Annotated in this window: 53 protein-coding genes and 1 riboswitch (1 of these 54 cut by a window edge); of the genes, 26 read left to right on the top strand and 27 right to left on the bottom strand. The window is 74.4% G+C overall.

Annotated features, from left to right (window positions below):
- From AB0B02_RS24535 to AB0B02_RS24490, 10 genes are all read left to right on the top strand, one after another.
- A protein-coding gene (locus tag AB0B02_RS24535) for a nitrate- and nitrite sensing domain-containing protein (RefSeq protein ID WP_357303873.1) crosses the window boundary here: on the top strand, window positions 1–392 show its final stretch. Its footprint begins 2,026 nt before the window's first position; the window shows 392 of its 2,418 coding nt (coding positions 2,027–2,418); its start codon lies off the left edge, out of view; the stop codon is at window positions 390–392.
- A 17-nt stretch (window positions 393–409) separates the two neighbouring features.
- Window positions 410–814 (top strand): roadblock/LC7 domain-containing protein, encoded by a 405-nt coding sequence (locus AB0B02_RS24530; protein ID WP_107156703.1) that lies wholly within the window; start codon window positions 410–412, stop codon window positions 812–814.
- Window positions 815–863: 49 nt separating this feature from the next.
- Window positions 864–2,057, top strand: a complete 1,194-nt coding sequence (locus AB0B02_RS24525) for an ABC transporter substrate-binding protein (protein ID WP_357303868.1) — start codon at window positions 864–866, stop codon at window positions 2,055–2,057.
- A 3-nt stretch (window positions 2,058–2,060) separates the two neighbouring features.
- Complete coding sequence (locus AB0B02_RS24520; protein ID WP_357303866.1) at window positions 2,061–2,933, top strand: branched-chain amino acid ABC transporter permease; 873 nt, start codon at window positions 2,061–2,063, stop codon at window positions 2,931–2,933.
- The gene (locus AB0B02_RS24515) at window positions 2,930–4,015 is read left to right on the top strand and encodes a branched-chain amino acid ABC transporter permease (RefSeq protein WP_357303863.1); all 1,086 of its coding nucleotides are present in this window, start codon (window positions 2,930–2,932) and stop codon (window positions 4,013–4,015) included. The genes AB0B02_RS24520 and AB0B02_RS24515 overlap by 4 nt, the downstream gene beginning before the upstream one ends.
- Complete coding sequence (locus AB0B02_RS24510; RefSeq protein WP_281934790.1) at window positions 4,012–4,749, top strand: ABC transporter ATP-binding protein; 738 nt, start codon at window positions 4,012–4,014, stop codon at window positions 4,747–4,749. The genes AB0B02_RS24515 and AB0B02_RS24510 overlap by 4 nt, the downstream gene beginning before the upstream one ends.
- Entirely contained in the window at window positions 4,749–5,522 is a 774-nt protein-coding gene (locus AB0B02_RS24505) for an ABC transporter ATP-binding protein (RefSeq protein WP_281934789.1), read from the top strand. Before AB0B02_RS24510 ends, AB0B02_RS24505 begins: the two co-directional genes overlap by 1 nt.
- A gap of 33 nt (window positions 5,523–5,555) precedes the next feature.
- Complete coding sequence (locus tag AB0B02_RS24500; protein WP_357303858.1) at window positions 5,556–6,389, top strand: methyltransferase domain-containing protein; 834 nt, start codon at window positions 5,556–5,558, stop codon at window positions 6,387–6,389.
- 93 nt (window positions 6,390–6,482) lie between these two features.
- Window positions 6,483–8,141 (top strand): FAD-dependent oxidoreductase, encoded by a 1,659-nt coding sequence (locus AB0B02_RS24495; protein ID WP_281934786.1) that lies wholly within the window; start codon window positions 6,483–6,485, stop codon window positions 8,139–8,141.
- Window positions 8,138–9,556, top strand: a complete 1,419-nt coding sequence (locus AB0B02_RS24490) for an ATP-binding protein (protein ID WP_357303854.1) — start codon at window positions 8,138–8,140, stop codon at window positions 9,554–9,556. Before AB0B02_RS24495 ends, AB0B02_RS24490 begins: the two co-directional genes overlap by 4 nt.
- 53 nt (window positions 9,557–9,609) lie before the next feature.
- Here AB0B02_RS24490 and AB0B02_RS24485 read toward each other — a convergent pair whose 3' ends face one another.
- The 3 genes from AB0B02_RS24485 to AB0B02_RS24475 form a co-directional block, all read right to left on the bottom strand.
- Complete coding sequence (locus AB0B02_RS24485; protein WP_357303982.1) at window positions 9,610–10,437, bottom strand: DUF72 domain-containing protein; 828 nt, start codon at window positions 10,435–10,437, stop codon at window positions 9,610–9,612.
- Between the two features lie 299 nt (window positions 10,438–10,736).
- Window positions 10,737–11,342: a peptide chain release factor H gene (gene prfH / locus AB0B02_RS24480; RefSeq protein WP_281934782.1), complete on the bottom strand. Its 606-nt coding sequence runs from the start codon at window positions 11,340–11,342 to the stop codon at window positions 10,737–10,739.
- Window positions 11,339–12,511 carry an RNA ligase RtcB family protein gene (locus AB0B02_RS24475; RefSeq protein ID WP_357303851.1) on the bottom strand — a complete coding sequence of 391 codons (1,173 nt, stop codon included), beginning with the start codon at window positions 12,509–12,511 and terminating at the stop codon, window positions 11,339–11,341. The genes prfH and AB0B02_RS24475 overlap by 4 nt, the downstream gene beginning before the upstream one ends.
- Before the next feature lie 60 nt (window positions 12,512–12,571).
- Between AB0B02_RS24475 and AB0B02_RS24470 the strand changes: the two genes are divergently transcribed.
- Together AB0B02_RS24470 and AB0B02_RS24465 are read left to right on the top strand one after the other, a co-directional pair.
- A complete protein-coding gene (locus AB0B02_RS24470) occupies window positions 12,572–13,327 on the top strand; it encodes a peptidylprolyl isomerase (protein ID WP_107156618.1) in 756 nt (251 codons plus the stop codon).
- 88 nt (window positions 13,328–13,415) lie between these two features.
- Complete coding sequence (locus AB0B02_RS24465; RefSeq protein WP_357303848.1) at window positions 13,416–14,393, top strand: DUF2804 domain-containing protein; 978 nt, start codon at window positions 13,416–13,418, stop codon at window positions 14,391–14,393.
- Between the two features lie 43 nt (window positions 14,394–14,436).
- Here AB0B02_RS24465 and AB0B02_RS24460 read toward each other — a convergent pair whose 3' ends face one another.
- The 8 genes from AB0B02_RS24460 to AB0B02_RS24425 all read right to left on the bottom strand — a co-directional run bounded on the left by AB0B02_RS24460 (window position 14,437) and on the right by AB0B02_RS24425 (window position 23,469).
- Entirely contained in the window at window positions 14,437–15,813 is a 1,377-nt protein-coding gene (locus AB0B02_RS24460; protein WP_308447808.1) for a glycosyl hydrolase family 18 protein, read from the bottom strand.
- A 102-nt stretch (window positions 15,814–15,915) separates the two neighbouring features.
- Window positions 15,916–17,592 carry a discoidin domain-containing protein gene (locus tag AB0B02_RS24455; RefSeq protein WP_357303843.1) on the bottom strand — a complete coding sequence of 559 codons (1,677 nt, stop codon included), beginning with the start codon at window positions 17,590–17,592 and terminating at the stop codon, window positions 15,916–15,918.
- 147 nt (window positions 17,593–17,739) lie between these two features.
- Window positions 17,740–20,001, bottom strand: a complete 2,262-nt coding sequence (locus tag AB0B02_RS24450) for a catalase (protein ID WP_357303840.1) — start codon at window positions 19,999–20,001, stop codon at window positions 17,740–17,742.
- A 92-nt stretch (window positions 20,002–20,093) separates the two neighbouring features.
- A complete protein-coding gene (locus AB0B02_RS24445; RefSeq protein ID WP_281934773.1) occupies window positions 20,094–20,753 on the bottom strand; it encodes a 4'-phosphopantetheinyl transferase superfamily protein in 660 nt (219 codons plus the stop codon).
- Window positions 20,750–21,583, bottom strand: a complete 834-nt coding sequence (locus AB0B02_RS24440; RefSeq protein ID WP_357303835.1) for a metallophosphoesterase — start codon at window positions 21,581–21,583, stop codon at window positions 20,750–20,752. The genes AB0B02_RS24445 and AB0B02_RS24440 overlap by 4 nt, the downstream gene beginning before the upstream one ends.
- 54 nt (window positions 21,584–21,637) lie before the next feature.
- Window positions 21,638–22,594, bottom strand: coding sequence for a prolyl aminopeptidase (gene pip / locus AB0B02_RS24435; protein WP_357303832.1), 957 nt, complete (start codon window positions 22,592–22,594; stop codon window positions 21,638–21,640).
- A gap of 43 nt (window positions 22,595–22,637) precedes the next feature.
- Window positions 22,638–23,012, bottom strand: a complete 375-nt coding sequence (locus AB0B02_RS24430; protein WP_357303829.1) for a hypothetical protein — start codon at window positions 23,010–23,012, stop codon at window positions 22,638–22,640.
- A gap of 79 nt (window positions 23,013–23,091) precedes the next feature.
- Window positions 23,092–23,469: a MerR family transcriptional regulator gene (locus AB0B02_RS24425; RefSeq protein WP_281934767.1), complete on the bottom strand. Its 378-nt coding sequence runs from the start codon at window positions 23,467–23,469 to the stop codon at window positions 23,092–23,094.
- 48 nt (window positions 23,470–23,517) lie between these two features.
- On the opposite strand from AB0B02_RS24425, the gene AB0B02_RS24420 reads away from it, so the two are divergent.
- Window positions 23,518–24,525 carry an NADP-dependent oxidoreductase gene (locus AB0B02_RS24420; RefSeq protein ID WP_281934765.1) on the top strand — a complete coding sequence of 336 codons (1,008 nt, stop codon included), beginning with the start codon at window positions 23,518–23,520 and terminating at the stop codon, window positions 24,523–24,525.
- Between the two features lie 3 nt (window positions 24,526–24,528).
- Here AB0B02_RS24420 and AB0B02_RS24415 read toward each other — a convergent pair whose 3' ends face one another.
- From AB0B02_RS24415 to AB0B02_RS24395, 5 genes are all read right to left on the bottom strand, one after another.
- Window positions 24,529–26,061: a hypothetical protein gene (locus AB0B02_RS24415; protein ID WP_357303824.1), complete on the bottom strand. Its 1,533-nt coding sequence runs from the start codon at window positions 26,059–26,061 to the stop codon at window positions 24,529–24,531.
- Between the two features lie 119 nt (window positions 26,062–26,180).
- Complete coding sequence (locus AB0B02_RS24410; protein ID WP_357303821.1) at window positions 26,181–27,140, bottom strand: sensor histidine kinase; 960 nt, start codon at window positions 27,138–27,140, stop codon at window positions 26,181–26,183.
- A complete protein-coding gene (locus AB0B02_RS24405) occupies window positions 27,137–27,964 on the bottom strand; it encodes an MEDS domain-containing protein (RefSeq protein WP_357303818.1) in 828 nt (275 codons plus the stop codon). The genes AB0B02_RS24410 and AB0B02_RS24405 overlap by 4 nt, the downstream gene beginning before the upstream one ends.
- 23 nt (window positions 27,965–27,987) lie before the next feature.
- Window positions 27,988–29,097 (bottom strand): hypothetical protein, encoded by a 1,110-nt coding sequence (locus tag AB0B02_RS24400; RefSeq protein ID WP_357303814.1) that lies wholly within the window; start codon window positions 29,095–29,097, stop codon window positions 27,988–27,990.
- A gap of 172 nt (window positions 29,098–29,269) precedes the next feature.
- Window positions 29,270–29,785: a 2'-5' RNA ligase family protein gene (locus AB0B02_RS24395; protein ID WP_357303811.1), complete on the bottom strand. Its 516-nt coding sequence runs from the start codon at window positions 29,783–29,785 to the stop codon at window positions 29,270–29,272.
- Window positions 29,786–29,873: 88 nt separating this feature from the next.
- Between AB0B02_RS24395 and AB0B02_RS24390 the strand changes: the two genes are divergently transcribed.
- Window positions 29,874–30,383 (top strand): DinB family protein, encoded by a 510-nt coding sequence (locus tag AB0B02_RS24390; protein ID WP_281934755.1) that lies wholly within the window; start codon window positions 29,874–29,876, stop codon window positions 30,381–30,383.
- Here AB0B02_RS24390 and AB0B02_RS24385 read toward each other — a convergent pair.
- Window positions 30,367–31,347 carry a glycoside hydrolase family 88 protein gene (locus tag AB0B02_RS24385; RefSeq protein ID WP_357303806.1) on the bottom strand — a complete coding sequence of 327 codons (981 nt, stop codon included), beginning with the start codon at window positions 31,345–31,347 and terminating at the stop codon, window positions 30,367–30,369. The two genes, AB0B02_RS24390 and AB0B02_RS24385, sit on opposite strands and share 17 nt — an antisense overlap.
- 135 nt (window positions 31,348–31,482) lie before the next feature.
- Between AB0B02_RS24385 and AB0B02_RS24380 the strand changes: the two genes are divergently transcribed.
- Window positions 31,483–31,866: an SCP2 sterol-binding domain-containing protein gene (locus AB0B02_RS24380; protein ID WP_281934751.1), complete on the top strand. Its 384-nt coding sequence runs from the start codon at window positions 31,483–31,485 to the stop codon at window positions 31,864–31,866.
- A complete protein-coding gene (locus AB0B02_RS24375; protein ID WP_281934749.1) occupies window positions 31,863–33,935 on the top strand; it encodes a glycogen debranching N-terminal domain-containing protein in 2,073 nt (690 codons plus the stop codon). Before AB0B02_RS24380 ends, AB0B02_RS24375 begins: the two co-directional genes overlap by 4 nt.
- A gap of 21 nt (window positions 33,936–33,956) precedes the next feature.
- Here the strand turns inward: AB0B02_RS24375 and AB0B02_RS24370 are convergent, their stop codons facing one another.
- The 3 genes from AB0B02_RS24370 to AB0B02_RS24360 all read right to left on the bottom strand — a co-directional run bounded on the left by AB0B02_RS24370 (window position 33,957) and on the right by AB0B02_RS24360 (window position 36,314).
- A complete protein-coding gene (locus AB0B02_RS24370) occupies window positions 33,957–34,664 on the bottom strand; it encodes a Pr6Pr family membrane protein (protein WP_357303801.1) in 708 nt (235 codons plus the stop codon).
- Window positions 34,665–34,687: 23 nt separating this feature from the next.
- Window positions 34,688–35,656 (bottom strand): hypothetical protein, encoded by a 969-nt coding sequence (locus AB0B02_RS24365; RefSeq protein WP_357303798.1) that lies wholly within the window; start codon window positions 35,654–35,656, stop codon window positions 34,688–34,690.
- A gap of 115 nt (window positions 35,657–35,771) precedes the next feature.
- Window positions 35,772–36,314, bottom strand: coding sequence for a DinB family protein (locus tag AB0B02_RS24360; RefSeq protein WP_281934744.1), 543 nt, complete (start codon window positions 36,312–36,314; stop codon window positions 35,772–35,774).
- A 117-nt stretch (window positions 36,315–36,431) separates the two neighbouring features.
- On the opposite strand from AB0B02_RS24360, the gene AB0B02_RS24355 reads away from it, so the two are divergent.
- Both AB0B02_RS24355 and AB0B02_RS24350 read left to right on the top strand, forming a co-directional pair.
- A complete protein-coding gene (locus tag AB0B02_RS24355) occupies window positions 36,432–37,322 on the top strand; it encodes a DUF72 domain-containing protein (RefSeq protein WP_357303794.1) in 891 nt (296 codons plus the stop codon).
- Window positions 37,323–37,414: 92 nt separating this feature from the next.
- On the top strand, window positions 37,415–37,609 hold the full coding sequence (locus AB0B02_RS24350; RefSeq protein WP_281934740.1) for a GTPase activator: 195 nt from the start codon (window positions 37,415–37,417) through the stop codon (window positions 37,607–37,609).
- A gap of 58 nt (window positions 37,610–37,667) precedes the next feature.
- Here the strand turns inward: AB0B02_RS24350 and AB0B02_RS24345 are convergent, their stop codons facing one another.
- From AB0B02_RS24345 to AB0B02_RS24335, 3 genes are all read right to left on the bottom strand, one after another.
- Window positions 37,668–38,297, bottom strand: coding sequence for a hypothetical protein (locus AB0B02_RS24345; protein ID WP_281934738.1), 630 nt, complete (start codon window positions 38,295–38,297; stop codon window positions 37,668–37,670).
- Between the two features lie 53 nt (window positions 38,298–38,350).
- Complete coding sequence (locus AB0B02_RS24340) at window positions 38,351–39,220, bottom strand: alpha/beta fold hydrolase (protein WP_357303790.1); 870 nt, start codon at window positions 39,218–39,220, stop codon at window positions 38,351–38,353.
- Window positions 39,221–39,285: 65 nt separating this feature from the next.
- Window positions 39,286–40,500, bottom strand: coding sequence for a globin domain-containing protein (locus AB0B02_RS24335; protein WP_357303786.1), 1,215 nt, complete (start codon window positions 40,498–40,500; stop codon window positions 39,286–39,288).
- 151 nt (window positions 40,501–40,651) lie between these two features.
- On the opposite strand from AB0B02_RS24335, the gene AB0B02_RS24330 reads away from it, so the two are divergent.
- Both AB0B02_RS24330 and AB0B02_RS24325 read left to right on the top strand, forming a co-directional pair.
- Window positions 40,652–41,089: an Rrf2 family transcriptional regulator gene (locus tag AB0B02_RS24330; protein ID WP_281934734.1), complete on the top strand. Its 438-nt coding sequence runs from the start codon at window positions 40,652–40,654 to the stop codon at window positions 41,087–41,089.
- Entirely contained in the window at window positions 41,089–41,721 is a 633-nt protein-coding gene (locus AB0B02_RS24325) for a methyltransferase domain-containing protein (RefSeq protein ID WP_357303782.1), read from the top strand. The genes AB0B02_RS24330 and AB0B02_RS24325 overlap by 1 nt, the downstream gene beginning before the upstream one ends.
- 78 nt (window positions 41,722–41,799) lie before the next feature.
- On the opposite strand, the gene AB0B02_RS24320 is transcribed toward AB0B02_RS24325, so the two are convergent.
- Window positions 41,800–43,056 carry a hypothetical protein gene (locus AB0B02_RS24320; RefSeq protein WP_357303780.1) on the bottom strand — a complete coding sequence of 419 codons (1,257 nt, stop codon included), beginning with the start codon at window positions 43,054–43,056 and terminating at the stop codon, window positions 41,800–41,802.
- Between the two features lie 382 nt (window positions 43,057–43,438).
- Here AB0B02_RS24320 and AB0B02_RS24315 point away from each other — a divergent pair, with 382 nt between their 5' ends.
- Both AB0B02_RS24315 and AB0B02_RS24310 read left to right on the top strand, forming a co-directional pair.
- Window positions 43,439–45,478: a DNA topoisomerase IV subunit B gene (locus tag AB0B02_RS24315; RefSeq protein WP_281936231.1), complete on the top strand. Its 2,040-nt coding sequence runs from the start codon at window positions 43,439–43,441 to the stop codon at window positions 45,476–45,478.
- A 32-nt stretch (window positions 45,479–45,510) separates the two neighbouring features.
- Window positions 45,511–48,000, top strand: a complete 2,490-nt coding sequence (locus AB0B02_RS24310; RefSeq protein WP_281934729.1) for a DNA topoisomerase (ATP-hydrolyzing) — start codon at window positions 45,511–45,513, stop codon at window positions 47,998–48,000.
- A gap of 92 nt (window positions 48,001–48,092) precedes the next feature.
- Here AB0B02_RS24310 and AB0B02_RS24305 read toward each other — a convergent pair whose 3' ends face one another.
- From AB0B02_RS24305 to AB0B02_RS24295, 3 genes are all read right to left on the bottom strand, one after another.
- Window positions 48,093–49,433, bottom strand: a complete 1,341-nt coding sequence (locus tag AB0B02_RS24305; RefSeq protein WP_357303776.1) for a solute carrier family 23 protein — start codon at window positions 49,431–49,433, stop codon at window positions 48,093–48,095.
- Between the two features lie 70 nt (window positions 49,434–49,503).
- Window positions 49,504–50,139, bottom strand: coding sequence for an alpha-ketoglutarate-dependent dioxygenase AlkB (locus AB0B02_RS24300; RefSeq protein WP_281934727.1), 636 nt, complete (start codon window positions 50,137–50,139; stop codon window positions 49,504–49,506).
- Between the two features lie 42 nt (window positions 50,140–50,181).
- Window positions 50,182–51,507 carry a polysaccharide pyruvyl transferase family protein gene (locus AB0B02_RS24295; protein ID WP_357303772.1) on the bottom strand — a complete coding sequence of 442 codons (1,326 nt, stop codon included), beginning with the start codon at window positions 51,505–51,507 and terminating at the stop codon, window positions 50,182–50,184.
- A 145-nt stretch (window positions 51,508–51,652) separates the two neighbouring features.
- Here AB0B02_RS24295 and AB0B02_RS24290 point away from each other — a divergent pair, with 145 nt between their 5' ends.
- From AB0B02_RS24290 to AB0B02_RS24275, 4 genes are all read left to right on the top strand, one after another.
- Window positions 51,653–52,861: an acyltransferase gene (locus AB0B02_RS24290; protein WP_357303769.1), complete on the top strand. Its 1,209-nt coding sequence runs from the start codon at window positions 51,653–51,655 to the stop codon at window positions 52,859–52,861.
- Between the two features lie 78 nt (window positions 52,862–52,939).
- Complete coding sequence (locus AB0B02_RS24285) at window positions 52,940–53,326, top strand: hypothetical protein (protein ID WP_357303766.1); 387 nt, start codon at window positions 52,940–52,942, stop codon at window positions 53,324–53,326.
- A 149-nt stretch (window positions 53,327–53,475) separates the two neighbouring features.
- Window positions 53,476–54,231 carry a hypothetical protein gene (locus AB0B02_RS24280; RefSeq protein ID WP_357303763.1) on the top strand — a complete coding sequence of 252 codons (756 nt, stop codon included), beginning with the start codon at window positions 53,476–53,478 and terminating at the stop codon, window positions 54,229–54,231.
- 312 nt (window positions 54,232–54,543) lie between these two features.
- Window positions 54,544–54,683, top strand: a riboswitch (cyclic di-AMP (ydaO/yuaA leader).
- Window positions 54,684–54,882: 199 nt separating this feature from the next.
- Window positions 54,883–55,731: a C39 family peptidase gene (locus tag AB0B02_RS24275; protein WP_357303760.1), complete on the top strand. Its 849-nt coding sequence runs from the start codon at window positions 54,883–54,885 to the stop codon at window positions 55,729–55,731.
- The last annotated feature ends 106 nt before the right edge of the window (window positions 55,732–55,837 follow it).

Raw genomic sequence — 55,837 nt, 5'->3', positions numbered from 1 at the left:
GGGCCGGTGGCCCGGCCGCCGACCGGGCGCTTCCGGTCGCTCCGGTGTTCCAGCCGGCGTCGTCGGCCGCCGCCGACGCCCCCACCGAGGAGCTGATCATCTTCGACCAGGTCAACCACTGGTTCCAGGCCGACCGGCCGGGCGACGCCGCGTCCTGGGCCGGCCCGGCGGACGACGCCTGGCGCACCGCGGCGCGCGCCGACGAGCCCCGGGTCGCCGGCACCACCACGTCCGGGCTGCCGCGCCGGCAGCCGCAGGAGCACCTGGTGCCCGGCGGTGTCCCGGCGCCCCGGCAGGCCACCGAGCACCGGGACCCGGCGCGGGTGGCCACCGCCATGGCGGCGTACGCCCGCGGGGTCGCCGGCCGCCGGACCAACCTGATCACCAACTGACCCGACAGGGAGTGCACGTGACCGACCACCAGGATCTCGGCTGGCTGCTGGACGCGTTCGCCGAGCGCGCCGCCGAGGTCACCCACGCGATCGCCATCTCCAGCGACGGTCTGATGGTGGCCGCCACCCGCGGCCTCCCGCCGGACCGGGCCGACCAGTTGGCGGCCACCGGCAGCGGGCTGGTCAGCCTGCTGCGCGGCGCGGCGGCGTTCTTCGACGCCGGCGCGGTGATCTCCAACGTCACCCAGCTGGAGGGCGGCTTCATGTTCTCCATGGCGTTCAACGACGGCGCCTCCCTGCTCGTGCTCGCCGATCCGCGGTGCGACGTCGGCAAGGTCTCCTACGAGATGGCCGAGTTGGCGAACCGCATCGGCGACGCGCTCACCCCCGCGGCCCGGGCGGCCCTGAGCCGCAGCCGCTGACCGCCGGCGTCCCGCCGGACTCCGCACCCCTGACACCAGGAGAGACACCATGTCCCTGAACCTGACCCGGCGCAGCCGTGCCCGCACCGCGGCGCTGCTCGCGCTCGTCCTGCTCGCGGCGCCCGCCTGCGCCGACGACGGCCCGGCCGCCGGTCCCGGCGGCACCGTCAAGATCGGCCTGCTCGCGTCGCTCTCCGGCACCTACCAGTCGGTCGGCAAGGACATCCGCGACGGCTTCCAGCTCTACCTGTCCGCCCACGACGGCAAGCTCGGCGGGCGGACGGTCGAGGTGGTCGTCGCCGACGAGGGCAACGGCGCGGCCACCGCCGTGCCCGCCGCCACCAAGCTGCTCAAACAGGACCGGGTGGTGGCGCTCACCGGCATCGTCGGCGGCGGCTCGGTGGCCGCGGTCCAACCGCTGCTCACCGAGACGAAGGTGCCGTTCGTCGGCTCCAACGGGCGGCCGGAACTCAAGGACGTGTCCCGGGTCTGGCACACCTCCTACCTCTCCGACGAGCCCGGCGAGGCGATCGCGGCGCACGTGCGCGAGGACGTCAAGGGCAGCGTCTACGCGATCGGCCCGGACTACCAGGGCGGCTGGGACGAGCTGCGGGGCTTCACCGAGGCGTACGCCAAGGCCGGCGGGAAGCTGGCCAACCCGGACGGCAAGACCACGTTCACGCCATTCCCGGCGACCACCAACTTCACCCCGTACTTCGCCCGGATCAAGGCGTCCGGCGCGGACGCGGTCTACACGTTCTACGCCGGCAGCGCCGCCATCGACTTCGTCAAGCAGTACGCCCGCTCGGAGATCAGGGACGTACCGCTCTACGCCGCCGGCTTCCTGACCGAGGGCGGTGTGCTCGACGCGCAGGGCGACGCGGCGCGGGACATCTACTCGGTGCTGAACTACTCACCGGACCTCGACAACGCGGAGAACCGGGCCTTCGTGGCCGCCTGGAAGGCCGAGCACGACGGCTCCCCGACGACGTACGCGATGGCCTCCTACGACGCGGCGGCGGTGCTGGACCGGGCGATCGCGGCGGCCGGCGACGACGCCACCCCGGACCGGATCAACGCGGCCATCGGTCAGCTCGGGCAGATCGCCAGCCCGCGCGGCACCTGGCAGTTCTCGCCGACCACCCACGCCCCGGTGCAGAAGTGGTACCTGCGTCAGGTCCGCCCGGACGGGCGGGCGCTGTCCAACACCGTGGTCGGCGACCTCGCCACCGTGGGCGGCTGAGACGTGCCGGTCGACCCGTACGTCGTCCCGGCCGTGGACGGGGTCGCCTACGGGCTGCTGGTGTTCGTCGCCGCGTCCGGGCTGGTGCTCTGCTTCGGCGTGGCCGGCATCCTGAACCTGGCCCACGGCACGCTGTTCGCGATCGGCGGCTACACCGCCGCCGCGCTGCTGGACGGTGGCTGGGCCAGCCTGGCGCTCGCGCTGGCGGTCGGCGTGCTCGCCGCCACCGCCGCCGGCGCGCTGGTCGCGGTGCTGCTCACCCGCGTCGCGGCGGCCGGGCACCTCACCCAGGCGCTCGTCACCTTCGGCGTCGCGCTGGCCGGCGGCAGCCTGCTGGTGGCCGCGTTCGGCCCGGACGACCCGCCGGTCCGGGTACCGGCCGCGCTGGACGGGTCGGTGGCGGTGGCGGGGCACCGCTACGCCGCGTACCGGCTGGTCTTCATCCTGGTGGCCGCGTTGCTCGCCGGCCTGCTGCACCTGGGGGTGCGTCGCACCCGGGCCGGCATGCTGGTGCGGGCCGCGGTCGACGACGCCGAGATGGTCGCCACGCTCGGGGTGAGCCCGGCCGTGGTGCGGGTCGGCGTGCTGGCCGCGGCCGGTGCGCTGGCCGGGGCCGCGGGCGTGCTCGGCGCGCCGATCATCGGTCCGGGGCCGGGCACCGCCGACGCGGTGCTGCTGCTCTCCCTGGTCGTGGTGGTGCTCGGTGGCCTCGGCTCGATGACCGGCACGCTGCTCGCGGCGCTGGCGGTCGGGCAGATCCAGACGCTCGGCGTGGCGCTCGTCCCGTCGGCCGCCCCGTTCCTGCTCTTCGCCGCCATGGCGGTGGTGCTCGCGGTCCGGGCGCGCGGCCTGGCCACCGCCCGGAGGGCGACATGAGGGACCGGGCCGTGCGGGCGCTGCGGGTGACCACGTGGTCCGGGCGGCGCGCGGTGGACGACGTGCGGGAGCGGGCCGTCCGGCTGCTGCGTGTGACCGTTGCCGCGGCGGTGCTTGTCGGCCTGGTCGCCGCGCCCTGGACGGTGGACGACTACACCGTGGCGTTGCTGGCCCGCACGCTGGCGTTGGGCCTGGTCGCGGTGAGCGTCGCGCTGCTGACCGGCGTCGCCGGGCTGCCCACGCTCGGCCAGACCGCGCCCTACGCGGCCGGCGCGTACGCCGGCGCGGTGGTCGGCAACCAGCTCTCCGACGTCGGGCCGGTGCACCTGCTCGTCGCGGCCGGGGCGGGGGCGGCGCTGGCCGTGGTGGCGCTGCCGCTGGTGCTCCCGGCCCGCGGGGTGGTGCTCCTGATGATCACGCTGGCGGTCGGTGAGCTGGCGGTGGTCCTCGCCGGCCGGTGGACGTCGGTGACCGGCGGCACGGACGGTCTCGCCGGCATCGCCGCGACCCGGCCGCTGTGGGGGCTGCCGGTGCTGGCCACCGACCGGGCCCGCTACCTCTACACGCTGGTGGTGGTGGCGGTGCTGGCCGGCCTGGTGCTGCTGGTGCTGCGCGGCCGGGTCGGGCTGCTGCTGCGGGCCGGCCGGGACGACGAGGCGCGGCTGCGGGCCAGCGGGCACCGGGTGGCGGCGCACGTGGCCGGTGTCCACGTCGCCGCCGGCGCGATCGCCGGCGCCGCCGGCTCGCTGCTGGTCACCGCGCAGCAGTACGTCTCGCCGGCCGACTTCGGGTTCGACACCTCCGCGCTGCTGCTGCTCGGCGTGGTCGTCGGCGGGACCGCCTCGGTCGGTGGCGCGCTGGTCGGCGGCGTGCTTGTGGTCGCCGCCCGGGACTGGCTGTTCGGCGCGTTGCCCGGGCAGGCGCCGCTGGTGCTGGGCCTGGCCTTCGTCGTGGTCGCGCACCTGCTGCCCACCGCCCGCCGCACCCGCCGGGCCGGGCGTGCACGGCCGCCGTCCGCCCCGGACGACGCGCGTCCCGGCGACGTCCGCCGGCCACCCGCGGTGACCGGGGTACGCGCATGACGCCGCTGCTCACCGCCGAGGCGGTCACCGTGCGGTACGGGTCGCTGACCGCGCTGGACGGCGTCGACCTGCGGCTGCCGCTCGGGCAGCGGCACGCGCTGATCGGGCCGAACGGCGCGGGCAAGACCACGCTGCTCGACGTGGTGGCCGGCGCCACCCGGCCGGCCGCCGGCCGGATCAGGCTGGGCGGGCACGACGTCACCCGGCTCGGGCCGGCCGCCCGGGCCCGGCGCGGCCTCGGCCGGATCCACCAGCGTCCCGCCGTCTGGGGTTCGCTTACCGCCCGGGAGAACGTGCTGGTCGCCGCGCTGCCCCGGCGGGCCGGCCGGTGGCAGCCGGCGGCGCGGCGGCGGGCGGCCGGACGCACCGCGGACGCGCTGCTGGACCGGGTCGGCCTCGGCGACCTCGCCGCGACGCCGGCCGGGCAGTTCGCCCACGGGCAGCGCCGGCAACTGGAGATCGCGGTGGCGCTGGCCGGGCGGCCCCGGCTGCTGCTGCTCGACGAGCCGGCCGCCGGGCTGTCCGCGGCGGAGGTCGGCTGGCTGGCGGAGTTCCTGCGCGGGCTGCCCCGCGCGGTCGCGGTGCTGCTGGTCGAGCACCGGCTGGACCTGGTCTACGCGCTCTGCGACACGGTGACCGTGCTGCGCGACGGCCGGACGCTCGCCACCGGGTCGCCCGCCGAGATCCGCGCGTCCGGCCCGGTCCGGGAGGCGTACGCGGAGGGAGTGACGTGATGCTGCGCATCGACCGGCTCTGCGCCGGCTACGCCGGTGGCACCGTGCTGCACGAGGTGAGCCTCGACGTGCGGCCCGGCACGGTGCAGGTGGTGGTGGGCCGCAACGGCGCCGGCAAGAGCACGCTCGTGCACTGCGTGGCCGGCCTGGTCCGGCCGCACGCCGGGCGGGTCGAGCTGGGCGGCGTACCGGTCACCGGACGGCAGCCGCACCGGATCGCCCGCGCCGGGGTGGGACTGGTGCCGCAGGGCCGGCGGGTCTTCTCCCGGCTGACCGTGGCCGAGCACCTGGTCCTGGCCGCCGCGCCGTGGCGGGCGGCGACGCCGGGCGGCGAGGGCTGGACGGTCGCCCGGGTGCTGGAGCTGCTGCCCCGGCTCGCCGACCGGCTGCGGCACCGCGGCGACCAGCTCTCCGGCGGTGAACAGCAGATGCTGGCGATCGCCCGGGCGCTGCTCGGCCAGCCCCGCGTGCTGCTGCTCGACGAGCCCTGCGAAGGGCTCGCACCGGACCTGGCGCTGCGGGTCCGCCACCTGGTCCGGTCGCTGGCCGGGGCCGGGCTGACCGTGCTGCTGGTGGAGCAGCAGATCCGGCACGCGGTCGAGGTCGCCGACCGGGTCGCGGTGCTGGAGTACGGCCGGGTGGTCTACGACCGGCCGGCCGACGAGGCCCGGGCCGACCCGGGCGCGGTGGCGGCGCTGCTCAGCGTCGCCGCGGTCGCGGAGCCACCGGCTCCCCGGCCCCGGCCCGGGCTGCCCACGCCCTCGGGCCCGTGAACCGACCGACCACGAACACAGGAACGAGGAACGATGCCGACCGACGTCCCCGAGACCGAGTCCGCCCCCGGGAGCGACTACGCCTTCGACACCGGCGCCGCCGACGCGGTGCCCCAACTGCACGCGCTCGAAGCCTTCCTCGACCCGATCACCACCGGCCGGCTCGCCGCGCCGCTGCTCGCCCCCGGTGTCCGGTGCTGGGAGGTCGGCGCCGGCGGCGGCTCGGTGGCCCGCGCCATGGCCGCCGCCGTCGGCCCGAGCGGCCGGGTGCTCGCCACCGACCTCGACCTGACGCATCTGCGGCCGGCCGGCAACCTCGACGTCCGCCGGCACGACGTGCGCCGGGAGCCGCCGCCGGGGGACGGGTTCGACGTGATCCACGCCCGGCTGGTGCTGCTGCACCTGCCGGAGCGGCGCCGGGTCCTGCGCACGCTGGCCGGCGCGCTCGCCCCGGGCGGGTGGCTGGTGGTCGAGGAGTTCGACTGCACCGCGCCGCTGCGGGTGCTCACCGCGCCGAGCGACGACGCGGCGAAACTCTTCGCCCAGGTCACGGACGCGATGCTGAGCATCCTTCAGAGCCACGGCGCGGACCTGGCCTGGGCGCAGGACGTGCACGCCGAACTGGCCGCCGCCGGCCTGGTCGACGTCGACACCGTCAGCCACGCGCAGAGCTGGGCGGGCGGCTCGCTCGGCATCTCGCTGTACGGCACGAACTCCCGTCAGCTCGAGCCGGAACTGCTCGACGCCGGGCTGTCGCCGGGCCAGCTCGACGCGTTCCGCCGGCTCCTGCGCGACCCCGGGTTCGCCGCGATGTCGTACCAGTTCGTGTCGACCCGGGGCCGGCGTCGGGGTCCGGTGCGGCGGTGACGCGCGGGCCTCGGCGTAGTGGACCCCCGCCGAGGCCCGCGCCACCCGGTCTGGTGGTGCGGGTCGGCCAGGGCGGGTGCTTGGATGGACGGCATGCCCAACCCCGCGATCCTCACCGTCGACGACGACCCGGCCGTCTCGCGGGCGGTCGCCCGCGACATCCGGCGTCGCTACGGCGACCGCTACCGGGTGGTCCGGGCCGACTCCGCCGAGGCGGCTCTGGACGCGCTGCGCGAGTTGAAGTTGCGCGGCGAGCAGGTGGCGGTGCTGCTCGCCGACTACCGGATGCCGCAGATGAACGGCATCGAGTTCCTCGAGGCGGCGATGGACCTCTTCCCCGCCGCGCGCCGGGTCCTGCTCACCGCGTACGCCGACACCGACGCCGCGATCAACGCGATCAACGTGGTGGACCTCGACCACTACCTGCTCAAGCCGTGGCACCCGCCGGAGGAGAAGCTCTACCCGGTGCTGGACCAGCTCCTGGCGGCGTGGACCGCGGAGGGCGCCACGACCACGCCCGAGCTGCGCGTGGTCGGGCACCGCTGGTCGGCGCCGTCGTTCACGGCGCGTGACTTCCTGGCCCGCAACCTGGTGCCGTTCCGCTGGGTGCTCGCCGACGAGCCGGAGGGCGCCGGGCTGCTCAGCGCCGCGGGCGTGACCGCTGACGACGTACCCCTGGTGGTGACCGCGGACGGCACGTCGCTGGTGCGGCCGACGACGGCCGACCTGGCCGCGCGGGTCGGCCTCGCCACCACGCCGGCCGCCGAGTTCTACGACCTGGTGGTGGTCGGCGCCGGCCCGGCCGGGCTGGGCGCGGCGGTCTACGGCGCCTCGGAGGGGTTGCGGACCGTGCTGATCGAGCGGCGGGCGACCGGCGGGCAGGCCGGGCAGAGCAGCCGGATCGAGAACTACCTCGGCTTCCCGGACGGCGTCTCCGGCGCCCAGCTCACCGACCGGGCCCGCCGGCAGGCGCTGCGGTTCGGCGCGGAGCTGCTCAGCGCGCGCGAGGTGGTGTCGCTGGAGAACGCGGGCGGCGCGCGGGTGCTGCGGTTCAGCGACGGCAGCAGCGTCGCCGCGCACACCGTGGTGCTGGCCACCGGCGTCTCCTACCGGATGCTGCCGGCACCCGGGCTGGCCGAGCTGACCGGGCGCGGCTGCTTCTACGGCTCGGTGGCGAGTGAGGCGCCGAGCTGCGCCGGGGAGGACGTCTACATCGTCGGTGGCGCGAACTCGGCCGGCCAGGCCGCGGTGCACTTCTCCCGGTACGCCCGCCGGGTGCACCTGCTCATCCGCGGCGACGACCTGTCCCGGTCGATGTCCAGCTACCTGATCGACCAGATCGCCCGGATCGACGCCATCGAGGTGCACCCGTGCACCGAGGTCGTCGGCGGCGCCGGTCAGGAGCACCTGGAGCGGGTGACGCTGCGGGACATGCGCACCGGCGAGACCCGGGACGCGGACACCTCGTGGCTGTTCGTCTTCATCGGCGCGGAGCCGCACACCGACTGGCTCGACGGCGCGGTGGTCCGGGACCGTCGGGGCTTCGTGCTGACCGGGCCGGACCTCACCCGGGGCGGCCACCGGCCGGCCGGCTGGTCCCTGCCGCGCGACCCCTACCACCTGGAGTCCAGCATGCCGGGCGTGTTCGCCGCCGGGGACGTGCGGGCCGACTCGGTGAAGCGCGTCGCGTCGGCGGTGGGGGAGGGCGCGATGGCGGTCTCACTGGTGCACCGGTACCTGGAGGCGCAATGAGTGCTGATCGGCTCACCACCGACGAGCTTCGCGGGCTGTTCCTGTTCGAGTCGCTGACCCAGGAGCAGCTCGCCCACCTGGCCGAGCACGGCCGGGTGGAGCGGCGTCGCGCCGGCGAGGCGGTCTACGTCGAGGGCGAGCCGGCGAGCTGCTTCTACGTGCTGCTGGACGGCACCGTGGCGATGCACCAGCGGGTCCAGGGCGACGAGGTGGAGGTGAGCCGCACCAGCCAGCGCGGCGTCTACGGCGGCGCCATGCAGGCGTACGTCGGCGACCCGGCCGAGCAGCGCTACCGCAACAGCCTGCGCGCGGTCACCGACTGCGCGGTGTTCGCGCTGCCCGCGGCGATCATCGCGGACGCCATGCGTGGCTGGTTCCCGATGGCCACCCACCTGCTGGAGGGGCTGTTCATCGGGATGCGCAACACGCAGACCATCGTCGGCGAGCGGGAACGGCTGCTGGCGCTGGGCGCGCTCTCCGCCGGGCTCACCCACGAGCTGAACAATCCGGCGGCGGCGGCGGTCCGGGCCACGTCGGCGCTGCGCGGCCGGGTGGCCAAGATGCGGCACAAGCTCGCCATGATCGCCGACGGTCGGCTCGACGGGCGGCGCCTGCACGACCTGGTCGCGTTGCAGGAGGAAGCGGTGAAGCGGGCCGCCGCCGCTCCCACGCTGTCGCCGCTGGCGGCCAGCGACGCCGAGGACGAGCTGGCCGACTGGCTCGACGAGCACGGCGTACGCGGGGCCTGGGAGCTGGCCCCGACACTGGTGGCCGGCGGGCTCGACACCGGCTGGCTGGCCCAGGTCGACGCCGCGGTCGGCGGCGACGACCTGGAGTCGGCGGTGCACTGGATCACCTACACCATCGACACCGAGCTGCTGATGGGCGAGATCGACGACGCGGTCACCCGGGTGTCCGGGCTGGTCGGCGCCGCGAAGCAGTATTCCCAGCTCGACCGCGCGCCCTTCCAGACGGTGGACGTGCACGAGCTGCTCGACGCCACGCTGGTGATGCTCCAGGCGAAGATCCCGGCGGGTGTCCGGGTGGTCCGGGAGTACGACCGGAGTCTGCCCACGGTGTCGGCGTACGCGGCCGAACTCAACCAGGTCTGGACGAACCTCATCGACAACGCGCTGGGCGCGATGGCCGGCGACGGCACGTTGACGGTGCGCACCGGCCGCACCGACGACCGGCTGACCGTGGAGATCGCCGACACCGGTCCGGGTATCCCGCCGGCGGTCCGGCCGCGCATCTTCGAGCCGTTCTTCACCACCAAGGCGGTCGGCGAGGGCACCGGTCTCGGGTTGGACATCTCGTACCGGATCGTGGTCAACAAGCACCACGGCGACATCCGGGTCCGGTCGGAGCCCGGCGACACCCGGTTCACGGTGCTGCTGCCGCTCACGCCGGCCTGACCGGGCGCGGGTAGAGGGCCGGCCGATGCCGGCCGGGCGGCCCGCGACGGCGGTCAGAACAGCGTGGCCGGGCCGACCGGGGCCGGCTCGGGCGGCGGCGCCAGCTCGGGCAGGCGGGCGCGCACCTGGTCGTGGAAGCGCCGGGCCAGCTCGGGGGCGTCCGCGTTGTCCGGCGTGTGCACGAACACGGTCGGCGAGCGGCCCTCGCGCAGCCAGCCGACGACCACGTCCAGCCACGGCTGCCAGCCCTCGACCGTCGCGGCCGGGTCGTCCCGGCCGAGGTAGCGCACCACCGGCCGGTCGGTCAGCGCCCCGGTGCGTCTCGGCAGGCGCGGCTTGCGCGTCCACGCCTCCCGCTCCGCGTCGCTGGTCGGCGGCGTCCGGAAGAACGCGGTGGTGTCGAACGGGACCCACTCCGCGTCGGCCCGGCCGAGCATCCGCTCCAGCAGCCGGATTGCGTCGGCGTCGGTGAAGAAGGCGGGGTGTCGGACCTCGACCGCGTAGCGGTGGGTGGCGGGCAGGGTACGCAGGAACCGGTCGAGGTCGGGCACGTCGGTCGGGCCGAACGAGCCGGGCAGCTGCACCCAGAGCATGTGCGCCCGTGGGCCGAGCGGTTCCATCGCGTCCAGGAACGCCCGGAGCTCGGCCTCGCCACCGGTGAGGCGGCGCTCGTGCGTGACCACCTTGGGCAGCTTCGCCAGGAAGCGGAACTCCGGGTCGGTCTGTTCCGCCCAGGACGCCACCGTGTCCCGGGCCGGGGTGGCGTAGAACGTGGTGTTGCCCTCGACCGCGTCGCACCAGCCGGCGTACGCGCGCAGCCGCTCACCGGCCGGCAGCGGGTGCGGCAGGAACCGGCCTGCCCAGGACCGGTGCGTCCACATGGCGCACCCGACGTGCAGCCGCATCCGGTCTCCTCCCGCACGGCGTCGGGCGGGACCGCCCGAACCGCGCCCACCGTATCCGGCTCCCGTCGACGGGTCGGATCGGGCCGCGCCTCGCCCCCGGTCACGGTGCGTGACCTCGCCGAAGGAACAATCAGGTGTGAGGGGGTATACCTCAGCGTCATAATTATGACGCTGAGGTATACCGCGTCAGACGTCCCACTGCCGCCGGCTCCGACACGCCGGGAACAGCCCGGGGCGCCGACTCGCAGCCGCGGGTCAGAGCGCGGCGGTGCGTGTCACGGCCGCTCCACCCGCGTCGGGTCGCCGCGGACCAGCTCGTCGTGGGTCCGCCAGCGGGCCGTCGCGCCGTCGCGCCGGGCGGCCCCGTCGTCCTCGGCGACCCGCCGGCGCAGCAGCTCGACCGCGATCCGGCGGTTGAGGTGCAGGTGCCGTTCGGTGTCCACCACCACGGTCCGGCCGGAGGGCCGGTGGGTGGCCCGGACGGCCGTGCTGGCCTTGTTCCGGTGCTGCCCGCCGGGTCCGCCGGTGCGGCAGGGCACGAACGCGACGTCGCTCTCGTGGAACGGCGTGGCCTCGGCGTCGGCCCGGTACGGGCGGGCGGTGACGAACCAGTTCTTGCGCCCGTGACCCGGCCGGTAGGGGCTGGGCGCCTGCCAGCAGAGCGTGCCGGTCCAGCCGGCGGCGAACTCCTCCGCGCCGGGACCGGTGATCCGCAGCCGCACCGACCGCCAGGTGCCCGGCCGGTCACCCGGCACGCTCTCCACCCGGGTCGTGCCCAGGCGGTGCCGGGCGGCGTCGGCCTCCAGGCGGGACAACAGCCGGGCCAGCGCCCACGCGCACTCCGCCGGGCCACGCCCGGCGGACAGGAACAGGTCCGTCACCGCCGCCCCCGGCGGCGACCCGGCGCGACATCAGGCGTCTTGTAGGTGACCAGGGGCACCGTGGTGGTGACCGGCGTGGCCAGACGGTGCGCCACCAGGTCGCCGATCACCTGCTCGATCCGCTTGTACGCGGTGGGCGCCTCCTCGAACAGCAGTTGCCGGTCGCCGCACACCACGATCGAGCCGACCGGCGTGCGGCGTAGCTCCTCGACGGTGTGCTTGGCCTTCCCCCGGCGCAGCGCGTCGGCGCGGGACATCTTCCGGCCGGCGCCGTGCGCCACCGAGTGGTTGGCGTCCGCGTCGGCATGCGCGGCCACCAGGTAGGACGGGGTGCCCCGGGTGCCGGCGACCAGCACGTCCCGTCCGTCGCCCGGGGCCGCGCCCTTGCGGTGCAGGTAGTGCCCGTCACGGAGCTCCACCAGGTTGTGGCACTGGTCGACGACCGGCTCGGTGGGCTCGGCGCCCAGCGCGTACGCGACCCGGGCGGCCAGCAGTCGCCGGTTGAGCGAGCCCCACCGGACGGCGTCGTCGTGCCGGGCCAGGTAGGCGTCCGGCTCGGGCGTGGGGCCGGCGCCGTGCGCCTCGGTGTGCTCGCGCAGGATCCGTTCGCCCAGCCCGCGTGACCCGGAGTGCACCACCAGCACCAGGTCGCCGGTGGCCAGCCCGAGCCGCTCGGCGTGCTCCGGCGCGTCGAGCGCGCCGACGCGGGCCAGCTCGACGAAGTGGTTGCCCCGGCCGACCGTGCCGAGGCCGTCGAGGTGGCCGGCGGGCACGTCGCCGGTCAGCACCGACCAGGCCGGGTCGTCGGCGTCCCGCTCGGGGTGCAGCGCACGGTCCAGGTCGGGGAAGCGGGCGGCGAGCCGTTCCGGTACGGCCCGGCGCAGCGCGATCGGGAACACCGCGATGCCGCACCCGATGTCGGAGCCGACCAGGAACGGGTAGAGCACCGTCGAGGCCATGGCGGCGCCGATCGGGGCGCCCTTGCCGGGGTGCAGGTCGGGCATGGCGGCGACGTGCGTCATGCCGTCCAGCGCGGCGACCTGGTGGCACTGGTCGAGTGCGGCGGACTCGATCCAACTGCCGGGGGAGGAGAAGACGGAGACGGAGGCAGGCACGGACCGACACCCTCCCGGACCCCGCCGCGCCCGGCAACCGACTTTCGTCGACATCGGGTCACCGGCTCCATAGACTCCGGTCGTTCTGGTACCACGAGTCCAGGGAGGACCCACGTGTCGAGCGAAACCCGACCGCACGCCGCCCCGCTGCTGGCCCGCCTCGCCGGGGTGACGGTGGCCGCCGTCGCACTGGTCGCCGGCTCCGCCGTCGCCGCGACCGCGGCCCCGGCCGCCGACCCCGCACCGACCAAGGGGCCGTGCGCGTACACGCCGACGCCGGACGAGCCGGCGGCCCGGCCGGTGCCGCTGCCGCCGGACCCGCGCCGTACGCCGGATCGGGGCACGGTTCGGGTCACGCTGCGCACCAACCAGGGGCCGATCGGGCTGACCCTCGACCGCGAGCAGGCGCCGTGCACCGTGCAGAGCTTCCTGCACCTGGCCCGGCACCGGTTCTACGACCGGACGCCCTGCCACCGGCTCACCGCGTACCCGACGTTGACGGTGCTCCAGTGCGGTGACCCGTCCGGCACCGGCGAGGGCGGTCCGGGTTACCGGTACCGCGACGAGCTGCCCACCGACCTGCCGCCCGCGCCGACCGACCCGACCGGCGTACGCCGCCTCTACGCCCGTGGCACGTTGGCCATGGCGAACGCCGGCCCGGACACCAACGGCAGCCAGTTCTTCCTGGTCCAGGCCGACTCGGCGCTGCGCCCGAACTACACCGTCTTCGGGCGGGTCGACGCGGCCGGACTGGCCACGCTGGACCGGATCGCGGCCGGCGGCATCGCCGCCACGCCGGAGGACCCGGCGCCGGTGGACGGCGCGCCCGCCCAGCCGGTGGAGATCTGCAAGGCCACCCGGGGCCGCTGACGACGCCGGCCCGGTGGGACGGCTGACGTCCCGCCGGGCCGCCGGGCGGCTGTCGTCGTCCCGTCGTCCCGCCCGGTAGCCTGCGGCGGTGACGCACGAGCGGGAGATCACCGAGCCGGTCGACCTGTGCCGCCCCGACGGGCGGTTGAACCCGGCGGCGGTCGGGTGGAGCCGCCGCCCGCTGCACCGGTCGAACCTGCGCGGCTGGGGTCGGGCCAAGCGGTGGGAACACTGGGGCGTGGTCACCCCGACGCACATCCTCGGCCTGGTCGCGTCCTCGCTGGACTATGCCGGCGTGCAGAGCCTCTACCTGCTCGACCGGCGGACCGGCCGGGAGACCGTCACCGAGGCGGTGGTCCCGTTCGCCCGGGGCGCGGTGTTGCCACCGGTCAGCGGCGCGGGGGCGGTCCGGGCCCGTGGTGGCGGACTGGTCATCGAGGTGGACCAGGGCCCCGACGGCAGCGCTGTCCGGGCCACCGCGCCCGGTGTCGAGGTCGACCTGACGGTGCCGCTGCCACCGGGGCACGAGTCGCTCGGCGTGGTGGTGCCGTGGAGCACCCGCCGGTTCCAGTACACGGTCAAGGACGTGGGCCGCCCGGTGCACGGCACGCTGCGGGTGGACGGCACCACGTACCCGGTGGGCGTGGGGTCGTTCGCGGCGCTGGATCACGGTCGCGGCAAGTGGCGGTACGCGGTGCGGTGGAACTGGGCGGCGGGCAGCGGGCCCGGCCGGGCGATCCAACTCGGCGGCACGTGGACCGACGGGACCGGCTCGACCGAGAACGCGGTCTTCGTCGACGGCCGGCTGCACAAGATCGGGGACGACCTCGCCTGGCGGTATGACCGGGCCGACTGGCTGCGGCCGTGGCGGATCACCGGCGACCGGGTGGACGTCACCTTCCATCCGTTCCACGAGCGGGTGGGGCGCACGAACCTGGTGGTGCTGGCCGGCGAGACCCATCAGTGCTTCGGGCACTTCACCGGCTGGGCCGCCACCGACGACGGTGCGCGGGTGGACCTCGACGGCCTGGTCGGCTGGGCCGAGGAGGCGCGTAACCGCTGGTGACACGCGTCCCCGCCGGGGCCGGCGGGGACGCGTGGCCGGGCGGTCAGGCCGGCAGTCGCCAGACCTGGTTGGCGCCGCCGAAGCAGTCCCAGATCTGCAACCGGGTGCCGTCGGCGGAGCTGTTGTCGGTGGCGTCCAGGCACCGGTTCGACACCGGGTTGCGCAGCGTGCCGTTGCTCTGCGCCTGCCAGACCTGCGCGCCGGTGCCGTTGCAGTCCCAGAGCTGGATCTTCGTGCCGTTCGCGGTGCCGGCGCTTGTCACGTCGAGGCACTTGCCCAGCGACCGCAGCGTGCCGTCGCCGCCCACGGTCCAACTCTGCGCGGCGGTGCCGTTGCAGGTGTAGAGCTGGATCGCGGTGCCGTTGGCGGTGCCGGCGGCGGCGACGTCGACGCACTTGCCGCCGATGCCGGTGATCGGCCCGGTACGCCCGGACGGCGGTGGCGTGGTGCCGCCGCCGGTGACCGTGTCGTAGATCGCGCTGACCAGCGACGTCGCGCCGGTGGTGTCCTGGGACAGCTCCCAGTTCATCATGCCGCCGGCGTTCGCCAGGGCCCACTGCGTCTTGCGCTTGACCGTCGGGATGCCGTTGTAGCACTGCTGCGCGCCGCCGGCCGTGGTGCAGTCCCGGTTGGCGTTGGCCGGGTCCATGCCGACCAGCGCCGCGTACGTGTAGTAGCCGGGCCGGCTGTAGAACGGCACGCCGAGCACCGCCTTGGCGGCGGGCAGGCCGCGCGCCTTCCACCCGTTCACGGCGGCGATCGACCAGTCGTAGTTGGCGTGCGGGCTGCCGCCGTCGTACGCCATGATGTTGAGCCAGTCCACCGAGCCGAAGACCGCGGTGGGTACGCCGTTGACGTAGTAGCCCTCGGCGACCACGGCGGCGGTGAGCAGTTTGCCGCGGCTGTGCAGGGCGCTGCCGAGTTGCTGCATCAGCAGCGTGTAGTTGCTGGCGGACGCGCCCGGGTCGGGGTACTCCCAGTCGATGTCGACCCCGTCGAGGTTGTACTGGTTGACGAAGGCGACCACGTTGTTCACGAACGCGCCGCGGGCGCCGGAGTTGGCGGCGAGCGCCTCGAACGCGGAGTCGTCGCCGTCGTTCCAGCCGCCGATGGCGATGGAGACCTTGACGTTGTTGGCGTGCCCGAGTGAGACCAGCGAGGAGAGTTTGCTCGGGTTCTCCACCGCGCGCAGGCTGCCGTCGCCGTTGGGCAGCACGAAGGCGTAGTTGACGTGGGTGAGTTTGCCGTACTGGATGCTGGTGACGCTGCCGCTCCACGACGGCATGTAGCCGACGCTCTTGAAGCCGTTGGGCAGCACCACCGCCTCGGCGGCGGAGGGGGTGAGGGCGAGCGTCGCGGCGGCGGTGGCCAGCGCGAGCGCACCGGCGGCGAGGCGGCGCCGGAGGTGGGGTGTGGGCATCGAGGGCCTTCCCGGGGGACGGGGGCGGACAGGGGGTGTTCCTCGAGGTGGACCAAATATTAAAGACTATTAACTAAGCCGTCAATGATGTACTTCGATGAGTCAGGCGGCGTACGCGGAGAGTTGCGCGAGCTGTCCGGCGGGCCAGCCGGTGTTGCCGGTGAACCGCACCCGCAGGTACCGGACCGGGGTGGCGGTGAACGTCAGCGTCGCCTGGTTGCCGGTGGCCGGGTCGAACCGGACGCCGACCGGCCCGGTCAGCGTGGTGAACGTCGTGCCGTCCGTGCCGCCCTGCACCGCGAGCGTCTGGGTCCGGGCCTCCCAGCCGGCCGGCAGCGCGAGCACCAGGCGGGCCACCGGCCCGGTCGCGCCGAGGTCGACCTGCCACCACTGCGGGAACGCGCCGTTGGCCGACTCCCAGTACGTGCCCCGGTCGCCGTCGACCGCGTTGCCGGCGCCGAACGGCCCGTTCTGCTGGCTGCTCGCCGACGCCGGCCGACCGGCCGCCAGGTCGCCGCCGGGCGGCTGCCCGCCCCCGGTCACCGGCGGCGTGGGCCGCACCGCCGTGAGCGCCAACTGGCCCTTGAGCATCCGGCCACCGTCGGCGGTGATCCGCAGGTAGTAGTCCGCCGAGCAGGCGGTGCCGTCCTCGTCGAGCGCCCGGATCCCGGTCCCGGCCGGGGTGGCCGCCGCCGTCTCGCTGGTCTTGGCGATCTGGTTGCCCTCGTTGAACTCGTCGAACATGGACACGTAGAGGCCATGCGCGCCGAGCCGCACCATGTTGTAGAGGTGCCGCCAGTAGAAGTCACCGTGCCGCCGGTGGCCGGCGGACAGGTCGCCCGGCATCACGCAGGGCTGGTAGTCGATGCCGTGCGCGGCGCAGTCGGCCAGGTCGGGCGCGTTGACGTTGGTGAGGAACCAGTCCAGTCCGTCGAGCGTGCCGGTGCGCCCGACCATCCACGGCGACAGCATGTCGAACGCGTGGTAGACGTCGGCGAAGCCGGGGCGGGAGTCGTTGATCCCCTGCCGCCAGTACGTCGGCACGCCACCGATGACGTAGCAGCCCTGGGCCTTGAGCCACCGCACCACGTCCAGGCAGGCGGCGGGCGCGAACGGCCGGCCGTCGTCGGCGAAGCCGAACCCCCACACGCAGACCACCGGCTTGCCGTTCTGCCGGGCGTACGCCGGTGAGGCGGTGTGCGCCGACATCTTCGTCGACCAGTCCTCCTTGAGCTGCGACTGCATCGCCGTCCAGCCGGTCACGTCGTACATCACGTAGAACTTGCGGCCGAACCGCTCCGCCGCCGAGCGGACCTTCACCGCCATCGCGTCGCGGGTCGGCCCCTCGTCGCCGAACGGGTTGAACCGTTGCAGCGCCGCGGTGTCGCAGCCGTACTCCTGCATCCAGCGGAAGTGGGTGTCCACGGTCTGCTGGTCGTAGGAGGAGAAGAGCGTGGCCGGCCGGCCGTCGCCGAGATTCGGATAGGCGGTGGGGTAGCCGCGGGCGTACTCCCGCATGTCCGGCCAGGACACGATCGTGGTGTTCGCCGGCGAGGGGGACTGGAACCGGTCCCGGCTCCAGTGCCACCAGCCGCCGATCGGGGCCCCGTCGCCGGGGCAACTGAACCAGCCCTGGTAGCCGACGGAGACCTTGCCGACCACGTCGCCGGGGGGACTGGCGGCGGCCGCGGGGGCGGGGGAGAGCGCGAGGTCGGGCAGCGCGGCGAGCGCGGACCCGGCCACCACGGACCGGATCAGGGTACGGCGGGTGGGCGCCATGTGGACCGCTCCTTCGAGGGGGAGGAAGAAATTGACGGTCATCATGACAGCGCGCGACATGAAACTGCAATACTAAGACAGGTCGATGAAACAAACAGCGTGAGGGGCGGCCCGCCGGTGGCGGACCGCCCCTCGATCGTGCGTCGGTCAGGCGACCGAGGCCGGGAACCGCTCCCAGACCCGGTGCGCCGCCATCAGTTGCCGCACCGACTCCAGCGCCTGCGCGCCGGAGCCCGCGGTCACCACGCCCGGCGAACCGGCCACCCCGGTCAGTCGCAGCACCTCGGCGCCGGCGCCCCACGCGCCGATCGCCTTGGCGTGCCGCCAGGCCTCCTCGACCAGCAGCGACACCCGCGGGTCGACGGCGGTCGCACCCGGCGCGCCGGCCTTGGCGTCCCGCGCCGGCAACGCGTCCGGCGCCGGCGCCGGCGCGCCGGCCAGCAGGACCGCGTCGAACTCGACGGAACGGGCCGTGGCGAACGTACGCTGCACCGGCAGCCCGCCCACCGTGCCACCGTGCGCGGCGATCAGCAGCGGCACCATGCCGGCCGCGAACACCGCGCGCTGGACCTGCGCGACGTCGTCGAGGTCACCGTCGGCGTCGACCACGATGCCCACCATCCGGCCGTCGGCCGGCCACTCCCGGCCGACCTGGGACAGCGCCGGGCTGGGCTGCACCTCGGCCAGCGGCACGGTCGGCTGCGGCGCGGGCAGCCCCAGGCCGGTGGCGACCCGCTCGCAGAGCACCGGGTCGATGTTGGCCAGGCACTGGAGCTGCCGCTCCTTGATCGCCTGGTGGTAGCACTTGCCCAGCTCGAACGTGTACGCCCGGATGATGTGCTCCTTCTCCACCGGCGACATGCTCGCCCAGAAGAGCCGGACCTGGCTGTAGTGGTCGTCGAAGGAGGCCGGCGCGGCCCGGACCTTCGGCGCCTCGGCCACCGTCACCGGCACGTCGACGAACGCGTGCTCCCGGTCACCGGCCGGGAACGGGTTGCCGCCGTCGAGCGAGTTCGGTCGGTAGGGCGCCACCCCGGCGTGCACCGCCTGCTGGTGGAAGCCGTCCCGGAGCATGTCGTTGACGTCGGCGTGCGGCCGGTTGATCGGGATCTGGGTGAAGTTCGGCCCGGCCAGCCGGGTGAGCTGGGTGTCCAGGTACGAGAAGAGCCGACCCTGCAACAGCGGGTCGTTGGTGACGTCGATGCCCGGTGGCAGGTGCCCCAGGTGGAACGCCACCTGCTCGGTCTCGGCGAAGAAGTTGCGCGGCGTCCGGTTGAGGGTGAGCGTGCCGATCGCCTGCACCGGCGCCAGCTCCTCCGGCACGATCTTCGTCGGGTCGAGCAGGTCGATCCCGGCGAACGTCTCCTCCGGCGTGTCCGGGAAGACCTGGATGCCCAGCTCCCACTGCGGGTACGCGCCGGCCTCGATGGCGTCGTACAGGTCGCGGCGGTGGAAGTCCGGGTCGATGCCGTTGATCAGCTGCGCCTCCTCCCACTCCAGCGAGTGCACCCCGAGCTTCGGCTTCCAGTGGAACTTGACGAGCACCGTCGCGCCGGCGTCGTCGACCAGGCGGAACGTGTGCACGCCGAAGCCCTCCATGGTCCGGTAGGACCGCGGGATGCCCCGGTCGGACATGTTCCAGATGGTGTGGTGCTGCGCCTCGGTGTGCAGCGAGACGAAGTCCCAGAACGTGTCGTGCGCGCTCTGTGCCTGCGGGATCTCCCGGTCCGGGTGCGGCTTGGCAGCGTGGATGATGTCCGGGAACTTGATCGCGTCCTGGATGAAGAAGACCGGCATGTTGTTGCCGACCAGGTCGAACGTGCCCTCGTCGGTGTAGAACTTGGTGGCGAAGCCCCGGGTGTCGCGGACCGTGTCCGCCGAGCCGCGCGAGCCCAGCACGGTCGAGAAGCGGACGAAGACCGGCGTCTCGCGCCCCTTCTTCAGGAAGCCGGCGCGGGTGACCTGCTCGGCCGCGCCGTTGGCGACGAAGACACCGTGCGCGCCGGCGCCGCGGGCGTGCACCACCCGCTCCGGGATCCGCTCGTGGTCGAAGTGCATGATCTTCTCGCGCAGGTGGTGGTCCTGGAGCAGCACCGGGCCGCGCGGACCGGCCTTGAGCGAGTGGTCGGTGTCGCGCAGCCGGACGCCGTTGGCGGTGGTGAGGTACGCCCCCTGCTGCCCCTTGGCGATCTTCGGCACGCCGGTCTCCGCGCCGGTCGGGGTACGCGTGTCCGGCGCGCCCTGCTCGCTCTTGGGCGGCAGCGGGCCGTGCGGCGCGGTCGGCTCCTCGATCGACGGTGGGGCGCTGCCCGGCGCGCCCGGCACGTCCGGCGTCAGCGCCTCGCCGACCTTCTCGACAGCGGCCTCGACGACACCTTTGACGACCTGGGCGGGCTTGCTGGAGTCCATCAGGCTCTGTCCTCCCTGCGGCGTTTTGACCTAGCCTTCAGGGCCCTACCCTGGACGGGGGAGGACAAACACGGATCACCCGGACGGAGTGGTCAGCGGTGCGGCACGACCACCGCGGTCACCACCAGCCCGCGCTCCACCAGCCAACGGCCGTCGAGCACGTCCAACGGCGGCCCGCCGTCGGTCCGCGTACCGTCGATCAGCACCCGGGCGGTGAACCGGCCGGCCGGGTCCAGCGTCAGCTCAGCCTCCTCGAAGCCGAGCCACCGGCTGGTCAACGGGTACCACGCCTTGTAGACGGACTCCTTCGCGCTGAACAGCAGTCGGTCCCAGTGCACGCCCGCGTCGGCGGCGCGCAGCCCGGCCAGGTGCGCCGGCTCGCCGGCGACGGTGACCGCGTCGGCCACCCCCTCGGGCAGCGGCCCGTGCGGCTCGGCGTCGATGCCCAGCCCGGCCAGCGCGGCGGCCGGGGCCACCACCGCCGCCCGGTACCCGGCGCAGTGGGTGATGCTGCCCACCACACCGGCCGGCCAGAGCGGCTCCCGCCGGGGGCCGGGGCGGATCGGGGCCGGCGGGTACCCGAGCCGGGCCAGCGCCTCCCGCGCGCAGCGCCGGGCGGTGACGAACTCCTGACGGCGGCTGGCCACCGCGCGGGCCACCAGGTCCTCCTCCCCGGGGTACGGCTCGTCGCCGGCCCGGTCGGTGAACGCCTCGACGGCCACCGCCGCCGACGGCAGCAACGCCTCGATCACGGGGCGCCGCCGAGGATCCGCAGCATCGGGCGCGGCTCGTCGCCCCGGCGGCCCCACTCCCGCGGGTAACCCAGCGACACCTCCTCGAACCGCACCCCGTCGTAGTGGGTGGTGCGGGGGATGTGCAGGTGGCCGTAGACCGCGACGGCGGCCCGGTGCCGCACGTGCCAGTCGGCGCTGCGCTCGGTGCCGCACCACTGCGCGAACTCCGGGAACCAGAGCACGTCGGTGGGCTGACGGACCAGCGGCCAGTGGTTGATCAACACGGTCGGCAGCGCCGGGTCGGTCGCCGCCAGCCGCCGTTCGGTCGCCGCCAGCCGCGCCCAGCACCATGACTCCCGGTCCGGGTACGGGTCGGGATGCAGCAGCATCTCGTCGGTGCACACCACCCCGGACTCGTACGCCACGCGCAGCGACTCCTCCTTGGTGGACGTGCCCGGGGCGCGGAACGAGTAGTCGTAGAGCAGGAACAGCGGGGCCACGGTGACCGGCCCGTCCGCGCCCTGCCACACCGGATAGTCGTCCTCCGGGGTGAGCACGCCCAGGCCCCGGCACATGGCGACGAGCGCCTCGTAGCGTGCCACCCCGCGCAGCGTCACCGGGTCGGTGGGATGGGTCCACAGCTCGTGGTTGCCGGGCGCCCAGACCACCCGGGCGAACCGGTCGCGGAGCTGCGCCAACGTCCGCTCGATGTCGGCGAACAGCTCACCGACGTCGCCGGCCACGATCAGCCAGTCGTCCGCCGACTCCGGTCGCAGGCCGTCCACCACCGCCCGGTTCTCCGGGTACGACACGTGGAGATCACTGACCGCGTACAGCGCACCCGTCATTCGGCCGATCTTGCCAGCGACGGTCCCGAATGGCCAGGCGCGGGAGGGCGGTGTTCAGCCGATCAGGTCGGCGACCCGGTCGACGGCGCGCAGCAGCTCCCGCGCGATGCCCGGCTCGGCCGCCGAGTGGCCCGCGTCCGGCACGATCCGCAGCTCCGCCTCCGGCCACCGGCGGGCCAGGTCGTACGCGGACACCGGCGGGCAGCACAGGTCGTAGCGGCCGTTGACGATCACGGCCGGCAGGTGGCGGATCCGGTCCACGCCGTCGAGTAGTTGCCCCTCCGCGAGGAAGCCGCCGTGCACCGCGTAGTGCGACAGGATCCGGGCGATCGGCAACGCCTGCGCGTCGGCGGTGAAGTGTTCGAGCACCGCCGGGTCGGGGCGCAGCGAGGAGTTCACCGCCTCCCACCGCCCCCAGGAGCGCGCGCAGGCCCGCGCCACGTCGGCGTCCGGGCCGTGCAACCGCCGGTGGTAGGCGGCCAGCACGTCGTCGCGTTCGGCCGGCGGGATCGGGGCGACGAACCGCGCCCACTCCTCGGGCTGGAGGTGACGCAGGCCGCCCTGGTAGAACCAGTCCCGCTCGCTGCGCCGCAGCAGCAGCACGCCGCGCAGCACCAGGCCGGTCACCCGGTCCGGGTGCGCCTGCGCGTACGCCAGGCCGAGCGTGACACCCCACGAACCGCCGAACACCAGCCACCTGTCGATGCCGAGCCGCCGCCGGATGGTCTCCAGGTCGGCCACCAGGTGCCCGGTGGTGTTGGCCCGCAGCTCGCCGAACGGGGTGCTGCGGCCCGCGCCGCGCTGGTCGAACAGCACCGCGCGGTAGCGCCCGGGATCGAAGAACCGCCGCGCCGCCGGCACCAGACCACCGCCGGGCCCACCGTGCAGGAACACCACGGGTACGCCGTCCGTCCGGCCGACCTCCTCCACGTGCAGGACGTGGCCGTCACCGACCGGGACCCGGTGGGTGGCGTACGGCTCGACGGGCGGGTGGAGGGCGACTCCGGTCATGCCCGGGGATTCTGCCCGCCCGACCCGCGTCGCGTGGGCCCGCTCAGCAGGCGACGTTGCCGCCGAGGTTGTCGAGCAGCGCGTCGGCGACCCAGCCGGAGACACCGGTGGTGGTGTCCCGCAGGTAGGTCCAGGTGTAGGTGGTGTGCCCGTTCGCGCTGACCCGGTCGCCGCTGGCGAAGCAGTGGAAGTCGACGTTGTGGCTGAGCTGGCCGTAGCCCAGGGAACCGCAGGTGGTGTGCGGGCCGCTGCGGATGTTGACGTTGGTGGCGTTGAAGAGCTGGCCGAACTTGGTGTCCACGTTGGAGTGGGAGTGGCTACAGCTCGCGCTGGCCGGCGCCGCCGCGCCCACCACCGCGACCCCCGCCGCGGCGACGGTCAGGAGCGCCGCCGCGCCGATCGAGGATGCCTTCCGCATGTCGAACCCCCGAAGTCGAGACGGCAAATTGATCCACATATTTGCATATCGCAAACGCGGGTGGCAAGGGTGTCGGGGATCAGCGCTCCGCCCGCGCCCGGGCACGCCGTAGTCGCAGGTGCCGGCGTACCGCGTCCCGGCTCAGGCTCATGCACGCGATCCGATCGTCGAGGCGGGCCAGTTCGGCGGTGAAGAGCGCGACCATCTCGCCCTCCTCGTCGCCCGGCCCCCCGCCGGCCACCGGGCCGTACGGGTCGCGGAGCAACGGCAGGATCAGCCGGGTCGGCAGCCCCGACCTGATCAGGCTGCTGACCAGCGTGGCCCGGTCCACGTCCGCCTCGGCGTACCGCCGGTAGCCGCTCGGGGCGCGCGCCGGCGTCAGCAGCCCGCGCTCCTCGTAGTACCGCAGCATCCGCACCGGAATTCCGGTCCGCCGGGACAGCTCACCGATCCGCACGGCGACTCCTTGACTCTCACATCGATGTAAGACTTTACGGTGCTGGCCATGACCACTCAACCCTCCGGATCCGCCGCCCCGCCGGGCCCGCCGCCGCCCGGGCCCGACCTGATCCGCGCCGGCGTCGTCACCCGGTTCGGTGGACCCGACGTGCTGCGCACGGTCCGGCTGCCACGACCCGTCCGGGCGCCCGGACACGCCCTGGTCCGGGTGCACGCGGCGTCGGTCAACCAGGGCGAGACGAAGATCCGCCGCGGGCTCGTGCCCGAACTCGGTCCGCCGCCACTGGTCCTCGGCTCGGACCTGTCCGGCACCGTCGTCGAGGCCGCGCCGGACGGCCGGTTCCGGGTCGGGGACGAGGTCTACGGCATCCACTTCATCGGGACGTACGCGGAGGTCGTCTCGGTACCGGAGGCGAGCCTGGCCACCCGGCCCGCCACCGTGGACCACCCGACGGCGGCCGCGCTGCCGGTCGCGGCGCGCACCGCGCTCCTCGCCGTCGTCGAGTACGCGGACCTGCGCCCCGGCCAACGGATCCTGATCCACGCCGCCGCCGGCGGGGTCGGCCACCTCGCGGTCCAGCTCGCCCGGCAACGCGGCGCGTACGTGTTCGGCACGGCCCGCGCCGCACACCACCGGTTCCTGCGCGACCTCGGCGTGCACGAACCCGTCGACTACACCCGCACCGACTTCCGCCGCGTCGCCCGCGACGTGGACGTCGTCCTCGACCTGGTCGGCGGCGACTACGGACGACTGTCGCTCGACGCGCTCCGCCCGGACGGCCTGCTGCTCGGCGCCGCGCTGGACCCGGGCGTCACGGAACAGCAGGCCCACCGACGGGGCCGACGCTACCGTTGGCTGGGCGGGACACAACTGACCCGGCCGCTCGACACGATCCGCGACCTCGTCGACGCGGGACAGCTCACGGTCCACATCGAGCGGAGCTATCCACTGTCCGAGCTGGCCGCCGCGCACGCGCGCGCCGACACCGGCCGGGTCACCGGCAAGCTCGTCGTCACGCTCGACGACGAGCCCGCCGCGGACGGCGTCGCCTGACCGTCAGGCCGGGGCGCGGACGCCGGTGTCCGGCCCGGTGGTCTCCGCCTCGGGCACCGCGCGGGGCGCCGGCGTCCGCACCGCGAACGCGTCGAAGCTCGGCCCGTCCAGCCGCTCGATGAACGGCTCGGCGCGCGGCCGGTCGACGTCGTCCCGCTCGGCCTCCGCGCGCCCGGCCCGGGGCCGGTCGTGCTCGTCCCGCTCGACCTCCGCCCGCTCGACCTCCGCCCGGTCGGTGTCGGTCCGCTCGACCGGCACCGGCTCGGTCGCCGCCGCGACGGTCCCCATCAGCCGCGCCGCCACCTGCGGATACTCGGCGGTCTCGCCACCACCCGCGGCGGCCGCCATCACCGCCGCCGCGGCCAGGTCCGCCACCCGCTTGGCCTCCCGCTGCACCCGGGCCCGCGTCTCCTTGGCGTGCTGCTCGGCCAGCTCCGCCGCGCGCCGCGCCTCGTCCAGCCGCTTGGTCTCGGCGGTCAGGTCCCGGCGTACGCCGACCAGCCGCTCCTCCAGCTCGGCGCCGGCCCGCTCGATCGTGGTGATCTCCCCACGGGCCTGCTCCAACTGCTTGCCGACGGTCTCCAGCTCGCCCTTGAGCTGGGCCAGCGCCTCCTGCCGCTGCTGGATCTCCCGCTGCACGGCGGTGAGCCGCACCTGGTGCGCCGCGGTCTCCTCGTCGGCCCGCTCACGCACCTCGGTCGCGTACTGCTGGGCCTCGGCGACCAGCGCGGCGATGTCCCGCTCGGCGGCCGTCGCCCGGTCGGCCAACTCCTGCTCGGCCGCGGCCCGCCGCTCGTCCAGCTCGCGGGCCATGGTCGCCTGCCACTGGGCCAGCTCCTGCTGGGCCTTGCTCCGGTTGGCCTGCACCTCCTGCTGGATCTGGGTGCGGGCGGCCTTCACCAGCGCCTCGGACGCGGACCGGGCCTGCTCGACCTGCTGCGTGGTCTGCTCGCTGATCCGCTTCGCCTCCTGCTGGGCCCGGTCGTGCACGGCCTGACCCTCGGCGCGCAGCTTCTCCGCCAGCTCCCGGACCGCAGCCAGTTCCGCCTGCGCGGCGACCCGGCGCTCCTCGTCGGCCCGCTCCTGCTCGGCCCGGCGGCTGGACAGTTCCTCCTCCAGCTCGCGCCGGTCTCGGGCGGCCTGCTCCTGGGCCGCGGTCAGCACCCGCTCGGCCTGGGCCTGGAAGTCGTCGGCGCGCTTGGTGGCCATCTCGGTGATCTGGCCGGCCTGCTTCTCGGCCAGGTCGAGGATCTGGTCGACCATCGGGCCGAGGTCGCGGAACGACGCCCGGTCCACCGCCGTCGGACGGTCCCGCAGCTCGACCGTCTCGGCCTGCGCCCGCTGCACCTGCGTGGTCAGGTCACGGATCTGGGCGTACGCCCGGTCCCGGGCGGCGGTCAACGCGCCGATCTCGCCGTCCATCTGCTCGACGTACCGGTCGACCTGCCGTTTGTCGTAGCCGCGCAGCGCCGGGTCGAACCGCGGTCGCGCGGACACGTCGTCGTGGGGTGCGAACGGTTCCTCACCGTTGGACATGCGCCATCCTCCGTCGGTTCGCCAGCGCCAGGCCGCGGGGCACGATGAGGCGCAACGGTACCGTGTGCGCGCGCGGCGCTCGCCCCGCCCCGCCCCCGGCCCGCCGGTCGGTCCGACGGTCAGACCGGGAAGTGCGGATTCCCCGCCGTCAGGCGGATGGTGAAACCGTCGACGTCCCGGTGGTGCGTCACGTGGTCGCAACTCTGGTGGCTGATCCACAATCCCAGGCCACCCTCGGTGCCGTCACCGGCCGGCAGCAGCCCGGCGTACGGGTCCTTGGGGCCGGCGCCCCGATCGTGGACGCTCACCACCATCCGGTCCGATGCGGACCACAACCGCAGGCGCACCGGCGGCGTCCCGTGCCGCGTCGCGTTGCACACCACCTCGCTGACGGCCATCACCAGGTCCTCGACGCCGTCGGGCGGAAGGTGCCCGGGGTCGGCGGCGCGGACCGCCTCGCGGGCCTGGGCCGGCGTCGGGTCGGTCAGCTCGACCAGCGGCGTCGTGTGCTGAACCGGGTCCAGCGGGGCCGGCCGGCACTCCGCCAGATAGGTCGACGGCGCGGTGTAGGCGCCGGTCGGCTCGTGGCTGCCGTCCGGCCGGGCGATCCGGGGATGGGTACGCACCACGTCGGCCAGCACGTGCGGCGGCACGACTCGCCGGTCGTAGGCGCAGATGCCCCAGATCGGGAAGTCGTCGTAGGCGTGGTTGATCGCCGACTCGTAACGGGCCCACGCGTCCCAGGTCGCGCCGAGCAGCGCCGGTGGCAGCTCGCCGACCATCCGGAGCTGCGCCGTGCCCACCGTGACCGAACCGAACCACTCCCGGTAGGCCCGGATCGCCGCGGCGGGTCGGGCGTAGACGTCCCCGCCGGGCAGGTAGGTGACCTCCGCGTCGGTGGGCAGCGCCCGGCGCACCAGCTCGGCGTGGTGCGCGTCGAGGCTCACCGCCACGCGTTCGCCGGCCTTGATGCCGCCCAGCAGGAACGGCAGCGCCACGGCCAGCAACTCGTCGTCGGAGTCGTAGAGGAGCGCCTCGTGGAAGTAGCCCACGTGGCCGGCGGCCGCGCCGGTCCTCACCGGACCACCTCCACCCGTACCTCGGTCAGGCCCAGCAGCTCGACCAGCCGGGCCGTGGCCGGCCGGCCGGTGCGCAGCACCGCGACCGCGTCGTGCCGACGGGCGTGGTCGCGCAGGTGCAGCAGGCTGCGGTGGTCGACGAAGCGCAGCCGGGTCGCGTCGACCACCAGCCGCCCGGCCGTGGGGCGCGGATCGGCCCGCTCCAGCGCGGCGGCGAAGAGCCGGTGGTCGGTCGGGTCCAGCTCGCCGCCGAGCGCCACCACCGCGTCACCGCCGCCGGCGTACAACCGGAACGGCACGTCGGTGTTGGTCTCCGGATGCATGCAGGCCAGCTCCGCGATCGCTGCGTCGCCGAGCACCCGCCGGTCGTAGGCGCAGACCGCCGACATCGGCCGGTGCCGCAGCCAGTGGTCGATGCGGTGCTCGTAGCGGGCGAAGGCGTCGCGCTGCGCGACGGTGCGGACCAGGCTGGTCGCCTCGGCCAGCACCCGCAGGCCGGTGTGGCCGGCGGCCAGCGCCTCGGTGGTGGCCCGCGCGTACGCCTGCACCTGCCGCTCCGGGTCGACGACCTCGTCGTGGCGGTAGGCGTGGCCGACCGGGAACAGCCGGACCGCGCCGCGTCGCCGCGCGGCGTCGAAGCCGGGCACCGAGCCCAGTCGCCGGGCCACGGTGTCGGCCTCCTCCGGGCCGACCAGCCAGACCTGCTCGCCCGCGGCGAGACCGGTGGTGACCTGCTCGACCGCCCAGGCGTGGAACACCACCGGGTCGTCGTAGGCGAGGCAGGCATGGCCGTGGCCCGGGTCCGTCACGCCCCCGTCGGTCACCGGCTCCGCCTCATCGACCCATCCTATGCCGCGACGAACTGGAGATCGCGCCAGGCGGTGGCGTCGAGCGGCGGGTCACCCAGCGCGAAGTCGGCCCAGTTGTTCCAGTACGCGATCGCGTCCACGTCGGTCTGCTGACGCAGCCAGCCGACGTGGTCCCGGACCGCCTGCGCCCGGCCGGCGCCGGTGGTGTCGGCGGTGGTCCGGCTCAGCCCGTACTCGGGCACCAGCAGCCGGACGCCGGGGCAGGCGGCGCGCACCTTGCCGAAGGCCACCCCGAACATCCGGGAGGCGGGCCAGTACGCGGCGGTGTCCCGCGAGAAGCAGTCCACGCCGTAGTGCGTCATGCCCGGATAGGCCCAGTCGGCCGGGTCGCCGCCGCCCTCGTCCAGCCAGTAGCGGGTGACGATCGGGCCGTGCCCGAGCACCCAGCGCCGGTTGGGGTGCCCGGCCACGATCTGGGTCACCCGGCCCGCGGTGGCCCGGTACGTCGCCGGCGGCACGTCGCCCATCGGTTCGTGCCACCAGGTCAGGTAGATCGGCCGGCGCACGCCGTCGAGCCAGCCCGCCAACTGCTCGACGTCGTCCTTCCAGGAGACGTGCATGACGGCCGACGGCGCGTCGACGAACTTGCCGGCGTCGAGCGCGGGCAGCTCCGGCAACGCGTCGGCGTCCGGGCCGTCGGTGCCGTAGTCGCGCATGTAGCGGATGCCCGGATAGTCGGCGACCACCTGCCGGGTCCGGGCCCCCTTCTCGGCGCTCATCCCGACCAGCAGCGGCACCGTCAGCGTGAGGGTGCCGGCGCCGGTGCGGCCGGCGCCGTCCCGCGCCGTCGCGGTCACCGTGACCGGACCCCGGCCGGCCAGGACGGTGACCGTGAAGGTGGTCGGGTCGGTCCCGCTCGGGATGACCGTCACGCCGGGCGACATGCTGGTGAGCTGGATGGTCAACGGGACGCTCAGGTCCACCCGGACCGGAGCGTCCCAGGCGGCGCCGGTGGGGTCGCTGACCCGGCCGGCGACGGTGAGCAGCCGCGAGTCGGGGTGGTAGGCGTCGACCCGTACGGTGGTCGACTGCCCGGGCAGCAGGACGGTTCGGGTGGCGGTGACGGAACGGATCACGGGTGCGGCCATCGCGGTCTCCTTCGGTGGGCTCGTACGCGCTCCGGCCGCACGTCCTCGGGTGGCCAGAATGGCTCTGACCTGCGCTTTCCTCAGCTTGCCCCGGATCGGCGCGAATCGCCACAGGTAGGCGCAGATGGCGCGAAACCCGGTCTCCGGGCCGGTCGTCCGCCGGCCGGTGGGATCAGGGAAGGGGCCGGGCGATGTCGCGGGCGTGGTCGGTCACGGCGGCGCCGACCACGGTGGCGGTCAGCGGCAGCACCTCCAGGCAGCGACGCACCGCGGCGGCCATCAGCGGGTTCGGCACCCGCATGGAGAGCGTGCAGTGCGGCACCCAGCGCCCCGGCCGGTAGTGCTCCACCACGCCGACACCGGCCCGGGCCAGCCGTTCGTGCACCCCGGCGTGGTGGGCCAGCAGCTCCGACGTGGGCGCCGGCCCGAGCCAGAGCACCCGTCCGACGAACTGGCCGGCGTGCTGGAACTCCAGGCGCAGCGGCGCGGCCACCACCGTCCCGGCGAGCGCCGCGGCCACCCGTTCCGGGTCGAGGCGGGGCGCGACGGCCAGCGAGACGTGCGGGCGGTGCCGCTGCGCCAGCAGCGACCGCATGCTCGGCACCCCCTCGGACTCCAGCAGGTCCCACAACACCCGGATCCGCCGGGAGGCGTCGGTGTCCAGATACAGCTCCAGCGCCGCGACCACCCGACCACCCTAGGCGGCGAGGTTTGCCGCCCCCGCTGGGCGGTACTGCCCCGGGGACGACACGAGACGGTGGGGGAGTGAGGCGCACGTGGACGTGAACGACCTGCTGACCGAGGCGTACGGGCGACTGCCGGACCTGGTCGCCGGAGCACTCGACGGGCTCGACCCGGATCAGCTACGGCAGGCCCCGGCGGACGGGGCGAACCCGGTGGGCTGGCTCGTCTGGCACCTGACCCGGATCCAGGACCACCACGTCGCCGACCTGCTCGGCGAGCGGCAGCTCTGGGTCACCGGCGACTGGGCGGGCCGGTGCGGCCTGCGCCCCGATCCGGACGACACCGGCTACGGCCACGGGCCCGAGCAGATCGCCGCCGTGCGCCCGGAGAACGGTGACGTGCTGCTCGACTACCACCGGGCGGTGGTGGAGCGGAGCGTGGCGTACCTGCGCGGGCTGCGTCCGGCCGACCTGGACCGGGTGGTGGACGAGAACTGGGACCCGCCGGTCACGCTCGGCGTCCGGCTGGTGAGCGTGCTCGACGACGACCTCCAGCACGCCGGGCAGGCCGCCTACGTGCGCGGGCTCATCCGGCGGCGCTGAGCAACGCCCGCGCCCGACCCAGTGCGGCCTGCCCGAGCAGGAAGCACGCCTGCGCCTCGGGGGAGGTGCCCGGCCCGGCGAAGTCCGGCGCGCCGCTGACGCCTGTCACCCGCCCGTACCGGTCCACCCGCCGGGCGGCGGCGGCCAGCAGCTCCGCGCCGGTGTCGAACCACGACGGCGGCAGCCACCCGTCGGCCACCCCGGTCAACGCCGCGTAGCCGAGCAGTTGGGCGGCGTTCGCCTCGCGGAACGTGCCGGGGTCGTCGAGCACGTCGGGAAAGAGGCCGTCGTCGGTGCGGTACCGCAGGCAGGCGGTCAGCACCTCCGCGGCGTGCCCGGCCAGCTCGGCGCGCGTCCCCGCCGGCCAGCCCGACGCCAGGCGCAGCGCCCGGGCGATCCCGGCCACCACCCAGCCGTTGCCGGTGCCCCACGGCTGCGGGCGGTCCAGCTCGCCCCGGTCGGCGTCCCAGCGGGCCGCGTAGAGGCCGGTACGCGTGTCGTGCAGCCGGCGCCGGTGCCCCGTCACCTGGGCGGCGGCCAGCTCCGTCCGGCCGGTCAGCGCGAGCAGCGGCACCACCATGTAGACCGTGTCGGCCCACACCTGGCGGCCGTCCAGCAGGTGGAACAGCGTGCCGTCGGCGTCCCGGGGGGCCCGGCGCGTCAGCCAGTCGAGCTGGGCGTCCAGCGCGGCGGCGTACCTCGGATCGCCGGTGCTGATCGCGGCGTGCCGGACCACCTCGCCGCAGGCGGCGCCGTTCACCGCGCCCACCGACCCGGCCAGCTCACCGAGCCGGCCGTCGGGCCGTTGCCGGGTCACCGCGGCGTCCGCGACGAGCGTCGCCGCGTCGAGGCGGCCCAGGTCGAGCAGCGCCTGCCCGGTGATCCCCTGCTCCCAGGACTCCCGCTGCATGGTCAGCAGCGCGAGCAGCACCCGGTCGGTGGTGGCATCAGCGGTCGTCGACATGAACGTTCCGTACCCGGTGCGCCGGCCCGTCTCACCCGGAGCGGGTGAGTTGGTCTCACCCGGGCGGCGGGAACGCTGCGCCCACGGGCGGAGCCGCACGTCGGGCACCCGCGAGGACGGACAAAGGAGGCAGCGATGACCACCTCGGCCGCGGAGCACCTGGCCCGGGGAGCGGCCGGCCGGCACCCCGAACTGCCGGAGACCACCTCCGGCACCGTCCGCCTCGACCTCCGGGACGGCGGCCGGACGGAACACTGGTATCTGACCATCGACCGGCAGGACGTCCGGGTGGCCCGCTCGGCCGAGGAGGCGGAGCTGATCGTCCACGCCGACCGGGAGGTGTTCGACCGGATCGCCGCGGGCCGCCTGCACGTCGCCGCGGCGCTCCTGAGCAACGCCATCACCGTGCACGGCAACCTGAGACTGCTGATGACGTTGCGCCGGATCTTCCCCGGCCCACCGGACGCCCGGCACCCCCGGGACGTGACCGGCTCCCTCCACCGGCCGGCGGCCCGATGAAGCAGGAACTGGTCTCCGTCCTCACCGGCAACGTGTTCGCCATGGGCGACGCGCAGGGCGACATGGAGGCCCACCCGTGCGCGCCGATCGGCCTGTTCTCCTTCGACACCCGGTTCCTGTGCCGCTGGGTGCTGACGGTCGACGGCGAGCGGCTGCACTCGCTCTCCCGGGACGACCTGACCTACTACGAGACCCGCTACGTGCTGGTACCCGGCGCCGCCAGCCACTACGTGGACGCGGACGTCTCGGTGATCCGTTACCGCTCGCTCGGGGAGACGTTCCACGAGCGGATCACGGTGCTGAACCACGCCGCCGAGCCGGCCGACTTCATCGTGCGGATGGAGATCGGCAGCGACTTCGCCGACACCGCCGAGATCCGCCATCCCGCGCCGCGCCGGCCGGTGGCCACCGCCGACCCGGAGCAGCGCGAGCTGCGGATCCGCTACCAGCGCGGACGGTTCACCCGGGAGACCCGCGTCTCCAGCACCGCGCCGGTCGAGGTCGACCAGCGGGGGATGACGTTCCGCATCCGGGTCGACCCGAACGGCGCGTGGCACACCGACCTGCACGTCCGGATGATCATCCAGGGCGCCGGGGAACGGGACCTGCGGGCCGACATCGAGGCGCACCGCAAGCGGGTCCGGCAGGGCATGCACGACGACCTGGCCCGTTGGCGCGACCAGGCGCCGCAACTCGTCGCCGAACGCCAACCCCTGGCCGCCGCGTACCGGCAGGCGCTGACCGACCTGGCCGCGCTGCGGTACACCCCCCTGGCGTACGCCGAGCGGGTGCCGGTCGGCGGGTTGCCCTGGGCGATGACGCTGTACGGGCGCGACGCGCTGATCACCTGCCTGGAGACGCTGCCGTTCACCCCCGAACTGACGCCGCCGACGCTGCGGATGCTCGCGCTGTTGCAGGGCGGTCAGCTCGACGACTACCACGACGAGGAGCCCGGCAAGATCCTCGGCGAGCTGCGGTACGGCGAGGCGGCCGCGTTCGACGAGGAGCCGACCGCGCTCTACTACGGGGCGGCCGACACCACGCCACTCTTCGTCGTCCTGCTCGACGAGTACGAACGCTGGAGCGGCGACGCGGACCTGGTCCGGCAACTGCGTCACCCGGCCCGGATGGCGCTGGACTGGCTGACCGAGTACGGCGACCCGTACGGCGACGGCTACCTGCGCTACCAGCCGCGCAACACGGTCAACGGGCTGGCCAACCAGACCTGGCGCAACTCGCCGGAGGCGATCGTCGACCGGCACGGCGTCGAGCCGCCGTTCCCGCGCGCCACCGCCGAACTCCAGGGGTACGCGTACGACGCGCGGATCCGGGGCGCCCGGTTGGCCCGGGAGTTCTGGGACGACCCGGAGTACGCCGAGCGGCTGGAGGCCGACGCGGCGCGGCTGCGGGAACGGTTCAACCGGGACTTCTGGCTCCCGCAGCGGGGCTACTACGCGCTGGCGCTCACCCCCGACGGGGAGCCGGTCGACGCGCTCACCTCCGCCCTCGGGCACCTGCTCTGGAGCGGCATCGTGGAACCCGGGCGGGCCGACTCGCTCGCCGCCCACCTGTGCGGGCCGGATCTCTTCTCCGGCTGGGGCGTGCGCACGTACGCCGAGGGGCAGCGGCCGTACAACCCGGTCGGCGCGCACCTCGGCGCGGTCTGGCCGTCGGACAACGCGCTCGTCGCGGCCGGTCTGCGCCGCTACGGGTACGACGCGGAGGCCGCCCAGATCGCCGCCGGCGTGCTCGGGGTGGCGGAGACGCTCGGCGGGTCGGTGCCGGAGGTGATCGCCGGCTACCCGCGCCGGGTCACCAAGTACCCGGTGCAGCTCCCGGCCGCCGGCCGACCGCAGTCGTGGGCCTCCGGCGGCCTGCTGATGCTGGTCGCGGTCATGCTGGGATTGCGTCCGTGCGGCGACAACCTGCTGGTGGACCCGGCCATCCCGGCCGGCTACGGCCGGATCGAGCTGCTCGACGTGCCGGGCCGGTGGGGGCGGACCGACTCGTACGGCCGGGAACGGGCCAGCCGCCGACGGCTGCGGGCCGGCACCCGGGAGGCGGCCTGACCCCGCTGTCAGCCGCCGCGGTCAGCCGGCGCCGTGGCTCGCCGGTGTCGTCGGCTCGGTGGCCGGGGACGGCGGGCCGCCCACCGGGGCCGCCGGTGCCGCACCCGCCCGGGCGAGCAGCCGGTCGACGCCCACGAACAGGAGGCCCAGCAGCCAGAACACCGCGGCGAACCCGAGCGCGCTGAGCCCGACGCCGTCGTAGCCGAGCTGCCCGGCGTCGAGGAACGGGTACGGGTAGCGGTGCACGACGAGCCCGCGCACCAGCGCGAACCCGAGGTACGCCAGCGGGAACACCAGCCACCAGGCGGCGTACCGGGGGCGCAGCCGGCCACGCCTGTCGAACAACGCCCAGTCGGCGACCGCGAGCAGCGGCACCACGGTGTGCAGGAGTTGGTTGCCCCACCACTCGCCCGGATCGCGGTGCGGCTGGGCCATCGCGAACGGGCTCGCCGGATTGGCCAGCACCAGGTGGTAGACCGTGCCGGTGATGGTGATGTAGAGCGTCACCGCGCCCTTGAGCACGCTTGGCGGCTCCGGCCGGCCGCGCGCCGCGCACCAGGCGGCATAGCCGGCGAGGACGCCGACCGCCACGTTGCTCTGGATGGTGAAGTACGGCAGCAGGCCGGTCACCGTGGCCGGGCCGAGCGCGGTGAGCACGATGCCGGCCACCACACCGAGCACCACGGCCAGGCGGAGGAGGATCGCCGGTCGGCGACGCCGCGGGGTCACCGGGGCAAGTTACCAGCCGGTCGTCAACCGGCGCGCCGGCCGGTCGGGTCGGGCGCGGCGTCGTCCGGTGACCGGTCGGGGCCGGGGCCGCCAGGTGTCCGCGCGGCGTCGGAGCCGGGACCGCCCGGCGTCCGCGCGGTGTCGGCGGTGGGGCTGACCAGCGGTCCGGTGGTGGCGGGGGCGGTCGGTGGCCGTGCGGTGCCGGCCGGGGGGCCGGACGGGGCCGAGGTGGGAACGACACCGGTCGGTGGGCCGCCCGTCGGATGCTCCGGCCGCCCGCTCGGGTCACCCGGCGTCGGGGTGCCGGACCCGGTCGGCGCACCGGTGCCGTCGAGCAGGGCGGCACAGTAGCCGACCACCCGGTCCGGGCCGCCGGCGGCGGCGACCAGCCCGGCGAAGGCCGGGGTGCCCAGCGCGCGCCGTCGCTCGGCCCCGGCGACCGCCTGGTACGCGGCGCAGAGCCCCGCCGGGGCGGACGGATCGGGGGCGCCGACGGTGGGACCGGGGATCGGACGGCTCGGGCGGCCCGGGGGCGTGGACGCGGCCGTGGGTCGGGTGCCGGTGCTGGTGGTGGTGTCGACGGGTGGCGCTTCGTCGCGGGTGGTGCCGGGCAGGTTGCCGGTCACCGCGGCCAGCGCGACACCACCGGTGAGCGACGCGGCCAGCGTGGCGACGGCGAGCTTGACGCCCAGCAACCCGGCGAACCGGCGGGCCGGCCGCCCGCCCGCGGCGGGACGACCCGCCGCCGGCCGTCGACCGGGGGCGCCGGCCGCCGGCCGCAGCTCCGGGATGCCGGCCGCCCGACCGATGGTCGGGATGCTCGCCCGGAACGCCGCGACGGCGGCGGCCTCGCCGTCGAGCTCGCCGGCGTCGGGCCCCGCCCGGACGGCGTCGAGGAACCTGACGAGCGCGGGGGGAGCGGTCTGCGCACCGTCGGCGGAGCCGGCGAGCAGTCGCTCGACGGTTTCCTGGTCCAGGCGGGATGCGTCCATCTCGTGACCCTCAGCGCCGCCACCTGTGGGAGCGTCACACGTCGGACCCGGCGGACGGCGTGAGACCGGTCACCTCACCTGCGCCGCCGCCCCGCCTCGGGGACGGGGTGAGGGGTCAGCCCATGGTCTTCGCGCCGTCGATCGACTCGCGGATGATGTCGGCGTGGCCGGCGTGCTGGGCGATCTCGGCGATCAGGTGCAGCAGCACCCGGCGGACCGTCCAGGCGGCGCCCGGCTCGAACCACGGCTCGTCGGGCAGCGGATGCGCGGCGTCCAGGTCGAGCGTGGTGACCAGCGCGTCCGTCGCGGCGGCCACCCGGTCGAACTCGGCGAGCAGCGCGACCAGGGTGTCGCCCTCGTCCATCCGGAACTGGCCGGCCCAGTCGACCGGCTCGCTCCGCATCGCCTCGGCGCCGCCCTCCGCGAAGCGCGCCCAGCTCCGCTCCGTGATCGCCACGTGCTTGACGAGCCCGCCGAGGCACAGCTCGCTGGCCGTGCTGCGGCGCGCGGCCTGCGCGTCGTCGAGCCCGGCCACGGTCTGGCGCAGGAAGCCGCGGTGCCGGCGCAGGGCGGCGAGCAGATCGGCCCGCTCGCCGGTGGGCACCCGGTCGGTGACAGCCATGCCGTTCGTCAGAGCCATGCCGTTCGTGAGAGCCATGCCGTTCGTCCCTTCGATCGTTCCCGGGTCACGGTACGACCCGGCACCGACAACTCCGGCGATCCACACCGGAGCCTCCGGTTGCCGGTCCGTCCGGTTCGCGGTGAACTGAACGACATGGGTGTCATCAAGGTGGGCACGTCCTCGTGGGCCGATCAGATGCTGGTCCGTTCCGGCTGGTATCCGCGCGGGGCCAACACCCCCGCCGGCCGGCTGCGCTGGTACGCCGAGCACTTCGCTCTGGTCGAGGTGGACACCTCGTACTACGCCGTGCCGGCGCCGGAGACCACGACGGCGTGGGCGGACGCCACCCCGCCCGGCTTCACCTTCGACGTCAAGGCGTTCCGGCTCTTCACCGGCCACCACACGCCCGTCGACGCGCTGCCGAAGGACCTGCGGCCGACCGGTGGCCCGAGCCGGATCCGGTGGCGCGACCTGCCCGCCGGGGCGTACGACCAGCTCTGGGACCGGTTCCACGCGGCGCTGGCGCCGCTCGCGGCGGCCGAGCGGCTCGGCGCGGTGCTGTTGCAGTTCCCGCCGTGGCTGGCCCGCGGCGACGCGGCCCGCCGGCGGATCCTGGCCGCCGCCGGGCGGTGCCGGCCCTTTCCGGTCACCGTCGAGCTGCGCCACTCCTCCTGGTTCACCGAGGACGCCGTGGTCGACACCGTGACGTTCCTGCGCGAGCACGGCCTCGGATACGGCTGTGTGGACATGCCGCAGGGGCACGTCTCCTCGGTGCCGCCGATCCTGGTCGCCACCACCGACCTGGCGGTGGTCCGGTTCCACGGGCACAGCGACGCCTGGTCCAGCGGCGACAAGCAGGAGCGGTTCCGCTACGCGTACGGCGAGTCGGAGCTGCGGCACTGGGCCGTGCTGCTGCGCGAGCTGGCCGACCAGTGCGCCGAGCTGCACGTGCTGACCAACAACTGCTGCGGCGACCAGGCCCAACGGGACGCCGCCCGGCTCGCCGAACTGCTCGGGGTGGTGCCCGCCGCCGTGCGTGCCTAGCGCCTGACCGGCCCCGCGCCGTGGGACGGGCCCGGGTTTTCCCGGCCGCCGCACGGGTACCGGCCAGGGACGACAGCGAGGGGGGCGAGCAGGTGGACGAACGGCGGGACGAGACGACCCCGGACGGCCGGGATCCCCGGGCGATCCGGGAGGCCGAGGAGGCGCACGGCGGCAGCATGGCCCCGGGCCTGGTGGACGACACCGGGCGACCGGTGACCGGGTCGCCGGTGCCGGACAACGAACCGTCCGCGCCCGGCGCGCCGGGGGAGGACGGCACCGGCTCCTGACCGGGCACCGCGCGGCCGGCGACCCACCCCGATGTGGGTCGCCGGCCGCGCGGTGGGCTCAGCGGCCGGACGCGACCAGATGGCGGCCGGCCGCGCCCACGGCGGCCATCTTGCCGAGGTTCTTCGGCGCGGACATCAGCCCACCGGCGCGGTCCAGCATGCCGCGGAACACCTGACCGGGCTTCTGCTGCTCGCTCATGTACGCGGTCATCACGACGAGCGCGCCGGTCAGCGCCGGCACCGCCCACTGGAGCAGCTTCATCTGCCGCTGACTGGCCGCGACGGTGGCCGGTGTGTGGTGGTTCGGTTCGGTGATCCCGTCGACGGGCGGCCCGCCCGCCTTCTCCAGCCGCATGCCGATCAGCCGGCTGTAGCCGGTCACCGCCAGCGCGCCGACGGTCAGCGCGGTCTTCACCGCGCTGGCCTTCCCCACCCCGGACTGCCGGGCCATCCGCGGGGTCTCGGTGACCAGTTCACCGACCGCGCCGGCCAGGTGGGCGCCGATCGCCGCCGCGTTCACCGGGGTCCACCGCGCCCAGCCGGCCGAGGCCACCGGCAGTCGCTGAGTCGTGTCGTCGATTCGTGCCGCCGCGCCGTTGACGCCGAGCGCCCCCATCAGTGAGCCGCCGAACCAGGCCGCCAGGCCCAGGTCGTGCATCGAGCGCAACGCGGTGTGCCGTTCGGACATCTGATCCCCCTCCGCCGTGTTCGGGCGGTGCGGCATACCCGTCCTCGGCCGGCTCACGCCCCCGGGATGCGTCCCGGCAGCGTGCCGGCGAACGCGGCCACCCGGGCGGCCAGCGGCGCCGCCGCGCGGACCCAGGTGAAGTGGTCCAGCGCGGCGCCCGCCTCGGCGACGGTGTAGCGGTGCCGGGTCACCGGCGCGCCGGTCAGCTTGTCGCAGAGGTGGTCCAGCGTCTCGTGCGGCGTGTACTGGTCGTCGTCGACGCTGACCGCGAGCACCGGCGTCCGGATCCGCCGCACGGCGGCCTCCGTGTCGACGCCGTCGAGCGCCGGGAACCGGCCGGTACGGGCGGTGTGCGCCCAGTCGCGGATCACGCCGCTCGCCTGCCGGCCGCCGAACCCCCAGCCGGGCCAGACCCCCAGCAGCCGGGCCACCGCCGCGATGCCCTGGGTGTACGGCAGCACGCCCCAGCCGCGCCGTCCCGGGTAGCGGCGCCACCACGGCAGGCCCACCGCCACCAGCGCCAGCCCGTCCACCCGGCCGGCGTCGTGCAGCGCCTGGTGCAGCACCGCCACCTGCCCGCCGAGGGAGTGCCCGAGCAGCACCCGGACGCGGCCGTCCAGCCGGGGCTTGAGCGCGTCCAGCACCGCGCCGACGTCGGTGGCCAGCTCGGCGTAGCCGTACCGGCAGGTGCGCGCCGGCGCCGGGGTGCTCTCCCCGGTGCCACGCAGGTCCGCCACGATCACCGCGAGCCCGGCGTCGCGCAGCGCGGCGGCGAACGGGCGGTAGTAGCGGGCCCGGACGCCCATCGCCGGCCAGATCACCACCACCGGCGCGCCGGGCGGCCCGGCCGGCTCCGGATAGACCTGGACGCCGATCCGGGCGCCGTCGACGTCCACGTACTCCTGCGCGTACTCGCCACTCACCGGCCCAGCCTAGCTACCGGCGGGTAGCAAGCGGTGGGTGGACCCGTCGCACCGACCCCGGCCGGTCAGCCGGGCAGCATCCCGGGGCCGAACACCTCGTAGGCGATCCGCCGGGCCGGCACGCCCCGGCGCAGCAGGTCACCCCGGACCAGGTTCATGAACGCGATCGGGCCGCACAGGTGGGCCGTGGCCCCGGCGGCGACCGGGATCCGGTCCGGCTCGACCAGGCCGGCGCGTACCTCCGCCTTCAGCGGGGGCAGTTCGGCGTCGGCGGTGTCCTCGTACCAGAGGTGGACCGCCAGGTTCGGCAGCCGCTCCTGCATCGCGGGCAGTTCGTGCCGCAGCGCGTGCGCGGCGGCGGCGCGGTCGGCGTGCACCAGGGTCACCTCGCGGCGGGGGTCCCGTTCGGCCAGGTGCGCCAGCGCCGCCATCGCCGGGGTGAGCCCGATGCCGGCGCTGACCAGCAGCAGCGGCCCGTCGTCACCGGTCGCGTCGACCTCGCCGAACGCCGGGCTCAACCGGAGCGTGTCGCCCACGGACACCCGGTCGTGCAGGTACCCGGAGACCAGGCCGTCCGGCGCGCCGGCCTGACCACGGACCCGCTTCACGGTGATCCGCCACTCGGCGGCGCCCGGTCGGCCGGAGAGGCTGTACTGCCGGATCTGTCGTCCCCGACCGTCGTCCAGGTCGACCGCGACCGAGACGTACCGGCCGGGCGTGAAGTCGGGGGCCGCGCCGCCGTCGGTTGGCGCGAGCGTGAACGAGACGACGTCGGCGGTCTCCCGGGCTCGGCCGGTCACCCGCCAGTCCCGCCACACCGGGCCGCTCTCCGGCACGCCCGCGCCGGCGTACAGTCGCGCCTCCCGGGCGATCAGTTCGCAGGCGAGCAGCCAGTAGACCTCGTCCCAGGCGGCGGCGACCGCCGGCGTGACGGCGTCGCCGAGCACCTCGGCGACCGCGGCGAGCAGATGCCGGCCGACGATCGGGTACTGGGTGGCGGTGATGCCGAGCGAGGCGTGCTTGTGCGCGATCCGGTCCAGGACCGGCCCCCACGGTAGGCCGGCGGCGTCCCCGGTCAGGTGCCCGGCGTACGCGACCACCGCCGCGGCGAGCGCGGCCTTCTGCTGGCCGGTCGCCTGGTTGCCCCGGTTGAACAGGTCGAGCAGCTCCGGGTGGGCGTCGAACATCCGCCGGTAGAACCGGCCGGTGATCGCCTCGCCGTGGGCCCGGACGGCGGGCAGGGTCGCGGTCACCACGGCGGCGGAGGATTCCGAGAGCACGGCGTGTCTCCTTCTGGCGTCGAACGGGTCGACCACCACGAAACAGGAATCAAAGATTCCTCTTCAGGTCCAAGGTCCCGGAACGGGCGTGGCGCGGATCACCGTCGATCGGCCCGTGTCACGTACGGCGTCCAGTGACTAGTGTCGAGGTGTGAGGCTCAACCGGTCGACCGACATGGCGCTGCGGATCGCCATGCTGACCGCGGCGTCCCCGGTCCGGGCCACGGTGGACGAGTTGGCGACCCGGCTCGCCCTGCCCCGCAGTCACGTGGCCAAGGTGGTGCAGCGGCTGCAACGGCTCGGCGTCCTGGTCACCATCCGGGGCCGCTCCGGCGGGGTGGCCTTCGCCGAGCACGCCGGCGACGTGACAGTCGCTCAGGTGGTGCGCGCCTTCGAGGGCGACGACGAGGTGGTCAACTGCGCCGAACCGGCCTGTCCGCTGGTCACCGGCTGCCGGCTGCGCGGCGAGCTGCGCCGGGCCCAGGCCGCGTTCCTCGCCGTGCTCGACGGCGTACGCCTCGGCGACCTGGTCGACGGCCCGGCCGGGCCGCTCCTGCTCAGCCTCGGCGCCCGGCCGGCCATCCCCTGATGGGCGTCTCGCACCCGGTCTTCGCCCGGCTCTTCGCCCGGGCCAGCGTCGCGATGGACGCCGCCGGCGCGGCCACCCACCGGGGCCGCCTGGTCACCGGGTTGCACGGCCGGGTGGTCGAGGTCGGCGCCGGCAACGGACGCAACCTGCCGCACTACCCGCCGACCGTGACCCGGGTGCTCGCGGTGGAGCCGGAACCCCGGCTGCGCGCCCTCGCCCGGGCCGCCGCGGCCACCGCCCCGGTCCCGGTGGTCGTCGCCGCCGGCCTGGCCGAGGCGCTCCCGGTCGCCGACGGCGCCGCCGACGCGGTGGTGCTGTCGCTGGTGCTCTGCTCGGTGCCCGACCAGGCGGTGGCGCTACGCGAGGCGCGCCGGGTGCTCCGGCCCGGCGGCGAGCTGCGCTTCTACGAGCACGTGGTCGCGTCGACACCGGGCCTGCGCCGGGCCCAGCGTCTCGCCGACGCGACGCTCTGGCCGCTGCTCTGCGCCGGCTGCCACACCGCCCGCGACACCGTCGGCGCGATCCGGGCCGCCGGCTTCACCGTGACCGGGCTGGACCGGTTCCGTTTCCCCGCCTCCGGGATCCCGGCGCCCGCCTCGCCGCACGTGCTCGGCACCGCGACCCGCGCCTGACCGTCCGCCTGCCCACGCGCGGGGACGCCGGCCGGTGACTACCGGCCGGCGTCCCCGGCGCACGCTGATCGGGTGGCGTCAGCTCACGCTGATCGTGCCGTCCGGGGCGCGGACGCAGGACACGGCGCGGGAGCCGGTCACCGCCGCTCCGCTCAGGCACCGGCCGAGCACCTGGTGGCCGGCGGCGCTCGGGTGCCACGACTCCTGGCAGGTCTGGAAGTAGGTGCCGCAGGCGTTCGCGATCCGCTGGATGTCCAGCTTGTCGTAGCCGGAGAGGCTGGTCACGAAGGTGCCGCTCGGGCCGTCCATCAGCCGGATCGGGGTGGCCAGCGCGTTGGCCGGGCTGCCCGCCGACTCGCAGAGCCGGGCGCCGTCGAATGCCCGCTGCACGTTCAGGTAGACCAGGTCGTCGGCCGGGAACTCGGCGGCCAGCGTGCCGCGTACGGAGCTGACCAGCGTGCCGAGCCCCTGGGAGAAGCGCTGGCCCGGGGCCAGGCTGGCGCGGTGGATGGGGCAGCCGGCCGCGTACCGCTCCGCGCCCAGCGCGCGGAACTTGTCCCGGGTGTCGTCCCGGCTGTCCTCGCTCCAGTAGCTCTGGTCCAGCTCGTACGGCAGCGGGTTGGTGTAGTCCTGGAACACCACCCGGTGCTGGCCGTCCGCGTCGACCTCGTCGAGCGTGGTGAGCAGTTGCCGCAGCGCCGCCGTGGTCTCCGCGGTGGCGGCCGAGAACTGCGCGGCGGTGCCCAGGTCGGCGTCGGTGCACGGCTTCTGCTCCACCGGCCCGCCCAGGTACGCCCAGAACTCCCACCAGCCCGTCCACGCGTCCGCGATGAACCGGTTGGCGCACTTCTCCGCCACGCTGCCGAACGTGAAGGAGCTGTTGTTCGAGCCGAGCCCGACGAGCACCAGGTCGATGTCGTGGGTCCGGGCCACCGAGCGGAGCTGGTCGAGCTGGGCGGCCACCTGCCGGCCCTTGGCCCGGCTGGCCGAGGCGTTGGCGATGTCGTACGGCTGCCCACCCGAGCAGGCCAGGTTGAACCGCGCGGCGATGCCCGGCAGGTCGGCCCGGAACAGCGAGGCGTTCGGTGAGCGGTGGCAGAAGTAGGCGTTGGCGTTCGCCGCCGACCATCCGGGGAAGCCCTGCGCGACGCCGTTGACGTCGACCACCGGGGAGTACCCGCCGGCGCCCTCGCCGCTGATGAAGCTGTCACCCAACGCGACCGCGGCGGTCGGCAGCGCCGCGGCGGCGGGCGCGGCGGGCGCCACGGCGGCCGGCAGCGCTGCCGTGGCGAGCGCCAGCGCCGCCACGAGCACGGAACGACGGAACACGGACATGCCCCACCTCACCCTCACACATAGAAACGTGAAAGATCCTCTGAGGTGGCGATCACATCACGGGCGTGTGACGGGCGTCAATGCCCGGACACGTGGTCACGACCGGTGTTCACAATCCGCCCGCGAGCGACCGGGAAGACGAGCGGCGGCCCGGTCGTTGTCGGGCACGGACGCCGTCCCGCCGTCGTCGGACACCGCCGCCGGGGGCGGTCCTGCGGGTCGACCGGGCAACACCGCACCCGGGTGCATCGGACCTGTCGGAGCGCCGGGCTAGGCTCGCTGCGGCGCGCCGCGCCCGGCGATCGCCGTGGGGACCGCTCACGGTGAACGGCACCACACCGCCGAGACCTGGGAGTACGACCAGTTGACCGCACAGCCTGAGATGCTCTACGGGGCCGACGACCTGACCCACCTGGAGGGCCTCGACGCCGTCCGCAAGCGCCCCGGCATGTACATCGGCTCCACCGACAGCCGTGGCGTGGGTCACCTCGTCAACGAGATCCTCGACAACTCCACCGACGAGGGTGTCGCGGGTCACGCCACCGCCGTCGACGTGATCCTGCACGCCGACGGCTCGGTCCAGGTCGACGACGACGGCCGCGGCATCCCCACCGACGTGCACGCCAAGTCCGGCATCTCCGGCGTCGAGCTGGTGCTCACCCGGCTGCACGCCGGAGGCAAGTTCGGCGGCTCCGGCTACAAGACCTCCGGCGGCCTGCACGGCGTCGGCGCCTCCGCCGTCAACGCGCTCTCCCGCCGCTTCGACGTCACGGTCCGCCGCGCCGGCAAGGTGCACGCCATGTCGTTCCGCCACGGCGTACCCGGGATCTTCGACGGCGACGGCCCGGACGCGCCGTTCACCCCCGGTCCCGGTCTCCAGGTCGTCGGCGCCGTGAAGCGTGGCCAGCGCACCGGCACCTCGATCCGCTGGTGGCACGACCCGCGGTACTTCGAGACCGGCGCCACGCTCGACACCGAGGCGGTCCGGCTCAAGCTGCGCAACACCGCCTTCCTGGTCCCCGGGGTGGCCTACCGGCTGCGCGACGAGACCGGCGAGCAGGCCGTCGAGGAGCGCTTCCACTTCCCCGACGGCCTGACCGACATGGTGGAGTTCCTCGCCCCGGCCGGTGACCGCCCGGTCTCCGGCACGCTGCTTGTCACCGGCGAGGGCACCTACCGCGAGAACGCCGCCGACGCCAACGGCGTCATGCAGTCCAACGTGCAGCGTCGCGCCGAGGTCGAGATCGCGTTCCGCTGGGGCACCGGCTACGACCGCACCGTCGAGTGCTTCACCAACACCATCCGCAACGCCCACGGCGGTACCCACCGCAAGGGCTTCGAGCGCGCGCTGGCCCGCACCCTCGCCGAGGCCGCCCGCACCACCCGGGGCCTGCTCAAGCCCAAGGAGGACGCGCCCACCCTGGACGACGTCCTGGAGGGCATGACCGCGGTGGTGCACGTGCGGATCCCGGAGCCGCAGTTCACCTCGCAGACCAAGGACGAGCTCTCCACCGCCGGCATCACCAAGGTGCTCCAGGGCCTGGTCGAGGCGCACCTCAAGAGCTGGCTGGACGACCGCCGCACCAAGGCCGAGGCCCGCACGGTGCTCCAGAAGATCGTCGACGCGGCCCGGGTCCGGCTCACCCAGAAGCAGCAGAAGGACGCGGCCCGTCGCAAGACCGCGCTGGAGGGCGCGGCCATGCCGGCCAAGCTGGTCGACTGCCGCGCCGGAGGCATCGACAGAAGTGAGTTGTTCATCGTGGAGGGGGACAGCGCCCTCGGCACGGGGCGCCTGGCCCGATCCGCCGAATACCAGGCGCTGCTGCCGATCCGGGGCAAGATCCTCAACGTGCAGAAGGCCAACCTCCAGCAGGTGCTGGACAATGCCGAGTGCGCGGCGATCGTGCAGGTGCTGGGCGCCGGCTCCGGGCGGACGTTCGACCTGTCCACGCTGCGCTACGGCCGCGTGCTGATCATGGCGGACGCGGACGTCGACGGCGCGCACATCCGGACGCTGCTGATCACGCTCTTCGCCCGCTACATGCGACCGCTGATCGAGGCCGGCCGGCTCTACGCCGCGATGCCGCCCCTGCACAAGATCACCACCAGGGGGCGTAACCCGCAGACCGTCTACACCTACACCCAGGCCGAGATGGAGGCGACGGTCCGCAAGCTGGAGAAGGCCGGCAAGCAGATCGTCACCCCGATCCCGCGCTTCAAGGGCCTCGGTGAGATGGACGCCGACGAGCTGTGGGAGACCACCATGAACCCGGCCACCCGGGCGGTCCGCCGGATCACGCTCGACGACGTCGACGCCGCCGAGCGGATCCTCGAACTGCTCATGGGGGAGAAGGTCGAGCCCCGCCGCAACTGGCTCATCGACTCCGCCGACCGCGTCGACCGCGACGCCATCGACGCCTGACCACCGCGTTCGTTTCGGAAGGAAGCTGCACCATGGCACGCCGCAAGGACGACCGCGCGAAGGCCGATCTCTCCGCCTTCGACCAGGCCGGCGCCCGGGTCTTCGACAACCCGCTGGTCACCGAGGTTTCCGACTCCTACCTGGAGTACGCGTTCTCGGTCATCCACTCCCGCGCCCTGCCGGACGCCCGGGACGGGCTCAAGCCCGTCCACCGGCGCATCCTGTGGTCGATGCACGAGTCGGGGTTCCGGCCGGACCGGTCACACGTCAAGTCGGCCCGCGTGGTCGGCGACGTGATGGGCCGCTACCACCCGCACGGCGACACCGCGATCTACGACGCGATGGTCCGACTCGCGCAGGACTTCTCGCTCAACGTCCCGCTCATCGACGGGCACGGCAACTTCGGCAGCCCGGACGACGGCCCGGCCGCGGCGCGCTACACCGAGGCCCGGATGTCGCGGGAGGCCATGCTGCTCGTCGGCGAGCTGGGTGAGGACACCGTCGACGTCGAGCCCAACTACGACGGCTCGCTGACCCAGCCCACCGTGCTGCCGGCCGCCTTCCCGAACCTGCTGGTCAACGGCGCGTCCGGGATCGCGGTCGGGATGGCGACCAACATGATCCCGCACAACCTCGGCGAGGTGGTCCAGGCCGCCCGCTGGTTGATCAACCACCCGGACGCCACGCTCGACAAGCTCATGGAGTTCGTGCCCGGCCCCGACCTGCCCACCGGCGGGCTGCTGCTCGGCCTGGACGAGGTGCGCCGGGCGTACGAGACCGGGCGCGGCGTGGTGCGGATGCGTGGCCGGGTGGAGATCGGCCCGCTGGAGGGCAGCCGGGGCCGGCAGGCCATCACCGTCACCGAGCTGCCGTACGGCGTCGGCGCCGAGAAGGTCATCGCGGCCATCACCAACGAGGTCAACAAGACCAAGCGGCTGACCGGCATCGCCGACGTCAAGGACCTCACCGACCGGGAGAACGGCACCCGCCTGGTGGTCGAGTGCAAGGTCGGGGTCAACCCGCAGGCGCTGCTGGCCGACCTCTACCGGCTGACCCCGCTGGAGCAGTCCTTCGGCGTGAACAACCTGGTGCTGGTGGACGGCCAGCCGCGTACGCTCGGGCTCAAGGAGCTGCTGGAGGTGTTCCTGGCCCACCGCTACGAGGTGGTGACCCGGCGCACCGCGTACCGCAAGCGCAAGCGGGAGGAACGGCTGCACCTCGTCGACGGCCTGCTGATCGCGCTGCTCGACATCGACAAGGTCGTGAAGCTGATCCGGGCCAGCGAGGACGCCCAGGCCGCCAAGGACGGCCTGATGCAGAAGTTCAAGCTCTCCGAGATCCAGGCCGGCTACATCCTGGACACCCCGCTGCGTCGGCTGACGAGGTACGACCGGCTGGAGCTGGAGGCCGAGCAGGAGAAGCTGCGCGGGGAGATCGCCGAGCTGTCGACGATCCTGGACGATGAGAAGGTGCTGCGGAAGCTGGTCTCCGACGAGCTGGCCGCGGTGGTGAAGCAGTTCGGCGTGCCGCGGCGCACCACGCTCGTCGACGGCGACCTGAAGGAGGTCCTCGCCGCCTCGGTGCCGGCCGGCCCGCTGGAGGTCGCCGACGACCCGTGTCAGGTGATCCTCTCCGCGACCGGGCTGGTCGCCCGCACCGCGGCCGAGTCGGAGGAGGCGGCCGAGGCGCGTCGCCGCAGCGGCCGGGTCAAGCACGACGCGGTACGCGCCGTGGTGCACTCCACCGCCCGGGGGCGGGTGCTGCTGGTCACCAGCGCCGGCCGGGCGTTCAAGATCGACGTCCTGCCGTTGCCGGTGCTGCCGGAGCAGTCCGGCACGGTGTCGCTGCGCGGCGGCATGTCGGCCGCCGAGCTGGTGCCGTTGGCGCCGGGGGAGACCGTGGTCGGGCTGGCGCCGCTGGGCCCGTCCGCCGAGGGGTCGCCCGGTCTGGCGCTGGGCACCCGGCAGGGTGTGGTGAAGGTGTGCGCGCCCGACTGGCCGGTCCGCTCGGACGAGTTCGAGGTGATCTCGTTGCGGGAGGGCGACGAGGTGGTCGGCGCGTCCTGGCTGACCGACGGCACCGAGGCGTTGGCGTTCGTCTCCTCGGAGGCGTCGTTGCTGCGCTTCCCGGCGTCCCTGGTCCGTCCGCAGGGCGTCAAGGGCGGCGGGATGGCCGGCATCAACCTCCCGGCGGGGGCGCGGGTGGTCTTCTTCGGCGCGGTCCGCACCGACGACCCGCGGCACGGCGAGCCGATGGTGGTCACCTCGACCGGCGCCACGGTCAAGGTGACGCCGATGACGGCGTACCCGGCGAAGGGACGGGCGACCGGCGGCGTGCGCGCGCAGCGGCTCCTCAAGGGCGAGGTGGAGCTGTCGGTGGCCTGGATCGGCCCGCGGCCGGTGGGCGCGACGGCCAACGGTGACCCGGTGGACCTGCCCCCGGCGGATCCGCGCCGTGACGGTTCCGGCTTCGCCGTGATGCTGGGCCCCACCGTCATCGGCCACCACATCGACCGCGACTGACCCCACCCCCACCCACCTCCCACCCCCACCCCCTCACGTTGATCAAGGAGTTTGCGTCTGTTCCGGCGCACCGGCAGACGCAAACTCCTTGATCAACGCTCGGTCGACGGGTGCGGGTGGGGGGAGTGGTCGGGGTCGGGGTTGGGGGTGGTGTTGCGGAGGCGGGCGATCAGGCGCATGCCGTGGTAGATCGCCAGGGCGGCGGCGGTGCCCAGCGCGATGCCGTTGAAGGACAGGTCACCGACGGTCAGCGTGTAGTTGGCGGCGCCGACGATCACCGCGACCGCGGCGGTGAACAGGTTGACCGGGTCGTGGAAGTCGACCCGGTTCTCGATCCAGATGCGGGCGCCGAGCACCGCGATCAGGCCGTACAACGCGGTGGTGGCGCCGCCGAGCACACCGGCCGGCACGGTGAGGATCAGCGCGCCGAACTTCGGGCAGAGCCCGAGCAGGATCGCCGTGCCGCCGGCCACCCAGTACGCGGCGGTGGAGTAGACGCGGGTCGCGGCCATGACGCCGATGTTCTCCGCGTACGTGGTGGTGCCGGAACCGCCGCCGGAGCCGGCCAGCACGGTGGCGACGCCGTCGCCGAGGAACGCGCGGCCCATCTGCCGGTCGAGGTTGCGGCCGGTCATCGCCGCGACCGCCTTGACGTGCCCGGCGTTCTCCGCGATCAGCACCAGGATGACCGGGATGACCAGCACGACGGCGCGCAGGCTGAAGCTGGGCGTGTGGAACTCCGGCAACCCCACCCAGGCGGCCTGCCGCAGCCCGGTGACCGCCTGCTGGTCGAGTTGGCCGGTCAGCGCCGCGACCAGCCAGCCGACCACCACGCCGAGCAGGATCGACAGCCGGGCCAGGAAACCGCGGAACAGCACGGTGGAGACCAGGATGGCCAGCAGCGTGACCACGGCGATCAGCGGTTGCGCCTTGACGCCGGTGCCGGCGCCGCCGCCGTCCCAGGCGACCGGCGCGAGGTTGAGCCCGATCAGCGCGACGATCGCGCCGGTGACCACCGGCGGCATCAGGGCGTCGATCCACCGGGCGCCGGCCACGTGCACCACGACGCCGACCAGCGCCAGCGCGGCGCCCGCGACCACGATGCCGCCGAGAGCCGCGCCGATGCCGCCGTCGGTCTTGGCGGCGATCACCGGGGCGATGAACGCGAACGACGAACCGAGGTACGACGGCAGCCGGTTACCGGTGATCAGCAGGAACAGCAGCGTACCCAGGCCGGAGAAGAACAGCGTGGTGGCCGGCGGGAAGCCGGTGATCAGCGGCACGGTGAAGGTGGCGCCGAACATGGCGACCACGTGCTGCACGCCCACCCCGACGGTGCGCGGCCAGGAGAGCCGTTCGTCGGGATGGACCACGTCGCCGGGGCGTACCGACCGGCCGTCGCCGTGCACGGCCCACGTGGGGAACTGGGTCATCGCCTCGCCCTTTGTCTCGGGTGACGGGGGCGTGATCGACCCTGGGAGTTGTTTCTAGCACGGGGCCGGGTCAGGCCACCCCGGCGGGGCGGAACTGGACGCTGACCCGGGGCCCGACCGGGCGGGTGGTCTTCGGCACGGCGTGTTCCCAGGTGCGTTGGCAGGAGCCGCCCATCACCACCAGGTCGCCGTGGCCGAGCGGAAAGCGCAGGCCGGGGCCGCCCCCGCCGCGCGGGCGCAGCAGCAGCGGGCGGGGCGAGCCGAACGAGACGATCGCCACCATGGTGTCGGTGTGCGCGGAGCGGCCCTTGGTGTCGCCGTGCCAGGCGACGCTGTCCCGGCCGTCGCGGTAGAGGCACAGGCCGGCGGTGACGAACGGTTCCCCCAGCTCGGGCGCGTAGTGCCGGGTGAGCGCGTCGCGGGCGGCGGTGAGCACCGGGTGCGGCAGCGGTCGACCGGCGGCGTACCAGCAGAGCAGGCGCGGCACGTCGACCTCGGCGTCGTACATGGTGCGGCGCTCGGCCCGCCACGGCACGTCGTGCCGGAGCGTGTCGAGCACCGCGTCGGAGCCCCGCACCCAGCCGGGCAGGTGGTCGACCCAGGCGCCCCGGCTCAGCTCGTGCCGGGTCCGCCCGGCGAGCGGGCCGAGGGTCGGCCCGTGCTCGGCCAGGTCGAGCATCGAGGGCTGGTACGCGACGTCGGACACGCAGGCGATCGTACCCCGGCGGTCGAACAGGCGTACGACGGATCAGCGTCGCAGCATCCGGCGGACCGGGTCCGGGACGGCCTGCTTGATCCGCTCGCGCAGCCCCTGCGCGCGCAGCGTGCGCACGGTGTCGGCGAGCCGGCGGTTCTCGTCGTGGAGCCGCTGGATGCGGATCAGCAGCTCGGCCGGTCCGGTGGCGGCGGCCGGGCGGACCGCGGGCGGGAACTCGGTCTCCGCGACCCGCCTGTCGAACGCCGCGGCGCTGTCGCCGTCGGCGAACGAGGTGCCCAGGTCGTGCTTGGCCAGGAACGCGGTAATGGTGTCGAAGCGGGCCTTGTGGCCCTCGGTCAGCGCGGTGTAGTCGGCCTCGGCGTAGAGGTCGGCGGCGTCGACGTCGGCCGGCACGTCCCGCATGATCCGGTGCGGGATGCCGAAGTAGCGGGCCAGCTCCAGGGTCCGCGAGTCGTGCGCGAACAGGTAGCCGGGCGTGCCGGCGATCAACGCCGTGATGGTGCCGTGGATGCGGGTGCCGAAGTTGAAGTCGAAGCCGGACAGGTGCGCCATCCAGGTCCACGGGTCGACGAACATCCGCACCTTGTCCTCGACGAAGAGCGGGTGCGAGGTGTGCAGCGGCATCTCGCTGTGCTTGCCCCGGTGCTCGGGCGCGTCGCCGTAGAGCAGCGTGCCGAGTGTGCGCAGGTCCTGCGGCACGTAGCACAGGTTCGGGTAGCGCTCCCGGTGGTGGCGGACGACCGGGGCCATCGACGAGACGTACGGGGAGATGGTCAGCGCGATCCGGGCGTCGGTGGTCAGCTCCGGCCGGGTCTTCGCCAGCGTGAACGTGTCCCCGTGCAGGAACATCGACGGGCAGCCGATCTGCTCCACCGCGGAGAAACCGAGCGTACGCAGGTAGCTCTCGGTGATCTCGCCGCGCACCCCGATGCTGTGCGACCGGTCGAGCACCGCCCGGCAGAACGCGCTCACCGGCTCGTCGATCTGGCGGAGGTACTCCCGGTCGCCGTCGACGTTCGTCTGCACGCCGACGCCGAGGACCACCACCGGGATCTTCAGCCGCTCGATCAGCCGGGTCATCGGTTCGAGGCGGTTGATGAAACTGCGCCGGAACGCGTTGGCCAGCGGAATGACGAAGACGTCGTACCGTTCGTTGATCTCGTCGGCGTCGCGCGGGTCGGCGAGCTTCCGGGTCGACGTGACCTCCGCCGTGGAGGTGGCCAGCAGCTTGTTCGCGGCGTGGCTGAAGACCAGGTTGCCGGTGTTGTCGCTGATCCAGTTGCCGGCGAAGGTCTCCTCGGGCGTCAGGACGTCGAACGGGCCCTTGCGGGCGCGGAGGAGGATCCGCTGGTGCATCCGGTTGCTCACCTTCCGTACGGGCCCGGCGGGCCCGGTGGGGCCCCGCCGCGCGGGAACGGAAATCCTATCCGCCGCCCGCCGGGACCGGCCCGGACGTCGCCGCGCCGGAATCCGCCCCCGGCCACCCGGTAAGGTGCCCGGGATGACCAGCGCCCCGACCACCACCCGTGTTCCGCGTCTGCCGTCGCTGACCGGCCTGCGGTGGATGGGGGCCCTGCTGGTCTTCGGCTTCCACGCGGGCACCATGCGGATCATCGCGGAGCCACAGTGGCAGGCCGTGATGGGCAAGGTCTTCAGCCTGGGCCTCTCCGGCGTCGAGTTCTTCTTCATCCTCAGTGGCTTCGTGCTCGTCTGGTCGTACCGGGACGGCGAGTCGGGGTGGACGTTCCTGCGCCGCCGGGCGGCCAAGATCTACCCGAACCACGTGGTGACGTTCCTGGCGGCGCTGGCCGTGGCGGCCTGGTTCGCCGACCCGGTGCTGCCGTGGGCCGCGATCGGGAACCTGTTCCTGGTCCAGGCGTGGATCCCGCTCAACGGCTACTTCTACAGCATCAACAACGTGAGCTGGTCGCTCTCCTGCGAGCTGGCCTTCTACCTGTGCCTGCCCCTGGTGGTGCCGTGGCTGCGCCGGGCGCGTACCGGCGTGCTCCGGGCCGTGCTGGTCGCCGCGCCGCTGCTCATCCTGGCACTCTGGCCGGGCCAGCACCTGGTGCCCGAGGAGCAGCGGTGGTGGTTCACGCAGATCTTCCCGGTCACCCGCTCGCTCGAGTTCTGGATGGGAGCGGCGGCGGCCGAGCTGATGCGCCGCAACCGCTGGCGCGGCCCCGGACTGACCACCGCCAGCCTGGCCTTCGTCGCCACCTGGGCGGTCGCCGCGCTGTGGATCCGGGCCGAGTTCTGGGCGGCGCTGCTCGCCGTCGCGTACCTGCTGGTCATCACCGCGGCGGCGAACGCCGACGTGCGGGGCCGGCGGACCCCGTGGCGGTCCCGGCCGATGCTCTGGCTCGGTGAGGTCTCGTTCGCGTTCTACCTGGTCCACGTGCTGGTCATGGTGACCGTGCTGCGGCTCACCGGGGACTGGGGGACCGGGCTGCCCGGGTGGCGGGGCCCGCTCGCGGTGCTCGGCTTCCTACTGCTCACCCTGGCGCTCGCCGCCGTGCTGCACCGCTGGGTGGAGGAGCCGATGATGCGCCGCCTCGGCCCGTCGCGCCGGGCCCGCGGCGGTCCGGCCGCCGCCGCGCCGGCACCGGGCGTGCCCGCACCGCGCGCGGCCGTCGACGACACCGGCGCGGCGTCCGCCGGGGAGCCGGACCCGTCGATCGAGTACGCCGGGCGGCGCCGGCCGGACTGAGCGGTCCACCCTGGTCAACGGCGTCGCGACACGCCGGGCGACGATGCGCCGTGCCCGGATCGGCGGTAATTTGTTCCCGTGGCTCCGATCGCGCTCACCTGTCCCGTGTGGTGGGTGGCGCGCTGGGTCGCACGGATGCTGGCCAGCCTGGCCGTGGTCGTCGCCTGTTCGCTGGGCGCCGCCACGCTGCCGACCGGCGTGTCCCCGATCGCACCCGCGGCGGCCGGCCCGGCCGCCGGGTTGCGGGCCGACGCCGCCGAACGGCCGAACGGCAGTGTCGCCGACCGGCAGGGCGACACCGTCGTCGACCGGCAGGGCGTCCCCGCCTTCGATCGGCAGCGGAGCCGCGTCGGCGTTCCCGAGCCGCAGCCGGTGGGCGATGTCCCGCCCCCGACCGGGCGGCACCCGTTCCCGGTCGGCCAGCCGCCGGCTCCGGCCGGTCCGCGGGCCCCGCCCGCCCGCTGACCCGCCACGGGCCCGGCCCGTGACCGCGCCCACCGAACCTCACCCCGCACCGCCTCTCGGCGGCCCGGCGGCGCCCGGACTCCGGCCGCGCCCCGCCCCCGACCGGCCGTGCGGAGTTACCCGCCACTGTCTCCCGTGAGGTGCCGACCATGTCGCAGACCGTTCTCCTCAATTTCCTCACCGCCGTCCCCGAGGCCGCCGCCATCTGGTCGGCGCTGACCGTGCTCGCCCTCGTCCTGCTCGCCGTGCTGGTCGCGCGACCGGAACGCGACGGCGCGGGGGAGCCGGCACTCGAACCCGTCGACGCGGAGGCGCTCCACCGCGCCGACCTGGCCCGGTACGCCGACGAGGTGGCGGTGGCCGCCGCCGGGGCCGCGCAGACCGCCCGTCGCCGTCGCGAGCAGTGGCTGACCGCCCAGAGCGAGGCCGAGCGGGCCTGGACCGCCTACGACGAGGCGGACGCCGCCGCCCGCCGCCTGGCCGGCGCCGGCGCGCTGCCCGCCCCGCACACACCCCGCACCCCTGCCGAGTACGCGGCGCGCGAACGCTGGCTGCACCACGCCGCCATGACGGCGCACTGGCGGGGGGAGCTGACCGCCCGCCAGCTCGCCGACGTGCTCGCCCACCGCAACGGGTGGGACCCGCGCCGGCACCCGGCCGAGCAGGAGATCGTGCTGGCCCGGACCGTCCGCGACGGGCGGCGGGCCGGCTGGGAGACGGCCGCCGAGCGGGAACGCCTCGCGTGGCGGGACGCCGAACTGGCCGCCGAGGCGGCCCGCACGCTCGCCGCCGAGGCGTACGCGGCTGCCACGGCGCTGCGGCCGGTGCCCACGTCCCGCGTCTCGTCGGCGAGCCGCGTCCCGGCCCCGTCGGCGGTGCGGTGGCGTCCGGCCCGCGTCGGCTGAGCGTCCCGGGGAGCACGTCGACCGAATCGTTACCCGAAACCGGTGAGGCCGGTCACCGGTGCCGTCCGCCGGCGACCGTCCGGATCGATGGCCCCTGCTGCGCCCGCTGCCCGATTCTTCGTCGGCCGGATGTCCGCTTCCTGCCGCACGGCGCCGACGTAGCCGCTTGTCCCATTGCGGGAGGTCGGTGACCGGCTGTTCCGAATCCGTAGTCGTCGAGGATGTTTACGCAGGTGAGAGCGCTTGGCAGGGCCTGTACCCGCCGGTAGTGTCGGCGCGTCCGGTGCGGTTCCCGATCGCAGATGGCGACGCCGCGCCGACCCGCCTAATCGTGCATACGAACCGGGGACCCAACGCAACACCGGGGTGAATCCGCGAGCCCACGGCCGCGGTAGGGCGTACTTCCCGCCCGAATCCGTCAGCTAACCCGGTCGGCGGCCACGGAAGGAGTTCCATCCCGTGCCCACCACCCCCCGAACGTCTCCCCGCCTCCACGGCCCCGGGGTGCCGGCGCTCGCCTGACGCGACGCGCTTCCGACCCCGTCCCGCCCGGCATCCGGGCGACTTCCCGCGGCCGTCCCGCCCGCCAGCGCGTGTGAGTTTCTCCACGCGCGGGGTCGGCGCGTGCCGCCCACCCCGTGGAGGAAACCCGTGAAGTACCACCTGAAGCGCCACCTGCGTCGCCTCGCGACCGAGCGTCCGTACCAGATCATCGCCGGTTCGGCGGCGGCCCTCGTGCTGGCCGGTGGCACCGGCGCCGCGCTGACCGCCACCGACGGCGCGCCGACCCGGCAGGAGAACACCGCCGCGGTGGCGGAACTCGGCTCCCGCCTCGGCGACACCGCCAGCCGCAGCGAGGCGCGCATCGCCGTCCCGTCGCCGAGCGCGTCGCCGAGCGCCTCGCCCCGCCGCTCGCCCAGCGCCTCGCCCACGGCCTCGCCGTCGGCGAAGGTCGCCGACCCGGACACCACCCGCAAGGCCACGCCGAAGCCGCCGTCGAGCAAGGTGCTCGACTACGACTACCAGGCGCAGACCACCTACTACTACTGCGGCCCGGCCGCGGTGCGGAACGCGCTCAGCGCCACCGGCATCGAGCGCAGCCAGGACACGCTCGCCGTCGCGCTCGGTACCACCGAGATGGGCACCAACTCGGCCGAGGACACCACCCGGGTGCTCAACCAGCAGGTCAAGGGCGACCCGTACCGGACCCGCATGATCCCCGGCACGGCCACCAAGGCGCAGATCGACCGGCTCCAGGCCGACGTGGTCAACGCGGTCCGCAACGGCCGGGCGGTGGTCTCGAACGTCGTCGGGGACGCCACCGACACCAACGGCGGCTGGCACTCGTTCCCGGGCGGCCACTACATCGCCGTGGTCGGCTACCAGAACGACGGTCGGACCGTACGGATCGCCGACTCGGCCGACCCGTCGCTGCCGGCGTACTGGATCAGCACCATCGACCTGGCGAACTGGATGGCCACGCGCGGCTACTCCGCCTGACCGTACGCGTCGAAGGCCGGCACCCCTGTCCGGGGTGCCGGCCTTCGCGTTGTCTCAGCTGTTCCAGTGCTTGCCGACGAGGTCGGTGGCCTGCTTCTCCCACTGC

Source organism: Micromonospora sp. NPDC049240 (assembly GCF_040647835.1).
Taxonomy (GTDB): Bacteria; Actinomycetota; Actinomycetes; order Mycobacteriales; family Micromonosporaceae; genus Micromonospora.
The sequence above is the reverse complement of the archived record's forward strand: the minus strand, read 5'-3'. Positions and strand labels throughout refer to the sequence as shown.

Bases quoted from the DNA above. Each gene is read 5' to 3' on its own strand.
- AB0B02_RS24525 (WP_357303868.1), top strand. From the start codon at position 864: ATGTCCCTGAACCTGACCCGGCGCAGCCGTGCCCGCACCGCGGCGCTG.
- AB0B02_RS24515 (WP_357303863.1), top strand. From the start codon at position 2,930: ATGAGGGACCGGGCCGTGCGGGCGCTGCGGGTGACCACGTGGTCCGGG.
- AB0B02_RS24510 (WP_281934790.1), top strand. From the start codon at position 4,012: ATGACGCCGCTGCTCACCGCCGAGGCGGTCACCGTGCGGTACGGGTCG.
- AB0B02_RS24505 (WP_281934789.1), top strand. From the start codon at position 4,749: ATGCTGCGCATCGACCGGCTCTGCGCCGGCTACGCCGGTGGCACCGTG.
- AB0B02_RS24500 (WP_357303858.1), top strand. From the start codon at position 5,556: ATGCCGACCGACGTCCCCGAGACCGAGTCCGCCCCCGGGAGCGACTAC.
- AB0B02_RS24495 (WP_281934786.1), top strand. From the start codon at position 6,483: ATGCCCAACCCCGCGATCCTCACCGTCGACGACGACCCGGCCGTCTCG.
- AB0B02_RS24490 (WP_357303854.1), top strand. From the start codon at position 8,138: ATGAGTGCTGATCGGCTCACCACCGACGAGCTTCGCGGGCTGTTCCTG.
- AB0B02_RS24485 (WP_357303982.1), bottom strand. From the start codon at position 10,437: ATGTGGACGCACCGGTCCTGGGCAGGCCGGTTCCTGCCGCACCCGCTG.
- AB0B02_RS24475 (WP_357303851.1), bottom strand. From the start codon at position 12,511: ATGTCGACGAAAGTCGGTTGCCGGGCGCGGCGGGGTCCGGGAGGGTGT.
- AB0B02_RS24460 (WP_308447808.1), bottom strand. From the start codon at position 15,813: ATGCCCACACCCCACCTCCGGCGCCGCCTCGCCGCCGGTGCGCTCGCG.
- AB0B02_RS24455 (WP_357303843.1), bottom strand. From the start codon at position 17,592: ATGGCGCCCACCCGCCGTACCCTGATCCGGTCCGTGGTGGCCGGGTCC.
- AB0B02_RS24450 (WP_357303840.1), bottom strand. From the start codon at position 20,001: ATGGACTCCAGCAAGCCCGCCCAGGTCGTCAAAGGTGTCGTCGAGGCC.
- AB0B02_RS24440 (WP_357303835.1), bottom strand. From the start codon at position 21,583: ATGACGGGTGCGCTGTACGCGGTCAGTGATCTCCACGTGTCGTACCCG.
- pip (WP_357303832.1), bottom strand. From the start codon at position 22,594: ATGACCGGAGTCGCCCTCCACCCGCCCGTCGAGCCGTACGCCACCCAC.
- AB0B02_RS24430 (WP_357303829.1), bottom strand. From the start codon at position 23,012: ATGCGGAAGGCATCCTCGATCGGCGCGGCGGCGCTCCTGACCGTCGCC.
- AB0B02_RS24420 (WP_281934765.1), top strand. From the start codon at position 23,518: ATGACCACTCAACCCTCCGGATCCGCCGCCCCGCCGGGCCCGCCGCCG.
- AB0B02_RS24415 (WP_357303824.1), bottom strand. From the start codon at position 26,061: ATGTCCAACGGTGAGGAACCGTTCGCACCCCACGACGACGTGTCCGCG.
- AB0B02_RS24400 (WP_357303814.1), bottom strand. From the start codon at position 29,097: ATGGCCGCACCCGTGATCCGTTCCGTCACCGCCACCCGAACCGTCCTG.
- AB0B02_RS24385 (WP_357303806.1), bottom strand. From the start codon at position 31,347: ATGTCGACGACCGCTGATGCCACCACCGACCGGGTGCTGCTCGCGCTG.
- AB0B02_RS24380 (WP_281934751.1), top strand. From the start codon at position 31,483: ATGACCACCTCGGCCGCGGAGCACCTGGCCCGGGGAGCGGCCGGCCGG.
- AB0B02_RS24375 (WP_281934749.1), top strand. From the start codon at position 31,863: ATGAAGCAGGAACTGGTCTCCGTCCTCACCGGCAACGTGTTCGCCATG.
- AB0B02_RS24365 (WP_357303798.1), bottom strand. From the start codon at position 35,656: ATGGACGCATCCCGCCTGGACCAGGAAACCGTCGAGCGACTGCTCGCC.
- AB0B02_RS24360 (WP_281934744.1), bottom strand. From the start codon at position 36,314: ATGGCTCTCACGAACGGCATGGCTCTGACGAACGGCATGGCTGTCACC.
- AB0B02_RS24355 (WP_357303794.1), top strand. From the start codon at position 36,432: ATGGGTGTCATCAAGGTGGGCACGTCCTCGTGGGCCGATCAGATGCTG.
- AB0B02_RS24345 (WP_281934738.1), bottom strand. From the start codon at position 38,297: ATGTCCGAACGGCACACCGCGTTGCGCTCGATGCACGACCTGGGCCTG.
- AB0B02_RS24325 (WP_357303782.1), top strand. From the start codon at position 41,089: ATGGGCGTCTCGCACCCGGTCTTCGCCCGGCTCTTCGCCCGGGCCAGC.
- AB0B02_RS24320 (WP_357303780.1), bottom strand. From the start codon at position 43,056: ATGTCCGTGTTCCGTCGTTCCGTGCTCGTGGCGGCGCTGGCGCTCGCC.
- AB0B02_RS24315 (WP_281936231.1), top strand. From the start codon at position 43,439: ATGCTCTACGGGGCCGACGACCTGACCCACCTGGAGGGCCTCGACGCC.
- AB0B02_RS24310 (WP_281934729.1), top strand. From the start codon at position 45,511: ATGGCACGCCGCAAGGACGACCGCGCGAAGGCCGATCTCTCCGCCTTC.
- AB0B02_RS24305 (WP_357303776.1), bottom strand. From the start codon at position 49,433: ATGACCCAGTTCCCCACGTGGGCCGTGCACGGCGACGGCCGGTCGGTA.
- AB0B02_RS24295 (WP_357303772.1), bottom strand. From the start codon at position 51,507: ATGCACCAGCGGATCCTCCTCCGCGCCCGCAAGGGCCCGTTCGACGTC.
- AB0B02_RS24290 (WP_357303769.1), top strand. From the start codon at position 51,653: ATGACCAGCGCCCCGACCACCACCCGTGTTCCGCGTCTGCCGTCGCTG.
- AB0B02_RS24280 (WP_357303763.1), top strand. From the start codon at position 53,476: ATGTCGCAGACCGTTCTCCTCAATTTCCTCACCGCCGTCCCCGAGGCC.